Genomic DNA, 57,012 nt, shown 5'->3' with positions numbered 1-57,012 from the left:
CGGTGAGCAGGGGGCCGCCCGAGTTGCCCGGCAGCACCTGGCCGCGGATGGCGTAGACCTTGCGCCTGACCGTGTTCGCCCGGTAGATGTCGGGGCCCTCGGCTTCGAGGCTGCTGCCGATCCTGGCCGGCTCAGCGGTGAACCCCTTGCCCTTGGGGAACCCGGCGATGATCGCGTTGTCGCCCCGGCTGCCCTCGCCGTCGAAGGCGAGCTGCGGCAGGTCGAGGCCGGGCACGTACAGGACGGCGATGTCGCGGCGCGGGTTGTAGCGCACGACCGTGGCCGCGTGGCGGGTGTTGTTGGCGTCGATGACCTGGAGGTCACGCGTCACGCCCGCGACGACGTGGGCGTTGGTCATGATCCGGCCGGGCGCGTAGACGAAGCCGGTGCCCTCGATGTGCTTGTTGCAGCTCTCCGCGTTGCCCTGCACCTTGACGATCGCCCGCCGCGCCCGGCTCAGCTTGGAGCCCTGCAGCACGCTCTGGTCGGGCGGGGGCACGTCGATGAGCTGGCCGGCGCCGATGGCGTCGAAGACGGGCGGGAACTCCGAGCGGTCGATGAACTTCTTGAACGGCTGCTGCCAGTTGCGCGCCGCCTGCGGGATCGCGTCGTCGACGGTGGTCAGCAGCGCGGAGTTCTTCACCTGGTCGACGAGCGGGGGGAAGGCCGTGGAGACGACCAGCGAGCCGATCAGCCAGGCGATGACCAGCACGGACAGCGCGCTGGCGAACGTGCCGCCGACCGCGTCGGCCACCTTCGCCGGCTCCCACGTGACGTGGCTGCGCACGACGGCGCCAAGGGTCGAGGAGGCGAACTGGCCGATGGTGGCCGACAGGAACACGATCACGATCGCGAGCAGCGCCTGCGGCGTGTCGCCGTCGACCACGGCCTTGGAGATGGGGGGCGCGATGAAGACGCCCAGCACGGCTCCGCCCACGAACCCCACGAAGCTCATCGCCCCGATGATGAAGCCCTGCCGGTATCCCGAGATGCCGAAGGCGATCACGAGGCCGATCAATATGAGGTCAAGCAGATCACCGCGCACGATTCAAAGGTAACCAGCGATACGGTCAAGTGTGCACGTCTTCCGCCAGGACGGCGTCACTCACCTGGCTATCTTGAGCGGTATGCCGCCGGCCGAGGGAACAGTGCGCGATCTCATTGAGGCAGCTCTGCGCGACACCGATCCTGACGGTCCGCTGCGCTGGCATGTGATCTCTTTGCTGCGTCAGCGCGGCGACCTGGAGTCGTTCATCGAGGCGCGGCGGCTGTGTGCCGCCGACACGGTCGCCGAACGGCTGCTCGGTGTGGACATCATGGGCATGCTGCGGCCCTTCGTGGACCGCACGCTGCCGGTGCTGCGCTATCTGGCCGCCAGCGAGGACGACGCCATGGTGCTCTACTCCGTGCTGATCGCGTTCGGGCACCTGGGCGACCCGCGCTCGCTGCCGTCCGTGCTGGACCTGGCCGTCCACGACGACGCCAGGGTCAGGTACGGGGCCGCGTACGCGTTGCAGCACGTGCTCGGCGAGCCGCCGGACCGGGCCGGGCTGGACATGCTGCGCACGCTGGCCGCCGACAGCGACGCGGACGTGGCGGGCTGGGCCTCCCTGGGCGTCGCCCTGCGCTCGGCACTCTGACAGCCCGCCAGGCGCGTCAGGCCCCCGAGGCGCGTCAGGCCAGCGAGGCGCGTCAGGCCAGCGAGGCGCGTCAAGCCCGCCGCCGGGCGCGTCAGGCCGTCGTGCCCCGGGCGGCCATGCTGACCACGTCGGGCGGCAGGTCCTCCTCGCGCGTGGTGTCCCAGGGCCGTTCGAGCCCGCCCTCGCGCAGCACCGAGTCGAGCACCATCGCCGTGAACCCCCAGACCAGCATCCCCCGCACCCGGAACGCCGGACCCGCGGTGCCGCGTGGATGGCGCAGCATGACCCGGTTCGCCGGATCGACCAGCTCCGCGATCGGCACCCGCTCGACCGAGTCGACCTCGTCCGGCGAGGCCGCGTGCACCGCCGACGGCTCGCGCCACCAGCCGATGACAGGCGTGACCCGGTTGTCGCTGTAGGTGAGGTAGAGCTCGGGCATCGTGCACAGCACGTGCACCCCGCCGGGGTCGACCCCGGTCTCCTCCTCGGCCTCCCTGAGCGCGGCCTCGATCGGCCCGGCGTCCTCGGGGTCCACGCCGCCGCCCGGGAAGGCCGGCTGGCCCGCGTGCCTGCGCCCGCGCGTGCTGCGCTGGATCAGCAGCACGTCGGGGCCGAGCGGCCCCTCGCCGAACAGCATCAGCACCGCGGCGGCCCGTCCGCCCCGCGCGGGCGGGCGCAGATAAACCGGAACTCGGGTCCGCTGGGCCTGCGCCGCCAGTCTGTCGAGCCAGTCGGGCACTTGAGTCACGCATCCTCCAACACGCCGCCACGCCGTTGACTTCCCGGGTTCGGGGAGAAGATCAGGAGAAGGGCCCCGGCCGGACGAGCTTCGTCGCCTCGGCCGCCGAGGTGGGGCCGGTGCCGTACGAGGGGCAGAGGTCGGCCAGGGGGCACACGCCGCACGCGGGCCTGCGGGCGTGGCAGATGCGGCGGCCGTGCCAGATGACCCGATGGGAGAACATCGTCCATTCGCGCCTGGGCAGCAGCTCCGCCACCAGGTGCTCGATCTTGACCGGATCGCTCTCCTCGGTCCAGCCGAAGCGCCGCACGAGCCGCTGGAAGTGGGTGTCCACGGTGAGCCCAGGCACGTCGAACGCGTTGCCGAGCACCACGTTGGCCGTCTTGCGGCCCACGCCCGGCAGCGTGACCAGGTCTTTCAGCCTGCCGGGCACCTCGCCGCCGTAGCGCTCGCACACCGCCTGCGCCATGCCGATGATGCTGTTGGTCTTCGCGCGGAAGAAGCCGGTGGAGCGGATGATCTCCTCCATCTCCGGCCGGTCCGCGGCGGCGTAGTCCTCCACCGTGGGGTATTTCGCGAAGAGGACGGGGGTGACCATGTTGACCCTCTTGTCCGTGCACTGCGCGGAGAGGATGGTCGCGACCAGCAGCTCCAGCGGGTTGCTGAAGTCGAGCTCGCAGTGGGCGTCCGGGTAGGTCTCCGCGAGGACGCGGTTCATCTTGCGCGCTCGTCGCACCAGTGCGAGCTGGCTCTCCGGCTTGCGCCCCGCCGCTTTCGTGGCCATGCCGCAAGAGTAGAAGCATCTGGGAACGGTTGAACCAAAGACGGCTCTGCTGCGTACAACCTGGCGCGTGAGAGGGGGCGGGTCATGGCCGATCGTCATGGTGATCAGGGTGCGAAGCTGACGGACTTCGTCAGGAGCGGCGGGCCGCTGCGCGGGCAGGCACTGCACAGGCTCGCCGTGAGCTGCGCGGCGGCGATGGCCAAGCTGCACGCGCGCGGCAACGCGGGGCTGCGGCTCGGCCAGGACAGCGTGGCGCTCGGCACCAGAGGACAGGTGCTCATCGGCTGGCAGACCACGCCCACCCGGTCCCGCTACGAGGACGCGGTGGCGGAGGACGTACGCGACTGGGCCGATCTGATGGTGTTCGCGGCGACCGGGTCGGTCCGCGGCGACGTCGCGGTGCTGCCTCCCGCGCTGCGGCTGGCGGTGGAGCAGTGCCGCCGCCCGGACCCGGCGGCCCGCCCGAAGGCGGTCCATGTGCTCAGGGTCCTGCTCGGCCACTCCGTGGCGGAGGCGATGGCCTCCGTGGACGGCCTGCTGCGGCGGGCCGGCTGAAGCGGCGCCCGTAGCGGGCAGCCGGTGCCGATAGCGGTACAAATTCCTCCGTCGGGTACGTTTCCCCCGGGACTTCACCCATCAGGGCAGGCTCCGAACACTCCGGCATTCCCATAACCTGTGTGTGCTGCTCGGAGTGGGGTGAGTCACAATGGCAGCAGAGGAGGCAGAGTGAACACCGAAGATGTGCTGGGCAAGGCCCCCCTGTTCGCCGCGCTCGACCGTGAGAGCGCCGCGGCGCTGCGGACGAGCATCACCGAGGTCCAGCTGTCCAAGGGACAGACGCTCTTCCACGAGAACGAGACCGGCGACCGGCTCTACGTCGTGCTGGAGGGCAAGATCAAGCTGTCCCGCACGTCCCCTGACGGGCGGGAAAACCTGCTGAGCGTGCTGGGGCCGAGCGAGATGTTCGGCGAGTTGTCCCTGTTCGACCCGAGGCCCCGTACGGCCACCGCGACCGCGCTGACCGACGTGCGACTGGCCGGGCTGGGCCACGACGACCTGCGCCCCTGGCTGACCGGCCGGCCCGAGGTGGCTCTGCACCTGCTGCGCGCCCTCGCCCAGCGGCTGCGCCGCACCAACGACGTCCTGGCCGACCTGGTCTTCACCGACGTGCCGGGACGCGTGGCCAAGCAGCTGCTCGACCTGGCCGAGCGGTTCGGCACCAAGACCGACGACGGGCTGCGGGTGCACCACGACCTGACCCAGGAGGAGCTCGCCCAGCTCGTCGGCGCCTCGCGCGAGACGGTCAACAAGGCGCTGGCCGACTTCGCCCAGCGTGGCTGGCTGCGGATCGAGGCCAAGGCCGTGGTCATCCTCGACATGGACCGGCTCTACAACCGGTCCAGATAGTCCAGCTGGGCCAGCACCGCCATCTCGGCGGCCGGCCAGAGCGACCTGTCGACGTCGGCGTACACCACGCGGACGATCTCGCGTGGCGTGCGCGCGCCCTGCTCGCGCGCCGCCCTGATCTGGTCCAGCCGCTCGCGCCGGTGCGCGATGTAGCCGTCCAGCGCGCCGATCGGGTCGGCGAGCACCGGGCCGTGGCCGGGCAGCAGCGCCTGCGCCGCCAGGCTCTCCGCGGCCGCCCTGAGCCGGTCGAGGCTGCGCAGATAGTCGGCCAGCCCTCCGTCGCGGGCGATGATCGTGGTGCCCCTGCCGAGGATCGTGTCGCCGGTCAGCATGGCCTTGTCCTGCGGCAGCCAGAAGCACAGCGAGTCGAACGAGTGCCCCGGCGTCCCGTACACGTGGATCTCCAGGCCGTCCACGGCCACCACGTCGCCGTCGCCGAGCCCTTCCCCGCCAAGTCGGTGGCGCGGGTCGAGGGCGCGCACGGGCGCCCCCACCATCCCGGCGAAGCGTTTGGCGCCGCCGCTGTGGTCGAAATGGCCGTGGGTGAGCAGGATCTCGGTGACGCGGCGCTCTCCCAGATGCTCCTGTACGCGGCGCAGATGCGACTCGTCGTCCGGCCCGGGATCGATCACCACGACCTCTTCGCCCCCGATGACCCACGTGTTGGTGCCGTCGAGCGTCATGAGCGAGGGGTTGGGGGCGAGCAGGTTCTCGGCGTGCTCCGTACGGGACCCGTCGGGCGTGCCGAGCGGGATGTACAGGCCGCTCACGTCGTCACCAGCCGCATCTCGCCCTCGATCTCCACGGCTCTCGGCATGATGGTCACGATCTCCCTAGGGGCCGCCAGGACGCCCGCCACGTCCGCGTGCGCCGACAGCTCGCCCAGCGTGGCGTAGGTCGGCGGCATCAGGAAGATCTCCCCCTGATGCGCCAGCTCCAGCGCCCGCGACGGGCGCTGCCACACGACCTGGTCGGCCTCCCCGCCCACGTCACGCGTACGCTGCCCCTCCGGCAGCACCGCGACGAAGAAGCGGGTGTCGAAGCGCCGCTGCTCGATCTCCGGCGTGATCCAGTGCGCCCACGGCTTGAGCAGGTCGGAGCGGAGCACCAGGCCGCGCCTGGCGAGGAAGTCGGCGAAGGCCAGGCTCCGGTCGATCAGGGCCAGCCGGTCGGCCTCCCAGTCGTCGCCCGTCGTGTCGGCGACCACGGAGTCGGGCCCCGGACCGGCCAGCAGCACGCCGGACTCCTCGAACGTCTCGCGTACGGCCGCGCACACCAGCCCGCGGGCGACCTGCTCCCCGGCGTGGAAGAGTGCGCCCCACTCGGCGGGCGACGGCCCGGCCCAGGCGACGGCCTGGTCGGTGTCGCGCGGGTCCACGGAGCCGCCGGGGAACACGTACGCGCCCGCGGCGAACGCCATCGTGGCCTTCCGCCGGAGCAGGTAGACCTCCGGCCCTCCGGTGCCGGGGCGCAGGATCACCACCGTGGCGGCGTCGCGCGCGGGCACCGGCTCGACCCGTCCGGCCATCAGGTCCCGTGCCCGCGCGGCGAGCTCGGCTGGAAGCGGGAATCCGGTCACATGACCTCCTTTAGAACATCACTCGGTCATCGTGACATATCCCCGCTCTCAGGCCACTTCTGCGATCAGCTCCACCTCCACCGGAGCGTCGAGCGGCAGCGCCGCCACCCCGACCGCGCTGCGGGCGTGCTTGCCCTGCTCGCCGAACACCTCCGCGAGCAGGTCGCTGGCGCCGTTGGCCACCTGCGGCTGCTCGATGAAGTCGGGAGCGCTGGCCACGAACACCACGACCTTGACGATCCGCCGCACCCTGGACAGCTCACCGACCTCGGCCTTCAGGGCCGCGAGCGCGTTCAGCACGCAGATGCGGGCCTGCGCCCTGCCCTCGTCGACCCCGAGGTCCACGCCCAGCTTGCCGGTCTGGTGCAGCTTGCCCTCCAGCATCGGCACCTGGCCCGAGGTGTAGACCAGGTCGCCCGTACGCGCGGTGGGCACGTAGGAGGCCAGCGGCGTGACGGGCGCGGGCAGCGTGAGACCGAGCTCCTCGATCCTCTGCTCGGGGGTCACTGCTTCTCCCTCTTGAAGTAGGCGACGAGCTGCTCGGGCGTGGCGCCCTGGACGATCTGGACCAGCTCCCAGCCGTCGGACCCGAAGTTGTCGAGAATCATCTTCGTGTTGTGGATCAGCACAGGGGCCGTGAGGTACTCCCATTTCTTCATGAGCGTCAGCGTCTCATAAGACGAGGTGTGAGCAATCTCAAAGGGTGGTCGTCGGCTTTCGACAAGTAACCGTTCGGTAGCCTCGAAACGTGGACTCTCCGGACAGAGATCCGACGCCGGCCTGGGCCGGCGTACGGCTGCACGTCGTCACCGGCAAGGGCGGGACCGGCAAGACGACCGTCGCCGCCGCCCTGGCCCTAGCCCTGGCCGCGGGCGGCCGCAAGGTGCTGCTGGTGGAGGTGGAGGGCAGGCAGGGCATCGCCCAGATCTTCGACCGCCCGCCGCTGCCCTACGAGGAGCGCAAGATCGCCGTGGCGCCGTCGGGCGGTGACGTGTACGCGCTGGCGATCGATCCCGAAGAGGCCATGCTCGAGTACATGGAGATGTTCTACGGGATGCGCAGGGCCGGGCGGGCGCTGACCAAGATGGGCATCGTCGACTTCGCCACCACCGTGGCCCCCGGCTTCCGCGACGTGCTGGTCACGGGCAAGACGACCGAGGCCGTGCGCAGGCGGGCCAAGAACGGCCGCCGGGTCTACGACGCCGTCGTGCTCGACGCACCGCCCACCGGCCGCATCACGCGCTTCCTGAACGTCACCGAGGAGGTGGCGGGCCTGGCCAGGGTCGGGCCGATCAAGAACCATTCCGACCTGGTACGCGGGGTCGTGAAATCTCCTGAGACGGCTGTGCATTTCGTCACGTTGCTGGAGGAGATGCCGGTCCAGGAGACGCTCGACGGCATCGCCGAATCACGCGCCGCAGGGCTGCCTTCCGGTGGGATTTTCATCAACATGGTGCGCGAATCCCTGCTGCCCCAGGCCGCTCTTGACACGGCTGTCAAGGGCCGCTTCGACGTAGGGGAGCTCGTGCTCGGGCTGAAGGCGGCCGGGGTCACCGACGGCGCCGAGGCCACCGCGATGGCCGAGGCCCTCGCGGACGAGGTCGCCGAGCACGCCCACCGCACCGAGCTGGAGCGCACGGAGCGCGAGTCGCTGGCCGCGGCCGGGCTGACGAGTTTCGAGCTGCCCTTGCTGGCCGACGGCGTCGATCTGGCCGGCCTGTACGAGCTGGCAGAGAGCATCCGCACCCAGGGAGCAGCGTGAAGAAGCCCGCCATCCTCGACGTCGACGCCATACTCGACGACCCGGGCACCAGGATCATCGTCTGCTGCGGCGCCGGCGGGGTGGGCAAGACCACGACCGCGGCGGCGCTCGGGCTGCGGGCCGCCGAGCGCGGCAGGTGCGTGGTCGTGCTGACCGTCGACCCGGCGCGCCGGCTGGCCCAGTCGATGGGGCTGACCGAGCTGGACAACACCCCGCGGCTGGTCAGCTCGCCCGAGGGCGACGGGCAGCTCTACGCGATGATGCTCGACATGAAGCGGACGTTCGACGAGATCATCGAGGCGCACGCAGATCCCGTGCGGGCCCGGCAGATCCTGTCGAACCCCTTCTACCAGTCCCTTTCCTCCAGCTTCTCCGGCACGCAGGAATACATGGCCATGGAGAAGCTCGGCCAGCTCAGGCGCTCGGACGAGTGGGACCTGATCATCGTGGACACGCCGCCGTCGCGCTCCGCGCTCGACTTCCTCGACGCTCCCGAACGGCTCGGCCGCTTCCTCGACGGCCGGTTCATCCGGCTGCTGACCGCGCCGGCCAAGGCCGGGGGGCGCAGCGCGTTCCGGCTGCTCAACGCCGGGTTCGGGCTGATGGCCGGGGCGATGACCAAGCTGCTCGGCGCACAGGTCATCAAGGACCTGCAGACGTTCGTCTCCGCGCTGGACGCCGTGTTCGGCGGGTTCAGGCAGCGCGCCGAGATGACGTACAAGCTGCTGCAGGCACCCGGCACCGCGTTCGTCGTGGTGGCCGCGCCCGAGCGGGACGCCATGCGAGAGGCGTCCTACTTCGTCGAGCGGCTCGCCGAGGAGCGCATGCCGCTGGCCGGCCTGGTGGTCAACCGCGTGCACACGTCGCCCGCCCCGGCGCTCTCAGCGGCCCGCAGCGCGGCAGCCGCGGAAGAGCTGGAGTCGAGGGGTGAGCATGAGCTGACCGCCGCCGTGCTGCGGCTGCACGCCGGGCGAATGCAGCTCACCGCCCGCGAGAGCCGCGAGCAGGAGCATTTCGTCTCGGCCCACCCCACGGTGCCCGTGGTGCAGGTACGCGCCATGTCCGAGGACGTTCACGATCTGACCGGTCTGCGGCAGATCGGAGAGTTGCTGGCGAGCGCATGAAAGTACGGCCGGCGGGCGGCGCCGGCCGTACATCACTCGCGGGCCTGGATCAGCCCGCGATCAGCTCGTTGGTTCGTTCGTACTCTTCCTTGGCGGACTCGAGCAGCTCGCGCCACGAGTCCACGTCAGGTCGCCGTCGAAGCAGCGCACGACGCTCCCGTTCAGTCATACCGCCCCACACCCCGAACTCGATGCGATTGTCCAGTGCATCGGCGAGGCATTCGGTACGAACCGGGCAACCCCGGCAGATGAGCTTCGCTCTGTTCTGCGCGGCGCCCTGCACGAACAGGGCATCCGGATCCGCACCCTTACAGGCGGCACGGGAGGTCCAATCCGTGATCCACATTGTTCGACCCCACTCCCCTTAGGTGGTCAGTCGTTCATTTGGGGCCGACGGGCGCGGGCGCCGAGCCTCCGTATTCAGTTGCCGCAGAGGAGAACGTACGCAACTAGACGTTCGGGCCGACAGACCCCAGAGGACCAATTTCTCGCCGCAGTCTTGACCGGGAATGACTAGTCACCCCCGCCAGTCAAGGCGAAATGGTGTCGAGCTACCGATAAGACCAGTCTTTCGACGTACCCTTGGTACCGTGCAAGCTCAGCGCAAAGATCGCTCCAACCCCGTCTTGAACGTGCTGCGTCTCGTCATCGCAGCGACGGCGGCCGGGGTGCTCGCGGCCGCCGTTGCCCTGCCCGCGGTCGGCGGGGCCGGGGTGTCCGCGAAGAGCGCGATGGAGGGGCTCAACCTCAAGCCCGAAGAACTCGACGAACCCCCTCTGCCTGAGCGCACCAAACTGGTCGACGCCAACGGCAAGCAGATTGCGCAGTTCTACTACGAGAACCGGCAGTCTGTCCGTCTCGACCAGGTCGCCCCGATCATGCAAACGGCGCTGATCTCGATCGAGGACTTCCGTTTCTACCAGCACGGGCCGATCGACGTGGAGGGAACGGCCAGAGCGCTGCTCAAGAATCTCAGCAGCGGCGGCGTGATGCAGGGTGGATCGTCGATCACCCAGCAGTACGTCAAGCAGGTGCTCGTGAACAAGGCCGAGACGCCGGAGGAGCAGCAGGCGGCCATCGCGCCGACCGTCTCGCGCAAGCTGTCCGAGCTGCGCAACGCCATGGCGATCGAGCGGAAATACTCCAAGGACCAGATCCTGGAGAAGTACCTCAACATCGCCTACTTCGGCGCGGGCGCCCACGGCATCCAGGCGGCGGCCAAGCGCTTCTTCGGCAAGTCGGCCTCCGAGCTCAACCTTGTCGAGTCCGCAACGCTCGCCGGCGCCGTCCAGAACCCCGCCAGGACCGACCCCAACGTCGGCCCCGAGTCGCGGGCGCGCCTGCTGGAGCGGCGCAACCTCGTGCTGGACCGGATGGCCGAGCTCAAGAAGATCACCCTGGCGGAGGCCACCGAGGCCAAGGCGAAGAAGCTGGGCTACAAGGACACGAAGTTCCCCGGCGGCTGCGAGGCCAGCAAGTTCCCGTACTTCTGCCTCTACGTCCAGTACGAGATCCTCAACAACGAGGACTTCGGCAAGAACCAGGACGAGCGCAGGAAGCTGCTCCAGCGCGGCGGCCTGACGATCAAGACCACGATCGACCCCAAGATGCAGGCGGCCGCCGAGAAGGCCATCAAGAAGTACGTCAGCACCAAGGACAAGCCCGTGGCCTCGCAGGCCATCGTCGTTCCCGGCACCGGTGAGATCAAGGCCATGGCGGCCTCGCGGAAGTTCGGCGGCAGCAAGAAGAAGAACGAGATGAGCTACAACATCGTGGCCGACGGGGCGCACGGTGGCGGCCGCGGGTTCCAGCAGGGCTCGACGGCCAAGGTCTACACGCTGGCCACGGCGCTGGAGGAGGGTCTGAAGTACGGCGACGGCTTCCCGGCCCCCGCGGGCTACCAGGCGAGCGGCTACAGCACGTTCAAGAACTGCAAGGGCGAGAACGTCGGCGACCCGAGCCACACCGTGCGCAACTCCAGCGAGGGCGGCGGCGGCTTCAAGACGCTGGAGACCGGCACCTGGGGCTCGGTGAACACGTTCTTCCTCCGGCTGGAGGAGAAGGTGTCGCTCTGCAAGGTCGTCAAGATGGCCAAGAAGCTCGGGGTCAAGCGGTCCGACGGGCAGAAGCTGTCGGAGGTGGAGACGTTCACGCTGGGCGTCAACGAGGTCGACCCGGTGACGATCGCCAGCTCGTACGCCGTCTTCGCCTCGCGCGGCCAGTACTGCCGGCCGCTCGCGATCACCGAGATCAAGGACAGGAACGGCAAGGCCAAGCAGTACAAGCCCAAGTGCTCGCAGGTGCTGGAGGAGGAGGTCGCCGACGCGGTCAGCGGGATCCTGTCCGGCGTGTTCACCAAGGGCACGATGCGGGAGGTCGGCGGCATCGGCCGGGACGCGGCCGGCAAGACCGGGACGACCGACAACTACATGTCGGCGTGGTTCGCCGGTTACACCCCGAACCTGGCCTCCGCCGTCAGCCTGGGCGACCCGCGCGGCACCTCCAGCCACAAGCTGATCGGGATCACGATCGGCGGGCGCTACTACCCGTACGTGTACGGAGCTTCCATCTCCGGGCGGATCTGGAAGGACGCGATGATGAGCGCCCTGAAGGGGATCGAGCCGACGGAGTTCACGCCGGTGGATCGCTCGCGGTTCGGCGGCTGCACCGAGCAGTGCGCGCCCAAGCCCAAGAAGAAGAAGGAAGACAAGGGCCCTCGGGACCCGTTCGACATCTTCAACCCGCCGGACGGGGACGGCCCGCCGGACGGGCGGGGCGACGGCGGGCCGGGGAACGGGCGTGGACGCGGCGGGAACGGCGATGCCGGGCCTGTGGTGGGGCCGATCACCCCGGGCCGCTGAGCGCCCCTCTGCGGGCCTCCAGGGGCCTCTGAGGGCTCGCCGGCGGCGCTGAGGCCTCCGTCCCCAGATGTGGAAGGAGGCCTCCTGGCACGACCGAACCCGAACCCGCTAAGCGAAGCGGCCGCCTCCGAACCCGAACCGCACAAGCCGACGCCGACGCCGACCGCAACCGCACAGGGGCCGCTTACGCGAGGCGGGCCCGGACGGCCGCCGCGACCCGGCCACCCTCGGCCCGCCCGGCGACCTTCGGGTTGACGACCTTCATGACCTGACCCATCGCCTGCGGCCCCGAGGCGCCGGTCTCGGCGATCGCCTCGTCGACGAGCTGCGCCAGCTCCTCGTCGGAGAGCTGCGCGGGCAGGTATTCCTCCAGGACCGCCTGCTCGTCCAGCTCCGCCTGCGCCTGCTCGGTGCGGCCCGCGTTGCCGAACGCCTCGGCCGCCTCGCGCCGCTTCTTGGCCTCCTTGGTGAGGACCTTGATGATCTCGTCGTCGGTCAGCTCCCTGGCCTCCTTGCCGGCGACCTCCTCGACGTTCACCGCGGCCAGGGCCATGCGAACCGTCCGGAGGCGTACGGCGTCCCCGGCCTTCAGCGAGGCCGTCAGATCGGCCTTCAGCTTGTCCTTCATTGCGCTCATGCGCTCCATCTTGCCGTCTGCGCGGACTACCCGGACGCCTCGCACCGGATGTCGGGCATCATGAATGGGTGAGGAAAGCCGTCGCAGTGCCACTGTCCATGCTCGGTCTCGGCCTGGCCGGGCTGGGTTACGCCTCCGTGGTGGAGCGCAACTGGTTCCGCCTGCGCCGCTTCGACGTGCCGGTGCTGGAGCGTGGGCAGCGTCCCGTACGCATCCTCCACCTGTCGGACCTGCACCTGACACCGGGCAGGACGATGCTGATCAACTGGGTCCGCTCCCTGGGCGAGCTCAAGCCCGACCTGGTCGTCAACACCGGCGACTCGATCGCGCACCCGCAGGCCGTGCCCTCGCTCCTGCACGCCCTGGAGCCCCTGCTGTCGCGCCCCGGCCTGTTCGTCTACGGCTCCAACGACCTCTACGCGCCCAAGCCGAAAAACCCGGCCCGCTACCTCTGGCGCACCTCCAAGAACGACCGCCGCCAGCACGTCCCCAGCCTGCCGTGGGAGGAGCTGGGAGCGGGCATGGCGGCCGAGGGCTGGCTCGACATGAACAACACCACGGCCCGCATCAAGGTGGGCGACCTGGACGTGGCCGTGGCGGGCATCCACGACTCCCACATCTCCCGCGACCGCTACGACCTCGTGGCCGGCCCCGCGCCCGCGGACGCCGACCTCCGGCTGGGCGTCATGCACTCGCCCGAGCCCCGCAACATGACCCGCTTCGCCGCCGACGGCTACCAGCTCCTGCTGGCCGGCCACACGCACGGGGGCCAGCTCTGCATCCCCTTCTACGGCGCCCTGGTCACCAACTGCGGCATCGACCGGGCCCGGGTGAAGGGCCTCAACCGCCACGACAACGCCTGGCTGCACGTCTCCGCCGGGCTCGGCACCTCGCCCTACGCTCCCGCCCGGTTCGCCTGCTTCCCGGAGGCCTCTCTGCTCACGCTGGTGCCCCGCCGATAACGCGGTCACAAGTACGCCGATAGTCCGCTAGACTTTTCCAAGCACGCGCAAGACCGGCGTGCACCGGGGTGTAGCGCAGCTTGGCAGCGCGCTTCGTTCGGGACGAAGAGGCCGTGGGTTCAAATCCCGCCACCCCGACCCAGCTAAAAGGCCACTTCCGAGAAATCGGAAGTGGCCTTTTGGTCTTTGTGAGCGACGAAAGTCCAGCTGCGCGCGGGAGACTCCGCCCTCCCAGTGAGCGTTCGCCCGAGCGCCTTGAGTGGCTCCCGAGTCGCCTCGTCTGTCGCCTCGGTGAGACCTCCATCGTGACCTTGATGTCGCCGCGGCGGAGAATCAGCACCACCACCCGAGGATGTGCATCGAGGGCGCCCAGCAGCGTTGCCGGCCTGAGCGAAGCGGTAGTCGAACAGCCCGCCCTGACGGCTCTGTCTCGACCTCGCGCCGAAGAAGCCGACGCCGAACCCGAGCGCGATCGAGGACGGCCGGATGACCGGGAGCCTGGTTCTCAACCTCAGAACCAGGCCCGTGACCTGCGGAGACGGTGCCGAGATGGCGGGCGGGGCACCGTCACCCCAGCTTGTGTCCCTCAGGTCTTTCGCGCGGCCTGCAAGGCGCTTCTAGGCGCGGACCGCCACGTCATCGATCTGGAAGGCGGGCCCGGCGCCGCTCGCGGTCCAGACAAAGGTCCAGTCGACGCGGGTCGTGCCCGCGGGTGCGGTGAACGTGCCGGCCGCTTCGGTCCAGGCGGTCTTCGGAGCCAGGGAGATGGCGTCGGTACGCAGCACCGTGCCGGACTCGTCGCGCCAGCGCACATTCCATGTGACGGCGGGCATGGTCGCCACGGCCTGCCGATACCACAGCGACACCTGGTAGCTCGTGCCGGCGATCACACCGCTGTACCCGGGATAGTTGTCGAGCGCCACCGCGCTGCCGGACTGGGTGCTGGTCATCTGCAGCGAGCCGGTGCCGCCATGCGCGTCACCGGTCTGGCGCGCCACGCTGGATCCCCACCACGGGGTGTAGGGCGAGGTCGAGCCGGACTCGAAGTCATGCTCGGCGATGGCCGGCGGCTTGGGCGTGCCACCGTCGAACGTGCTGCCGGCGTCCTGGCCGTACTGGGGGCCGACCCACTGTGCGGGGGTAATGCTCGTGTCCATGTCGCCGACCCTGAACTGCCACGGTCCCGTGTAGGTGTTGTCGTGCCAGGAGTTGTTCGAGTCGTGGACGATCGCCTTCTGGATCACATCACCCTTGTACGGGGACCAGTCCGGGTAGGTGCCGTAGTTCGACAGCAGGGCCATGTGCCCGCAGTACTGCGTGGAGCAGCCGCCGTCGACGGCACTGGGGTCGAAGGTGAACGTGTTGTGGTGGACGTCGACGTTCTTCGTCCACCAGCGGCAGTCGGTGTAGAGCGGGTTGCTGGCGATGGCAGGAGCCGAGCACTTCGAGGTGTTGGTCGGCCCGACGATCAGCGTGCAGTCGCCGGTCGTCGAGGCCGGGCTGTTGCAGAACCGGTCGGCGTTCGCCCACCCGGTGATCCCGCCCCAGTTGTTCTCGAACAGGTTGCCGGTGATCTCGATCTTGCTGGTCCGCGCTGCCACGCGGGGCTCACCGTCCGCCTCGGACAGGTAGATCGCCGCCTCGGGGAACGGGTCGCCCTTCGCTGCCCGCTCGGCACCGGACTTCCAGGCGTTGCCGCGAATGGTGTTGTTCCGGATCACGGCGTTGTAGCTGATCTCGTAGAAGATCCCGAGCGACTCGTTGTCCTCGATGAGGTTGTCCTCGATGAGGAAGTCGTTGTTGTTGGTGTCGGCCCAGACGCCCGGCCCGTGGTTGCCGTGGACCCAGTTGCCGGTCACGTCGGCGCCGTTCACCGCCCAGAACTTCATGCCACCGGTACAACCGCACCCAGGCTCCTGGTGCTCCCAGTCGTCGGTGTTGTTGCCGGTGAACTCGTTGTCCGCCACTACCAGATCGGTGATGGTGTTGCCGGCCTTGTACGCGTTCAGGCCGTACTGCCCGTTGTCCTTGAAGCAGTTGCCCCGGATCTGGTTCGCGGCCCCGGCCATCAGGGCCGCGCCGGAGTTGCCGCGGAAGGTGTTGTGCTCCACGACCCAGTTGTCGGCGGAGTCGTGGTTGACCACACCCTCGTCGCGCGGCGCGACGAACCCAGTGACAGTCAGGTACTGGATCGTGACCCCGGTCGCACCCTGACTGAAGGCGTACCGGTTCACCCCCTTGCCGTCCAGCACCGCCCCGGGCGCCCCGATGAACGTCGAACCTTCGCCGGGGTAGATCTGGGCGTAGGTCGCGGCCTCCAGCGTGTGCGTGCCGGTCTCGAAGTAGTACGTGGTGTTCGCCTTACGTAAGTCCACGCCGCTGTTGTCGCCCGCGGGGACCACGACCGCGCCGGCGGGCGGTGTGGTGGGGCCGTTCAGCGACGAACTACCACAGACCGCTGCCGTTGCCTTCGTCGCTTCGGTTGCCGGCTTGACCGCGTCGCCGCTAGCCGGCGTCGCGCCGCCCAGGACAACCGTGGCGAGGGCCGCCAACGCCACTGGCCAGGTTCTTCGCATTCCTGATCTCCTTGAGGTTGCAACCAGCTTGACCGCAGTCGGTCCGCTGGCGGTCGTCACTGTAGTCAGGACCCGCACCCACCCTCAAGATCGAACGCCGCGCGAGGACTGCAGGGCCGACGGACCTCCAAGCCAAAGAAAGGCGAGTCTCTGCGGGAGATACCAAGTCGCGGCTCACTGCGTCCAAGCCTGCGCATTCCAGTGCGCAAGATGCCAAACCAACGCGGTGGCAGAATGTGACCATGCGGACACTCCGAGCGAATTCCTTCGACACCGCCGGTCCGTACGGCCCCCAGCAGCATTACACGTTGCCCCCCACGCAGCGGCTCCCGCAGGCGCGCGTGCTCACCGCCGCCCTGATGCTCTCCTGTGAGCGGGCCAAGTCGGCCGGTGACGACTACGCCGCCGCGGAGTCGCTCCTGCAGCCCACGCCGGGTGGTGCTGTTCCTCGACGAGATCGACGCCCTGCAGGGCAACAGCCTGGTGAGCATCCTCAGCCAGCTCCGCGACGGTCACAACGCGCGGCCGGGAGGCCGTCCGTTCCCCACGTCCGTGGTGCTGTGCGGACTACGCGACCTGCGTGACTACAAGATCGCCTCAGGCGGCGAACCTGGCCGGCCCAACCCCGCCGGCCCGTTCAACATCATCACCAAATCGCTACGCCTGGGCGACTTCAGCTCGACCCTTACCTGGACCGCCTCACCCTCACCGCCGGCGCACTGGTGATCTTCGACCGGCGCCCCGAGGCCCCGCCCTGGAAGGAAAGAGGCGGTTTCGAGCAGACGACCACACCGTCCGGCCGCCAGGTCACCGTTCTGCGGGTGTAACGGGTGCCTTTGTCTTTGGCTCGCACGCGATTACCCAGCCCGCAGCGAGCTTTTGAAGCAGGCGGGCGTACATCGCATGGGCATGGCGGTGGATTCCACCACCGCCGCACCGCGCCTGGAAAATTCGCCGGCCCGCGGCGCGAACCTTTGCCGCTCCCGAACGTTCTACCAATGCAGACCGACTCAAGGAGATCCGCATTGGAACGCTTGATCGAGTACTCTCCCCTCCTGTTCGTGGCCTTCGGCCTGCTGATCATCCTGGTCTCGGGGAAGGGGATGATCGACGGCAGGCGGTTCGTGCAGCGGGCGCTGCGGGTGCCGGGCGTGGTCAGCGACGTCCGGACCACGTTCACCGGGCGCGGGGAGCACTTGAGGGCGCGGCAGCGGCCGGTCCTGACCTTCACGACCCTGGACGGGCGGGAGGTCACCACCGAAGCCTCGACCGTCTCCAACCTCGGCGTCGGCAACGCGACCGAGGTGCTCTACGACCCCGACGACCCGACCAGGGCCATGCCCGCCAGCGGTGGCGCCGGCGGGTACGGAGGAGTCGTGGCCGGGATCATCGCGATCGTCATCGGCCTGGCCTTCTTCGCCGGCGTCTCCAGCCTGTCGGCACCCTCCACGAGCGGCGATCCGGCCGGGTGCGAGATCGAGCTTCCCGACGGCTCTTCCGAGACCATCGACTGCCCGCCCGGGCTCGGATCCGGCGAGTGATCCCTGAGCGGGTGCCGGAGGCGTACGAGGAGTTCGGCTGGCTCGGCGAGCACGGCCTGTTCTATGACGTCTCGTGCGTGTCCTTCGCCCGGTCCCTGACCTCGCGGGGAGCGCTGACCCGCCTCGGCGCGGGAGCCGGCGAGCTGGACCACGTGGATTTCGAGGAGTTCCAGAGACGCACGATGGAGTGCGTCGACTCCGACAACATGCGCAGCACTTACGTGGGCGCGGTCGCGGCCGGCGGCTGGACGGTGCTCATCCAGCTCTGGGCCGGCTCGATCGGTCTCGACCGCGGCCTGATGCGCCGCCTTTCGCAGGGGACCGAAGTCGTGTCCGTCTCACTCACCGGTTTCCCCTTTTCCCGGAGTCTGCTCGACATGCGTTTCCTGGCGGCCCCGATCAGACCGGCGCAAGCGTGACGGCGACGTCTTTCCGTGCTCTCCGTCGCCATGGAATGATCCGCATGTATCCGCCGGGGCGATCGCCTTCGTGGCCTTCCTGCTGCTCGGCTCAGGGCTGCTCGCCGGGTCGATGCCGCTCACGTCGGGGGCGAGGCGCTTTCTTCTCGTGGCGGCGGGTCACTCTGGCGAAGGCATGAGCGCCTTTCCGGAAAGGGCACCGGGCCAGAGCGCTTGAAAGTTTCACCGGTCGGGGGCCGTCGTCGCAGTTGGCCGGGTCGTGGTGGCGGTGGTGATTGAGGTTCCGGTGTCCTGGTGCCTACGGTGCAGGCATCCGCACCCGGTGATCCGGCCGAGGAGTCCGTCATGCGCGCCCGTATCGTTCCGGCCCTGATCCTGGCCCTGCTCGCCCTCCTGGTCAGCGCGCCCGAGGCTCGCGCCCAGGTGATAGGCGGCTTCGACTTCGCCAGGGCCGAGGTGTCCGTCACGGGCCTGCAGGTCCCCTGGGGCCTGGCGTTCCTGCCGGACGGCAGCGCGCTGGTCTCCGAGCGGAACACGGGGCGCATACTCCAGGTACGGCCGGGGCAGACGCCCGTCCAGGTCGCCACGGTCAGCGGGGTCAGCGCGTCGGGCGAGAGCGGGCTGCTCGGCATCGCCGTGTCGCCCACGTATGCGCAGGACGGCTGGGTGTACGCGTACTTCACCAGCACCAGCGGCGACAACCGGCTGATCAGGCTGCAGCTCAGCGCGCCGCAGACGCAGACGGTGCTCTTCTCGGGGGTGCCGAGCGCCACGATCCACGACGGGGGCCGCATCGCCTTCGGGCCGGACGGCATGCTCTACCTGGGCACCGGCGACGCGAGCAACACCGCGAACGCCCAGAACCTCAACAGTCCGGCAGGCAAGATCCTGCGCATGACGCCCACCGGGGGCATACCGTCGGGCAACCCGTTCTCCGGCTCCCGCGTCTGGAGCTACGGCCACCGCAACGTGCAGGGCCTGGCCTGGGACGCCCAAGGCAGGATGTACGCCAGCGAGTTCGGCCAGAACACCTGGGACGAGATCAACCAGATCGTCGCCGGCGGCAACTACGGCTGGCCCACGTGCGAGGGCTCCTGCGGCAACACCTCCTTCCGCAGCCCGATCGTCACCTGGACGACCGCCGAGGCGTCGCCGAGCGGGCTGGCGTACGCCAACAACACGCTCTTCGCCGCGGCCCTGCGCGGAACGCGCCTCTGGACGGTCCCGCTCACCGGCAGCGGGACGGCGGGCACGCCGGTGGCCGAGCTCCAGTCCGCGTACGGCCGGCTGCGCGCGGTCGCGGCAGGCCCAGACGGCTGGCTCTGGGTGACGACCAGCAACCGCGACGGCCGCGGCACCCCGGTGGCCCAGGACGACCGGATCATCCGCATCCCACCGGCCACGGCCGGGACCGACACCAGCCCGCCCACCGCGCCGGGCAGCCTGGCCGCGTCGGGCACGACCGCCACCGGCACCACGCTGACCTGGGCCGCCTCGACCGACAACGTCGGGGTGAGCGGCTATGACATCCTGCGCGCACCGGGTACGACGGGCGGCACGTTCACGCAGGCCGGCACGTCGGCGACCACCTCGTTCACCGACACCGGGCTCACCGCGAGCACCGCCTACCGCTACCAGGTGCGCGCCCGCGACGCGGCGGGCAACCTCTCCCCCGTGTCCAACACGGTCACGGTCACCACCACCTCCTCCGGCGGGACCGGCGGCGGCTGCACGGCGACGGCGACCACGCAGACCCAGTGGAGCGGCGGCTACGTGATCCAGCCGGTCACCGTGACCAACACCGGCACGTCCGCCACCACCGGCTGGACGGTGACGTTCACGTTGCCCGGCGGCCACAGCGTCACCGGCTCCTGGAACGCCACGCTGACCAGCGGCGGCCAGACCGTCACGGCCCGGAACCTCGGGTACAACGGCACGCTGGCCCCCGGTCAGAGCGTCACGTTCGGCTTCCAGGCCGCCCGTCCGGGCGGCGACACCCAGGTCCCCGCCGGTTACGTCTGCGCGAGCCCCTGACCCATACCTCTGCACGAGTCCCTGAGCCGGCGAGCGGGCCGACGGCGGGGCCAGTGGCGGGGTCTGGCCGGTACGTGCCGATGGCCTAGATCGCTTTTCTGCGGGCAGAAGGCATGGCGACCCTGTAAGCGAGCAGAGCCGGACGCCCCCGACGAGCACACGGTGAGAACCCACCACCGGTCCGGCAGGAAGAGTGGATCGCTCCGAGATCCGCTGCTCTCCATGCTCGATGCCGCGGTGCCGTGACGAGGCGCCCGCGCGGCATCACGGGTCCGCCGTACCCCACGGCCGTTTCCTCTCCGGGCTCCTGCCCGGTAGTCGGTCCTGCGCGGGTACAGCGCTGCCCTGTCCCCGAGCCCCCGGAGTGCGATGAGCTCCCATATAAGCGGTCAAGTACAGATCGTGCCCACCGTCCACCCGTTCGGCCTGCGCGTCAGCGGCGAGGTCGACCGCAGCACCCGGCACCTGCTCGAGCAGGCCCTTGCCTGGGCGACAGACGCCGGCCAGGACGACATCCATCTCGACCTGACCCAGCTCACCTTCATCGACGCGGCCGGCCTGCGCCTGATCGTCGCCACGGCCGCCGGATTGCCCGCGCCGCGCAAGCTGGTCCTGATGCCGCCCCCGCCCGTGGTGCGCGACCTGCTCTCCCTGCTGGGCTGGCAGCTGAGCCCCGGCCTGCGGCTGTACGTACCGAAGAACGGCTCGGGCCGCAGCGGTGACGACGACAGACGGAAGTTCAAGCCGATCAGCCCGTCCGACCCCGCGACCTGATCCCTGGGCACCACCGTTTGAGGATCTTCAACGGGGAAAGCACAGTTTCGGCCCTTATCCCCTCCGATGTCCGGCAGGCGAAACGATCATGCAGGTGGTGTTCGAGCTGCGCTGTCCCATCAGCGCCGATCTCGGTTTCATCCGGGACTTGATACGCATGCACGGCCACCACAGCGGCCTGCGCGACCCCCGGCTGGACAACCTGGTCCTGGCCGTCAACGAGGCGGTCACCAACGTGCTCGACCACGCCGGCACGGCGGGTCTGATCACCGCACGCACCACGAGCGAGTCGGTCACCGTGGAGATACTCGACACGGCGGGCCGGCTCACCCACGGCCACCTGGCCGCCGCCCACGAGATCGACGGGACCGCCACGCACGGGTACGGGCTCTGGGTGATCCAGCGCCTGTGCGACGTGGTCCACCTTGAGCAGACCGGGCACGGCTCCCGGCTGAGCCTGGAGATGCGCCGGCACTCCCCGCGCCGGATCCGGCCCGTGAAGCCGTTCAGAACCGCGGCGCTGCTGTCACATCTGTGACGTGACACGGGTATCGAACCCGCTGCGAGTGGTCTAGGGTGCGCGCATGGGCGCCTCCCGGCAACACGAGCCCTCGCCCCGCTCGGCGAGGCCATCCGACGCGTCGCCGGACCTGACTCAGTCGCCGGACCTGATCCCGTCGCCGGACCTGATCCCGTCGCCGGACCTGACTCAGTCGCTGGACCTGACTCACCAGTACCTGCCGGGCATGAGCGTGATCGCGATCGGCGGCGAGGTCGACCGCAGCACCACCGCCCTGCTGGCCGGCTACGTCGAGCGCGTCCGCCGGCCCGGCGACCACGTGGTCTTCGATCTGGCCGAGCTGAGGTTCATGGACAGCTCGGGCCTGCACGTGCTGCTGATCAGCGCCCGGCAGGCCGCCGCCGACGGCGTGCGCGTCCATCTGGCCGCCGCCCAGGGCGCTCCCGCCCGCCTGCTGCAGATCACGGACGTGGGCGCGTACCTGCCCATGCACCCGACGGTGGAGCAGGCCATCACCGCCGTGCTCACCGCCACCAGGACGCGCTGAGCCCCTGCCCTATCGAACTGTCTTTCGACTACACTTCAGGGGCATGTCGTCCCCCCTGGCACTCAGCCTGGAGTCCGCGCGGCGGCTGGCCGTGCGCTGCCAGCTTCTCGCCGGCCCCCGTCCCGGCAACGACCTCGACGGGCTGCGGCAGGTGCTGCGCACGCTGCGATGCCTCCAGCTCGATCCGGTCAACGTGATCGCCAGGAGCCATCTGCTGGTGCTCTGGAGCAGGGTCGGCGACTTCGATCAGGCCGACCTGGACACGTTGCAGTGGCACGAGCGGTGGCTGTTCGAATACTGGGCCCACGCCGCGTCGATCGTGCTGGCGGAGGACTATCCGATCCACCACGTCATGATGCGCGGCTATCCGGCGGGCAGGTCCGGCTACGGGCAGCGGATCCACGGCTGGCTGGAGGCTAACGACCGGCTGCGCCGGCACGTGCTCGACCGGCTGCGGGAGCAGGGGCCGCTGCCGATCGGCGGGTTCGACGACCTGGCCGACGTGCCGTGGGAGTCGAGCGGGTGGACCAACGGCCGCAACGTCGAGCGGATGCTCGACTTCCTGTGGACCCAGGGCCAGATCATGGTGGCCGGCCGCGCGGGCCGCAAGCGCCACTGGGATCTGACCGAGCGCTGGCTGGGCGGCTCGGCGCAGCTCGCGCCGCTGACCCCGGAGGAGGCGGTCACGCTGGCGGCCGAGCACGCGCTGCGCGCGCTCGGGGTGGCCCGCGCGGCCGACATCGAGCGCCACTTCGTCCGCGACCGCTATCCCGGCCTCGCCGAGGTGCTGGCCGGGCTGGAGCGGGCGGGCCGCGTGCTGCCCGCCGAGGTCGAGGGCGGGGCCGAGCGCTGGTACGTGCACCGCGACGTGCTCGGCCTGCTGGAGTCGGACTGGGAGCCGCGCACCACACTGCTGTCGCCGTTCGACAACCTCATCTGCGACCGGGCGCGGACCGAGCGCCTGTGGGGGTTCGCGTTCCGGACAGAGATGTACGTCCCCAAGGACAAGCGCCTGTACGGCCACTACATCATGCCCATCCTGCACGGCGACCGCCTGGCCGGCCGGCTCGTGCCGCGCCTGGATCGGCGCCGGGGCGTGCTGGAGATCGAGGGGCTGTTCCCCGAGCCGGGCACGGTGGCCGACCGGGAGACCGCGCGGGCCGTCGGCGGGGCGGTCGCCGAGCTGGCCGCGTTCGCCGGGGCCCGTGAGATCTCCTACGGCGACAAGGTGGCGGCGGCCTGGCGCTCGGTCTGACGCGGCGGCGAGCGCGGGTTGGGCTGAACCGGCGACCACCGAGGACCGGGTCAGCGAGCGCGGCCCTGAATCGGCGACCTCACCCCAGGGAGAGCAGGCGCGGGCGCCCGCCGGGAGGATGCTGCCCGCATGGACGCGGAACGAGAACGACTACGGCAGTCGGCCGCTGCGGACGCACCTTGGCGCCGGTGGGGCCCCTACCTGAGCGAACGGCAGTGGGGCACCGTCCGCGAGGACTACAGCTACACCGGCGACGCATGGAACTACTTCCCGCACGACCACGCCCGCTCGCGGGCCTACCGGTGGGGCGAGGACGGGCTCGGCGGCGTCAGCGACGACAAGCAGCGCCTGTGCCTGTCGATGGCCCTGTGGAACGGCAGGGACCCGATCCTGAAGGAGCGGCCGTTCGGGCTGACCAACGGCGAGGGCAACCACGGCGAGGACGTCAAGGAGTACTACTTCTACCTCGACAGCACCCCGACCCACTCCTACATGCGCTACCTGTACAAGTACCCGCAGGCCCCGTTCCCCTACGAGGACCTGGTCGCCACGAGCCGGGCCCGTGACCGCCACGCCTTCGAGTACGAGCTCCTCGACACGGGCGTCTTCGACGGCGACCGCTACTTCGACGTCTTCTTCGAGTACGCCAAGGCCGCCCCCGACGACCTGCTCGTGCTCGTCACCGTGGCCAACAGGGGCCCGGACGACGCCACGCTGCACGTCCTGCCGACCCTGTGGTTCCGCAACACGTGGTCGTGGAGCCACGGCAGCGCCAAGCCGTCGATGCGGGCGAGCGCCCCCGGCGTGATCCAGGCCGACCACCAGGATCTCGGCACGTACCGGCTGCACTGCTCGGCCGACGTGCCGCTGCTGTTCACCGAGAACGAGACCGACAACGAGCGGGTGTTCGGGACCGCGAACCCCACGCCGTACGTCAAGAACGGCATCGGCCGCCACGTCGTCGACGGGGACGACCACGCGATCAACCCGGCGCGCACCGGCACCAAGGCGGCCGCCCACTACGTGCTGACGGTGCCGGCGGGCGGGCAGGCCACCGTCCGGGTCCGCCTCACCGGCACGGACGTCCAGGACCCGCTGGGGCCCGGCTTCGACGAGGTGCTCGCGCGGCGGCGGGCCGAGTCGGACGACTTCTACGCCGGGATCACCCCCGAGGGCGCGAGCCAGGACGACGCCCGCGTGCTCCGCCAGGCCCTGTCCGGCCTGCTGTGGAGCAAGCAGTACTACTACTTCGACGTCGAGACCTGGCTGGCCGAGCACGGCGCCGACCCGTGGGCGCCGAGCAGGCGGCGCAACCAGTCGTGGTTCGATCTGAACGCCGACGACGTGCTGGTCATGCCGGACAAGTGGGAATATCCCTGGTTCGCCGCCTGGGACCTGGCCTTCCACGCGGTCGCGCTCGCCATGGTCGACATCGACCTGGCCAAGCACCAGGTCGAGGTGCTGCTGTGCGACCGGCACCTGCACGCCAACGGGCAGATCCCCGCGTACGAGTGGGAGTTCAGCGACGTCAACCCGCCCGTCCACGCGTGGGCCGCCCGCTTCATCAACAGCATGGACCGCCGGCTCACCGGCCACAGCGACCTGGACTTCCTGGAGCGGGTGTTCCAGAAGCTGCTGGTGAACTTCACCTGGTGGGTCAACCGCAAGGATCCCGACGGCCGCAACGTGTTCCAGGGCGGCTTCCTCGGCCTGGACAACATCGGCGTGTTCGACCGCAGTGCCCCGCTGCCCACCGGCGGCACGCTCGACCAGGCCGACGGGACGGCGTGGATGGCCTTCTACACGCAGACGATGCTGCAGATGGCCGCCGAGCTGTCGGACCGGGCGCCCGCGTACGAGGACCTCGCCGTCAAGTTCGCCGAGCACTTCCTGCGCATCTCCGCCTCGATCGACCGGACCGGCGAGGTCAAGGACGAGATGTGGGACGAGGCGGACGGGTTCTTCTACGACGTGCTGCGCCTGCCGAACGGCGACGCCACCCGGCTCAGGGTGCGCTCGATGGTCGGGCTGCTGCCGCTCTGCGCGTCCAGCGTGTTCGTGCCACGCCCGGAGGAGCAGGACGCCCGGCTGTTCAACCGGATCAGGGCGTTCGCGCGGCGGCATCCCTCCGTGACCGAGGGCATGTCGGCCGCCGACCGGCCCGGGGTGGCGAACCGCCGGCTGCTGTCCCTGCTGGACCGGCGCAAGCTCAAGCGGGTGCTGGCGCAACTGCTCGACGAGTCGGAGTTCCTGAGCCCGTACGGCATCAGGTCGCTGTCGCGGCACCACGCCGGGCATCCGTACGCGTTCTGGGTGGACGGGCGCGAGTACCGCGTGGCGTACCTGCCCGCCGAGTCCGACAGCGGGATGTTCGGCGGCAACTCGAACTGGCGCGGGCCGGTCTGGTTCCCGGTCAACGCGCTCATCATCCGGGCGCTGCTGCACCTGTACGCGTACTACGGCGACGACTTCACCGTCGAGTGCCCCACGGGCTCCGGCAACCGGATGACCCTGTACGAGGTCAGCAGGGAGATCTCCGACCGGCTCGTCCGCATCTTCCAGCGCGGTCAGGACGGCCGGCGGCCGGTGTACGGCGGGCAGCGCAAGTTCCAGGAGGATCCGCACTGGCGGGACCTGGTGTCGTTCTACGAGTACTTCCACGGTGACAACGGCGCCGGGCTCGGGGCCTCCCACCAGACCGGGTGGACCGCCACCGTCGCCGCCCTCATGATCATGAACGGGCGGCTGACCGCCGCCGACTTCCTGACCGGCGGCCGGTCCGAGGAAGGGCTCGGCTGAAACACGGCCCGTACCCCATGGCCGCCCCGGGTCGTCGCCGGGCTCAGCCCGCCGCTCGCGCCACGAGCTCGCGGATGAGCTCGGCGACCGTTGCCAGGTCCGCCCTGGTCATCAGCTCGTTACGGTCGATGGCGCCGAAAATACCGTGCGATGTCGTGACCCCTGAAGTATCGTCGCGACTCATGAGTTTCCCCCGAGTACGCCCCCCTTTCGTGGCAGATGAGCGCACGCAGCTCGTCGGCTGGCTGGACATGCAGCGTGCGATCGCCCAGTGGAAGACCGAGGGGCTGTCGGAGGAGGACGCCTACCGGCCGGTCCTGCCCGGCTCGCCGCTCATGACGGTGGCCGGCCTGATCTCCCACATGCGGTGGACCGAGCACTGCTGGTTCGAGGTGCTCTTCCTGGGCGGCTCCAGGGACGACAACCCGCAGTTCGACGAGAGCGTCGAGGACGCCGACATGCGGGTCGAGGGCGTCCCGCTGGCGCAGCTCCTCGACGACTACGAGCGCCAGTGCGTCAGGTCCAACGAGATCGTCGCCGCCCACTCGCTGGACGACGTGGGCAAGCACCCCGACTTCCGCTCGGCGCAGGCGTCCCTGCGCTGGATGCTGATCCACATGGTCGAGGAGACCGCCAGGCACGCCGGCCACCTCGACACCGTCAGGGAGCTGCTCGACGGCGAGACGGGCTACTTCTGACAGGTCCGCTCAGAGGCCGAGCACCTGGGCCGGCTCGGCGATGAGCTGCTGGATGATCAGCCCGGCCGCGCCCAGCACGGCCGCGTCCGCGCCGATCCCCGAGACCGTCAGGGCGGGCGGCGTGCCGCGCATCTGCCCCAGCCTGGCCCCCAGCCCGTCGGAGACCGGCCCTTCGAGCCACGGGTAGAGCGGCGCGTAGATCCCGCCGAGCACGATCCTGCCGGGGTCGAGCAGGTGGACCGCCGAGGTGAGCGCCACGCCGAGCGCGTGGCCGGCCCGCTCGCACGCCTCCAGGGCCCGGCGGTCGCCCGACTCCAGCCGGCCCACCAGCTCGGCGACCGAGGCCACGGTTCCGAGCAGGGCGTCCTGGCCGGCGTACACCTCCAGGCAGCCCCGCCCGCCGCACCTGCACGCGGGCCCGTCCGGCACCACGACGACATGGCCGAGCTCGCCCGCCAGCCCGAACGTGCCCTTGAACACCGTCCCGCCGACCACGAGCCCGGCGCCGATGCCGATCTCGCCGGAGACGTACAGGAAGTCGGTCTCCCGCGAGCCGAACCACAGCTCGCCGAGCGCCGCCAGGTTCGCCTCGTTGTCGATGGCGAACGGCAGGTCGATCAGGTCGGCCACCCGTACGTCCCGCCAGCCGAGGTGCGGGGCGCTCCTGAGCACGCCGTCCTCGACCGTGCCGGGCACGGCGAGCGCCGCGCCGATGACCCGCAGCCCGGCGGACTCGGCCTCCGCCGTCGTCTCCTTCACGAGGTCGCGCAACTCCCGCAGGATGTCGGCCGGGTTGGAGTTGCGGTTGTCGGCCGGCCGCGTCCTGCGCAGCCGCACGGTACGGGTGAGATCGACCACGCACGCGGCCAGGTAGTCGATGTTGATCTCCAGGCCCAGGGTGGCCAGCCGGTGCCCGCTCAGGCTCACCGCCACGCCGGGCCGGCCCCGTTCGCCCGCCCGCACGGCGCCGCTCTCGGTCACCGCCCCCGCCTCCAGGAGATCCGAGACCAGGCTGGATACGGTCGTCTTGGTCAGCCCGGTCATCTCCGCGAGCGCGGCCCTGGTGTGAGGTCCTGATCGGTGGATGGTCCCCAGCACTACGGACAAGTTACGGGCGCGCATGGAATCATGCCGCACTCCTCTTGACGCCGGCATGCCTACCTCCTCAGGATTATGTACAGATTATGGACTAAAACGAGAAGGAGCGACACCATGCCCGATTTCACACCCACCCCCGCCGACCGCTTCACCTTCGGGCTCTGGACGGTCGGCTGGCAGGCCCGCGACCCGTTCGGCGACGCCTCCAGGCCGGCGCTCGACCCGGTGGAGACCGTGCACCGGCTGGCCGAGCTGGGCGCGCACGGCGTCACCTTCCACGACGACGACCTGCTCGCCGTCGAGCCCGACCGGGACAAGGCCATCGCCGCGTTCAAGAAGGCGCTGGACGAGACCGGCATGAAGGTGCCGATGGCCACCACGAACCTCTTCACGCACCCGGTCTTCAAGGACGGCGCGTTCACCAGCAACGACCGCGACGTGCGCCGCTACGCCCTGCGCAAGGTGATCCGCAACATCGACCTGGCCGCCTCGCTGGGCGCCACCACCTACGTCTGCTGGGGCGGGCGCGAGGGCTCGGAGTCGGACGCGGCCAAGGACGTCAAGGCCGCCATGGAGCGCTACAAGGAGGGCCTCGACCTGCTCTGCTCGTACGTCCGCGAGCGCGGCTACGACATGCGCTTCGCCCTCGAGCCCAAGCCGAACGAGCCCCGGGGCGACATCCTCCTGCCGACCATCGGCCACGCCCTGGCGCTGATCAACGAGCTGGAGCACCCTGAGATGGTGGGCCTCAACCCCGAGGTCGGCCACGAGCAGATGGCCGGACTCAACTTCGTGCACGGCATCGCCCAGGCGCTCTGGCACGGCAAGCTCTTCCACATCGACCTCAACGGCCAGCACGGCCCCAAGTACGACCAGGACCTGATCTTCGGCCACGGCGACCTGAAGAGCGCGTTCTTCCTGGTGGACCTGCTGGAGAACGGCGGCTACGACGGCCCGCGGCACTTCGACTACAAGCCGCTGCGCACCGAGGACCCCGAGGACGTGTGGGTCTCGGCCGCCGCGAACATGCGCACGTACCTGATCCTCAAGGAGAAGTCGCGCGCCTACCGCGCCGACCCGGAGGTCCAGGAGGCCCTGCGCGCCTCCCGCGTGGACGAGCTGGCCCAGCCCACGCTCGCCGCCGGTGAGACCTGGGCCGACCTGGCCAAGGACGACTTCGACCCCGAGGTGGCGGCCGCCCGCGGCTTCCACTTCACCCGTCTCAACCAGCTCGCGCTCGAACACCTCATGGGGGTACGCGGATGACCGAACCCATCAGTGTCCAGCTCTACACCGTCAGGGAGCCGTTAGCCGCCGACCGGGACGGCGTGCTGCGGCGGATCGCGGAGATCGGCTACCGGGCGGTCGAGCCCTACGATCCCACCACCGACCCCAAGGGTTTCCGCCAGGTCGCCGACGACCTGGGGCTGAGCGTGTCGAGCACGCACGCGTACGCGCTGCTCAGCGAGGAGCCCGCGAAGGTCTTCGACGCGATCGCCACGGTCGGCACGGACCTGGTGATCGTCCCCGGCGGGATCGCCGAGGAGGAGTTCACCACTCGTGACGGGCTGTCCCGCACGGCCGACCTGCTGAACGGCCTGGCCGAGCAGGCCGCGGGCCACGGGATGCGGATCGGCTACCACAACCACTGGTGGGAGATCGAGCCCAGGATCGACGGCCGGCACGCCATCGAGGCGCTGGCCGACCTGCTCGCGCCCGAGGTGTTCCTGGAGATCGACACGTACTGGGCGGCGGTGGGCGGCGCGGACGTGCCGGCCCTGCTCGGCCGCCTCGCGCAGCGCACGCGGGCGCTGCACGTCAAGGACGGCCCGGCGGTCAAGGGCGAGCCGCACGTCGCGGTGGGGCAGGGCGTCATGCCCGTGCCCGAGATCCTCGCCGCCGCGCCGGACGCCTGGCGCATAGTCGAGCTGGACGAGTGCGCCACCGACATCTTCACCGCCCTCGCGGACAGCCACGCCTACCTCACCTCATTGGAGAGCTCTTGAGCAACGGCCCCGTCGGCGTCGCCCTGGTCGGCGCCGGAGTGATCAGCGGCCAGTATCTGAACAACCTCAACGCCTTCCCCGACGTGCGCGTGCTCGGCGTCGCGGACATCGACACCGATCGGGCCGCCGAGGTGGCCCGCGAGCACGACGTGCCCGTGTCGGGAACCCTCGCCACGGTGCTCGCCGTGCCCGAGGTCGAGATCGTCGTCAACCTCACCATCCCGTCCGCGCACGCGGCCGTCGCGCTGGAGAGCCTGCGCGCGGGCAAGCACGTGTACGGCGAGAAGCCGCTCGCGATGACCACCGACGAGGCGGCGAAGGTCATGGCCGAGGCCGCCGATCTGGGGTTACGCGTCGGCGGCGCCCCCGACACCTTCCTGGGCGCCGGGCTGCAGTCCGCCCTGCACGCCCTGCGCTCGGGGCTCGTCGGCGAGCCGGTCGCGGTCACCGCGGCCACGCAGAGCCTCGGCCCCGAGTCCTGGCACCCCAACCCGGAGTTCTTCTACCAGCCGGGCGCGGGCCCGCTCTTCGACCTGGGTCCCTACTACCTGACCGCGCTGGTGTCCCTGCTCGGCCCCGTCGGCCAGGTGGCGGCCGACACCCGCAAGGCCCATGGCCGGCGGCTGGTCGGCTCGGGCCCCAAGAAGGGCACCTCGTTCCCCGTCGATGTCCCGACCCACGTCAACGCCCTGCTGGACTTCCCCGGCAGCGCGACGGCGGCGGCCACGTTCAGCTTCGACTCGGCCGTCAACCGCAGGCTGATCGAGATCATCGGCACCGAGGGCGCCCTGTCGCTGCCCGACCCCAACACCTTCGACGGCCCGCTGCTGGCCCGCGACCTGCGGGAGACGGACTGGCGCGAGCTGCCGGTGACGGGGACGACGGCCGGGCGCGGCATCGGCGTGCTGGACCTGGCCAGGTCGCTCCGGGCGGGCACGCCGCACCGCGCATCCGGCGAGCTGGCCTTCCACGTGCTGGAGCTGATGGCCGCCATCGCGGAGTCCGGCGAGCGCTCGGAGTTCAGGCCCATCGCCTCCGCACCGGACGTGCCGGAGGCGCTGCCCGCGGACTGGGACCCGTACGCCGCGACCCTGTCCTGACCGGCGGCCGGGCGGCCGAGCACCGCCCGGCCCTCGATTACCTAAAGTGACAACATCCTTACACAAAGGAGTCTTCCCAAGTCGGCCGGGCACCATCACCTTAGGTAATCACTCGGTCAACCCCCAAGGTGGTCTTCATGCGTGTCCTCATCCAGCTCCGCCCCGCCGCCGACGTCGTCGCCTCGGTGATCGATCCCGACGTCCGGACCACGGTCGCCGACATCATCGGCGACCTGCGGGGAGTCCTGCTCGACGACGCGTTCGAGCCCGTGCCCGTCCCGCGCCCGGTCACGGCCGACGGCGACCCGCTGTCGCTGCACCAGCGGGTCGGGTTCTCGCTCACCCCGGAGGACGCCTCCGTGCTGGTGCGCGGCGAGATCTCCGACGGCGAGTTCGCGACCAGGGCGGCGCTGCTGCCCGCGTCCGTACGCGAGGTCGTCGGCGTGTACGTCGACCCGGTGATCGAGCCCAACGCGACCTGCGGCGGCGACGGGCCGGTCGGTGACTGGCAGGAGGTCAGGCGGCTGCTGCACGCCTCCGACCTGTGGGCGCGGGGCAACGACGGCAGCGGCGTCGCCCTCGCCGTCGTGGACAGCGGCATCAACGCCGCGCACATCAAGGCCCGCCTCGGCCAGGCCGTCACCGTCGACGCCGCGCGGAGCTGGAGCCCGTCGGGCGTCCCCCGCACCCCCGGCCGCTATCCCGTCGACCACGGCACCATGTGCGCCTTCGACGCGCTGCTCGCCGCCCCCAAGGCCACCCTGCTCGACATCCCCGTCCTGCTCAGCCGCAGCAGCGGGATCAGCGGCCTGCTCTCCGACGCGATCGCCGCCTACTCCCACCTGACCAACGTGCTGAAGGCCATGCCCGCCGCGTCGAGGTCCCTGGTGGTCACCAACAGCTGGGGCCTGTTCTCGCCCCAGGGCGACTTCCCGCCCGGCCATCCCAGCAACTACTCGGACAACCCCGCGCACCCGTTCAACGTGATCGTCGGCAGCCTGGAGGACGCGGGCGCCGACATCCTGTTCGCGGCGGGAAACTGCGGCCGCGAGTGCCCCGACCGGAGGTGCGGCTTCCGCGACCGCCCGATCAACGGCGCCAACTCCCACCCCTCCGTCGCCTCCGTCGGCGGCGTCGACACCCGTGGCGAGCGCGTCGGCTACTCCTCCCAGGGCCCGGGCCGGCTGTCCGACCGCAAGCCGGACTTCTGCGCCTACACGCACTTCGCCGGCTCGGGGGCCGTCGGCGCCGCCGACACCGGCACCTCCGCCGCCTGCCCCGTCGCGGCCGGCGTGGTCGCCGCCCTGCGCGCCCGCAGGTCCGCCGCGCAGCTCTCCCCCGCGCAGCTGCGCACGCTGATCAACCGCACCGCCGACGACCGCAGCACGGTGGGCTTCGACTACGACTACGGGTACGGCGTCATCGACCCGGCCGCGGTCCTGGCCGCGCTGGAGCGGCAGACCGGGACGCGAGCGGCCTGATCCATGCTCCTGGTCCAGGTGTGCCTGCCGCCCGGGGCGACCCTCGCCGACGCGCTGCACCTGCTCGACGTGTCCCCTGAGGAGGCCGACGCGGGCTTCGGGCTCGTGAGCGTCGCCCCGGGGGTGCACGTCCTGCGGGTCACCGAGCAGGCGGCGGCGAAGCTCGACCGTGACCTTTGCCAGGTCTTCTCCGATCCGCCCATCGAACCCACCACCTGACCAGCGACGATCGCGAACGCGTTGGCTTGAGCCGGGCGGAACCGCAAGAATGGCGCGATGGCTGAAAGTGGCGAGACCGACTGGGTCTCCAGGTTCGCTGACGAGGTGATCTCCCAAGCGGAGAGACGCGCTCCCGGCAAACCGATCGTCTGCGCCTCCGGTCTGAGCCCGTCAGGCCCGATCCACCTGGGCAATCTGCGCGAGGTCATGACCCCCCACCTGGTGGCCGACGAGATCCGGCGGCGTGGCCTCGAGTGCGTGCACCTGCTGTCCTGGGACGACTTCGACCGCTTCCGCAGGGTGCCCGCGGGCATCGACGAGTCCTGGGCCGAGCACATCGGCAAACCGCTGACCTCGGTGCCCGCGCCGCCCGGCAGCTCGCACGCCAACTGGGCCGAGCACTTCAAGGCCCCGATGACCGCGGCGCTGGCGGAGCTGGGCGTCGAATACCGGGGCATCAGCCAGACCGCCCAGTACACCTCGGGGGCCTACCGCGAGCAGATCCTCCAGGCGGTGCGCGAGCGCGCCAGGATCGACGCCGTGCTGTCGCGCTACCGGTCCAAGCAGGTGGAGGACTACTTCCCGTACAAGCCCTACTGCGACCTGTGCGAGCGCGACCTGACGACGGTCACCGCCTACGACGACGAGACCACGGAGCTGGCCTACACCTGCGAGTGCGGCTTCGGCGAGACCGTCCGCCTGGCCGAGCACGACCGCGGCAAGCTGGTGTGGAAGGTCGACTGGCCGATGCGCTGGGCCTACGAGGGCGTGGTCTTCGAGCCGTCAGGGGTCGATCACCACTCGCCGGGCTCGGCCTGGATCGTGGGCGGCCAGATCGTCGGCGACGTGTTCGGCGGCGAGCAGCCGATCGGCCCGATGTACGCCTTCGTCGGCATCACCGGCATGGCCAAGATGAGCAGCTCCAAGGGTGACGTGCCGACTCCGGCCGACGCCCTGGAGATCATGGAGGCGCCGGTGCTGCGCTGGCTGTACGCCCGCCGCAAGCCGGCCCAGTCCTTCAAGATCGCCTTCGACCAGGAGATCCAGCGGCTCTACGACGAGTGGGACGCGCTCGGCCGCAAGATCGCCGCGGGCCAGGGCCAGCCGGCCGAGCTGGCCGCGTACGAACGGGCCGTGGGCACCGCCGCCGGCCCGCTGCCGGCCACCCCGCACCCCGTCGCCTACCGGACGCTGGCCTCCGTCGTGGACATCACCACCGGGCACGCCGAGCAGACGCTGCGCATCCTGGCCGACCTCGACGGGGTCGGCTCGCTCGACGAGGCCCGCCCGCGCCTGGACCGGGCGCAGCACTGGGTGGACGAGCACCTGCCCGCCGACCAGCGCACCCGGGTGCGCGAGACGCCCGACGAGGACCTGCTCGACTCGCTCGGCCCGGGAGAGCGCGAGTCGCTGCGGCTGCTGGCCGACGGACTCGACGACTGGTCGCTCGACGCTCTGACCACCCTCGTGTACGGCGTGCCGAAGATCCAGGCGGGGCTGGACCCCGACGCCAAGGCCACGCCCGAGCTGAAGGCGGCGCAGCGCTCGTTCTTCGCCCTCCTCTACCGGCTGCTCGTCGGCCGCGACACCGGCCCGAGACTGCCCACGCTGCTCATGGCCGTGGGCGCGGACCGGGTACGAAAGCTCGTCGGCGCGTGAAGGGCGTCGTCCTGATCACCGGGATCTCGGCCGCGGGCAAGTCCACCGTGGCCCAGGCCCTGGCCGAGCGGCTGCCGCGCTCCGCCCACGTACGCGGCGACGCCTTCAGGCGCATGGTGGTCAACGGCCGGGCCCCCATGACCACCGAGATGACCGGCGAGGCGGTGCGCCAGCTCCATCTGCGCTACCGCCTCGCGGCGCATACGGCGGACTTGTATTTCACTGAGGGATTCACGGCAATTGTGCAGGACGTCATTCTCGGCGAGGATTTGGAACGGTTTACGAAATGGGTCCGGAGTCGTCCCTTGCATGTGATCGTCCTGGCTCCCGACCCGTCCGCCGTGGCCGAGCGCGAGCGGCGGCGGGCCAAGACCGGCTATGCCGGCTCATGGACGATTGCCCAGCTAGATGAGGTGCTGCGAGGCGAGACACCCCGCCTCGGCCTGTGGCTGGACAGCTCGCGGCAGACCCCGGAGGAGACCGTGGAGGAGATCATCTCCAGGGCCGGAGAGGCCCTGATACCGGCAGATCGCCGATAAAAGTGATCTATGCAAGGCAGTGTCAAGTGGGCTGCATGTGCGCAAGGGCACCTTGTACACATGAACAAGCAGCCTTTCGCCGCCAGCGTCAGTGTCATCGTCCCCGCGATGAACGAGGCCGAGAACCTTCCCCACGTCTTCGCGACACTGCCCGAGTGGATCGACGAAGTGATCCTGGTCGACGGCAACTCGACCGACGACACTGTCGCCGTCGCGCGCAGGCTGCGCCCCGACCTCCGGGTCGTCGTGCAGAGCCGGCGGGGCAAGGGCAACGCCCTCATCGAGGGCTTCCAGGCCGCCCAGGGCGACATCATCGTCATGATCGACGCCGACGGGTCCACCGACGGCCGGGAGATCCGCTCTTTCGTCGCCACGCTGCTCAACGGCGCCGACTTCGCCAAGGGCTCCCGGTACGCCCCCGGCGGCGGCTCCGATGACCTCAGCCCGATCCGGTCGCTCGGCAACAAGTTCCTGACCGGCCTGACCAACCTCCTCTACGGCACCAGCTACACCGACCTCTGCTACGGCTACAACGCCTTCTGGGCCCGTCACCTCGACGTGATGGACCTCGACTGCGACGGCTTCGAGATCGAGACCCTGATGAACGTCCGTGCCGCCCAGGCCGGCCTCGTCATCCACGAGGTGCCCAGCCACGAGCGCTCCAGGATCCACGGCGAGAGCAACCTGCACGCCGTGCGCGACGGCTGGCGCGTGCTCAAGACGATCATGCGGGAGCGGACGCGCGGCACCTCCGTGACGGGACCTACCCAAGTGGCGCTCGCGAAGTGAATGGTGACATTCTCTGACAATGCGCTACATAGTGATCGGAGCAGGAGCAGTTGGGGGAACCATCGGTGCCCGCCTGTACCAAGGCGGGCACGACGTCGTTCTCATCGCGAGAGGCGCCCACTACGAGGCGCTGAGACGTGACGGCCTGCGCCTGATCACCCCCGAATCCTCCGAGACCCTCGACATCCCCGCCGCCGACGGCCCCGTGCCCACCCGCGACGACGACGTGCTCATCCTGGCCACCAAGTCCCAGGACACGATCGCCGCACTGGCACCCTGGCCCGCCGACCTGCCCGTGGTGTGCGCCCAGAACGGCGTGGACAACGAGCGCACGGTCCTGCGGCGGTTCGAGCATGTCTACGGCATGTGCGTGTGGCTGCCCGCCCAGCACCTGGAGCCCGGGGTCGTGGCCGCGCACGCATATCCGAACTCCGGCATGCTGCACGTCGGCCGTTATCCACAGGGTGTGGACGACCTCACCGAGCAGATCGTCAACGACCTCGGCAAGCGCGGCCTCGTGGCGCGGACCTCGCCCGACGTGATGCGCTGGAAGTATGGCAAGCTGATCGGCAACCTCGCCAACGCCGTGGACGCCCTCATCGGCTCCGGGCCCGGCGCGGCGGCGCTGATCGACCGGGTCAAGGCCGAGGCCGAGACCGTGCTCGACCGGGCCGGCATCCCCTACTCCACGGCCCAGGACGAGACCGAGGCCCGCGGCCACCTGGTGGACGTCCGCCCGATCGAGGGCGTCACGCGCGGCGGCGGATCGTCGTGGCAGAGCCTGGCCAGGGGCAGCGGCTCGATCGAGGCCGACTACCTCAACGGCGAGATCGTCCTGCTCGGGCGGCAGCACGGCGTGCCCACGCCGGCCAACGAGGTGTTGCGGCGCGAGGCCAACAGGTTCGCCGCCGAGAAGCTGCCGCCGCGCTCGATGCCGCTGGAGACGCTGGTGGCGCTCATCGACGAGCGTTCCGCAGCCGGATCCCGCTGAACTCCAGGGTGCTGGCCGTCACCTCGTTCCAGAACGGCCACAGGTTGGCCAGCACCCTGAGCTGGATGCCCGCCTCCTCGTGCAGCTCGAACAGGTCGCCGACCGGCTCGGGCGGGCCCAGCGGCACCACGGGGACCGTCGAGACCACGGCGTGCGGCGGGTCGCCGATGGGCGCGAAGTCGTCGGCGGGCAGCCGGTAGGCGAACAGCCGCACGTCCATGAGCGCCTTGAGCCAGCCGTACTCGATGGCGTGGACCCGGTCGCCGCAGCCGGAGCCGACGATCCGGGTCCTGTCCTCCTCGGTGGTCCGCGGCCCCGTCCAGGCCATCGCCCGCGGGCAGGCACGCGGGAACCAGTAGTCGGGGCAGCGCTCGTGACCGACCGCCCAGACGTACGGCTCGCGCTTGCTCGACGTCTTCGCCACGTGCGGCACGAACCGCTCGATCGTGGGGTCCTCGGAGAAGTGCAGGACCTCGCCCGGCTCTGGCCTCATGAACGCAATCATGGCGCATACCCCGCCGCCGAAAGGGCAGTGGAACGTCGCTCTTACGACAAGGGGTGAGTTGGATGATCTTTCTAGGGCTGCTCCTGGTCTTGCTTGCCGGCGGCGCAGTGACCTTGGTCCTCACCGAGGACACCGCCCGGTACATCCTGTTCGGCTACACCTTCGAGCTCAATCACGTGGAGATGTTCCTGGCGGGAGCGGCCGCAGCGGCGGTCCTGCTGCTGGGTCTCTGGCTGATGAGCGCGGGGTCGCGCAGGACTGCCAAGCGTCGTCGCAAGCTGCGCAGTGCCAGGGCCGAGGCCTCCAGCCGGGTGGCCCAGCTGGAGGACGAGAAGCGCGATCTCGAGCGGAAGCTCGAACGCGACCGGAAGCTCGAGCAGGAGCGGAAGGCCGCGCACGAACCGGAGCCGGGCGACCACCTCGTCGCCCGCGGCTCCGCGGACACCACGCCGTAGGTCAGGTTGGCTGGGCGGCGTTCTGGCGGGAGGGCAGCAGGCTGCCCTCCCGCCAGAGTGCGAATCCCGTGATCACCGCGCCGAGGCCCTCCCAGAGCCCGACGCCGAAGAACTTGGCGGGCGCGGCCCCGGTCAGCACCAGCGTGGTGAAGACCGTGAACGTGACGAGCCGGAACGGCACGGTCCACCGGAAGAACGGCGTGTAGTTCGCGGATGCCGCGAAGACGTAATAAACGCCCATGTTCACCGCGGCCATCGACGAAGCGGCCATGTAGACCAGGGTGTAGTCACCGGCGGGACGTGCATCGAGCACCTCGAAACCCAGCATGACCAGCAGGGTCTCCGGCGAGATCAGCCCGAGGAGGCCGAGCGCGAAGGCGAGGAAGCCGAAGACCGCGATGGTCCAGCCGGAGAAAGAACGCGGAAGACGCACAGAAATCCTTCCAAAGGGGGGTGTACTCTGCGAGGCGATCTCATCATGCACCCGGAGGTCGCATGCCCCCCACGCGTGGCCGCCCCATCGCGCTCAAACTCCTCATCCTTCTGATGGTCCCCCTGCTGTCCCTCGTCGGGCTGTGGGCGTTCGCCGCGGGCCTGACCGGCGGTGACGGCCTGCGCCTGCTGGCGATCAACGAGCTGGCCACCAACCTGGCCACCCCGTCGGAGCGGGTGAACATCGAGCTGCAGAACGAGCGGCTGACCTCCGTGGAGTTCCTGGTCACCGCCGAGGGCGCGGCCAAGCTGGCCAAGCAGCGCGGCGAGACCGACCGGGCGGTCACCGCCTTCCGCAATCTCTCCAAGAACCTGCGCGACCTCTCACCCGAGATGACCGTGCAGCTCACCGCACTGAACGGCAAGCTCGACCAGCTCGTGGACGTCCGGCGCGAGGTGGACGGCACCGCCGTCGCGCCGCTCGACGTCATCGACGGCTACAGCCAGATCGTGGACGCCTCGTTCCGCATGTACGACGCCATGGTCCTGGTGCCCGACATGGCCCTCTACCAGCAGGCCAAAGCGGTGACCATGCTCGGCGAGGCCAAGGACGTGCTGTCCAGGGAACGGGCCGTGATCGCGATCGTGCTCGCCAGGGGCAGGGTGGAGGACAGGGAGCGGGAGGCGTTCACGGGGATGGTCGCCACCAGGCGGCTGCTCTACACCCAGGCGCTCTCGCACCTGGACGGCAACCTGCGCGGGCCGTACGGGAAGATGGCCGCCTCGCCGGTCTACAAGGAGTTCCTGGAGGCCGAGGACGGGATCAGGGGGCAGGCGGCCACCACCGGGCTGCCGGCCACGGCGGCGACGTGGCCCATCGACGCCCAGAACCTGTGGAAGACGGTCGAGCGCAACCAGGCCGCGGCCGTGCGGGACATCACGGAGCGGGTCACCCCGGCGGCCATCGGCATGCTCATCAAGATCGGCGTGGCGGGCGGCGTGGGCCTGATCGCCGTCATCGCCTCCATCATGCTCTCGCTCCGCTTCCGCAAGCGCCTGGTGCGCGAGCTGGCCGGGCTGCGCGACGCCGCCACGGACCTGGCGGAGGTCCGGCTGACCGGGCTGGTCAGGCGGCTGCGCACGAACGTGTCCGCCCCCACCCCTGCCGAGGTCGCGCCCGTCGTGGTCAAGACGCACACGTCCGAGGTGGACGACATCGTCAAGGCGTTCAACGACGTGCAGTCCACGGCCGTCCAGGCCGCGGTGAGCCAGGCCAGGCTCCGGCACGGCGTCAGCCAGGTCTTCGTGAACCTGGCCAGGCGCAACCAGTCGCTGCTGCACCGGCAGCTGCTCCAGCTCGACAGCATGGAGCGCGCGACGGAGGAGCCCGAGGCGCTGGCGGACCTGTTCAAGCTCGACCACCTCACCACCCGCATGCGCAGGCACGCCGAGAGCCTCATCATCCTGTCCGACCAGGCCCCGGGGCGCAGCTGGCGCAACCCGGTGCCGATACTCGACGTGATGCGCGCGGCCGTCGCCGAGGTGGAGGAGTACGAGCGGGTCGAGGTGCTCCAGCCGCCGCCCGTCTCGCTGCTGGGCGCGACGGTCACCGACGTGGCCCACCTGCTGGCCGAGCTGGTCGAGAACGCCACGCTCTTCTCGCCACCGCAGACCAGGGTGGACGTGCGCAGCTCCGTCACCTCCCACGGCCTCATGATCGAGATCGAGGACCGCGGGCTGGGCCTGCCGCGCGTCGAGCTCGACGAGCTCAACGAGCGGCTGTCCAAGCTGCCGGAGTTCGACCTGGCGCAGAGCGACCGGCTGGGGCTCTTCGTGGTCGGCCGGCTCGCGGCCAGGCACGGGGTGAAGGTCACCCTCGCGCCCTCGCCGTACGGCGGCCTGACCGCGATGGTGGCCCTGCCGGCCGCCCTCCTGGCCGACCAGCCCGCGCTGAGCGGGCGGTAGGCCCAGGGAGGCCGCGTCAGGCGGCTACGGCAGCACCTGCAGCAGCGCCAGCTTGCGCGCCTTGGCGGGCTCGGCGACCCGCTGGACCTCCTTGCCCGCGCCGTCGAGCACGACCAGCGTGTTGTGCTGCGCGCCGCCGACCCTGACGACCAGCCGGCCGTCGGCCAGATAGAACGCCCCGAGCAGCTTGCCCTTGACCGCCGGGCTCTGCCGCTTGCCCGTCACCATGTCCACGACGACCGGCTTGAAGTACGTCGGCCAGCTGCCGTCACCCAGCGCGTCGGGGTGCTGGGGGAACTCCACGACCGCCTTGCGGCCGTCGGGCGACAGGCTCTGCAGGTGGGTGACGAGCTTGACGCCCTTGGCCTTGGCGGACTTCCCGGTGGTGACGTCGAGCCGGTAGAGGGCGTCGGCCTCGCCGCTGTAGCCGGCGACGTAACGGCCGTTCGCCGACCAGGCCAGGTGGCAGACGCCCGCGGAGGCGCCCAGCTTGCGCGGGGCGCCGCTGCCGTCCGCCTTGACCGACATGATCGTGCTTCCGGCCGCGTACGCCACCCTGGCCGAGTCAGGCGACCAGACCGGGGTCAGGCACGGCGTGCCGCCCTGGAGCCCGGACACGACGGTCGTGGTCCTGCCATCCTGCTTGATCTGGAGCTTGCCGCCCGCCGTCACCCAGGCGGCCTTCTTGCCGTCGGGTGAGGCGGAGAACTGCGGCATGGTGCCTGTCTTGGCGAGCGTGCTCCATTCGCCCGCTTCGTACCGGCTGAGCTGGTTGCCCGTGCTCGCATAGACGGCGGCGCCCGACAGCTCGGGTGCCGCGGACGCTGACGCGGCGGAGGGGATCACCAGTGCGGCGCCGAGTGCGACACCGGCCACAACGCGAATCTTCATGGACACACATGTTGCCGGGAAACCTGTCAAAGGCGCAGGAACGGCTCGCTGAAGTGAGCCGTGGCGAGAATCGCCCGCTCGGCCCTGAGCCCGCCGAGCACCTCGGCGCGGGTGCGCCCGGCCGCCTCGTGGTCGTCGTCATAGAGGTAGCGGATGCTCGGGTCGGCCAGTTGCACCGGGTGGAGCACGAGGTCGCCGGTCATGGCGAGGTCGCCGGTCCTGGCGATCTGGTGCCCGGGGGTGTGGCCCGGCGCGGAGTGCACGTGGATGCCGGGCGCGACCTCGGCGTCGCCGTCGACGACGTGCAACCGGTCCTTGATCCTGGCGACGACCTGGTCGAGCATCGCGCCCTTGGCCGCGTCCAGCTCGTCCTGCTGGAGCACGTAGCGGGCGTTCTCGAAGGCCGGGCCGCCGTCCGTGACCGCGCCCGAGGCGTGGTCGCTGTGCAGGTGGGTCAGGATGACGGTGCTGATCTCGGCGGGCGTGACGCCGGCCGCGGCGAGCTCACCGGCCAGCGTGCCGGGAACCGGCGCCCAGCTGGACGCGGGGGAGTCGTGGCCGCCGATGCCGGTGTCGACCAGGGTCAGGCGGCCTGCCGCGTCGCGCAGGAGATAGCAGTGGAAGTGCAGGACCCACGGCTCGTCCTGGAGCCCCGAGCCGGGGAACATCTCGTCGAGCGGGCGGCGGATCGCCGCTCCCATCGGGCCCACGGCGTCACAGAGGGGTGTCACCTCGACGCCGGACACGGTTATCGGTTGATGCGGCACCGCATCAGAGTACGGGGCCGCCCGGAGCCGGGCGCGGTCAGGCGGCGACGGGCTGGGCCGGGACGTACTCGTTCTCGAGGTCGGCGGCGTAGACGGCGCGGCAGCAGTGGGCGCACCTGTACATGATCGGGCCTTCGTCGAGCTCGTGGTGGCACCGCGGGCAGTTGACGGTCTTCATGGTGTCGCTCCCCCAAGGAGTTCTTTCTGGTGGTCCTATGGAACCCCCACCGAGTTGCAGGGATCCTGCATGTCACTTGACACGATGACGCTGCACGGATGCGGGTTCTGTGTCCTGCGATACACCGGCCGCGGTAATTTTCCTCGCAGGACGGTGCCGAGAAAACCATTGTCACGCGCTTTGCCGCGTGTTCGCTGAAGAAGACACGAGAACCGCCCGGGAATAGTCCAAGAGGGCTAGGCGTTGGGTAGGTCAGAGCGTGTGGTATCTTGCCATCAAGCGTTGAGCTCGAAAGCTCCGCTGCTCTTCATGTGTCGCCCCGCCCCGAGTTGAGGGGCCCGGCTTCCTTCATTACCCGCCGGCCCGTGCTGGGTTTCGGCGTACTCCCCCAAGGGGTTTCATCATGTCTGTACAAACCATTCCTGAACAGCGTACGGGCGTGCCGATCCGGCAGGTGACGGGGCTTCTGGACGTTCGCGACAATTCCGCGTTCCTCCGGGCCGAACACCTTCCGAGCTCGGCCGACGTACGGCTGCCGCCCGACCGGGTCCGGCAGTACGACCTGCGGGCCGGCGACGAGATCGTCGCCTCCTTCGCGGGCAGCAAGCTCATCGGCGTCGAGTCGGTCAACGGCGCCACGCAGTGGCGGGGCCGCCCCCATTTCGCCGACCTCACCCCCGTGCACCCGACCGAGCGGCTCAACATCGAGACCGAGTCGCTCAGCACCCGCGTCATCGACCTGTTCGCGCCCATCGGCAAGGGGCAGCGCGGCCTCATCGTGGCGCCGCCCAAGGCCGGCAAGACCATGGTCCTGCAGGCGCTGGCCGCCGGGATCGTCCGCAACCACCCCGAGGTGCACCTCATGGTCCTCCTGGTGGGCGAGCGGCCCGAGGAGGTCACCGAGATGCGCGCCTCGATCGACGGCGAGGTCTTCTCTTCGACCTTCGACCATCCCGACCGCGACCACGCGGCCATCGCGGAGCTGGCCATCGAGCGCGCCAAGCGGCTCGTGGAGGCCGGACGCGACGTGGTGGTGCTGCTGGACTCCCTGACGCGGCTGGGCCGCGCCTACAACAACCTGGCGCCCAGCGGCGGGCGCGTGCTGACCGGTGGCATCGACGCCCGCGCGCTGTACCCGCCCAAGCGCTTCTTCGGCGCCGCGCGCAACGTCGAGGGCGGCGGCTCGCTCACCATCCTCGCCACCGCCCTCGTGGACACGGGGTCGCGGATGGACAACAACCTCTACGAGGAGTTCAAGGGCACCGGCAACATGGAGCTGCACCTCGCCAGGGACCTGGCCGAGCGGCGGCTGTTCCCGGCCGTGGACCTCGACGCCTCGGGGACGCGGCGCGAGGAGATCCTGCTGCACCCCGAGGAGCGGCAGGTGATCTGGCGGCTGCGCCGGATGCTCACCTCGCTCGACAAGCAGCAGGGGCTCGAAGTCCTCATCGGCAAGCTCCGCTCCACCTCCTCCAACGCCGCGTTCCTCCTTGAGGCCGGCGCCTGAGGTCCTCCTAGAGGCCGCTGACGTCCTCCTTGAAGGCCGGCGCCTGGCGTCCTCTTGAAGGCCGGCGCCTGGCGTGCGGCCCCCGCCCAGGAGAATGGGCCCATGCTGGCTGACATCGTCGACTACCTGATCTGCCCCGTCTGCCGCTCCGGCGTGCGGCTCGGCGGCTCCGCGCTGCGATGCGCGCAAGGGCACGCGTTCGACGTGGCCAGGCAGGGATACGTCAGCCTGCTGGTCGGCTCCAGGCCGCCCGGCACCGCCGACAGCGCGGCGATGGTGGCCGCGCGGGCCGCCTTCCTCGACGCCGGGCATTACGCTCCCCTGACCGCCGCCGTGGCGGAAAGTGTGCGGGCGTGCACAGGGGCGGAGAACGTTCCAACAGAACATGAGTCCTCTACCGAAACGAATGACGGCGCGGAGCTTAGGGCGTACCGTGGGGCTGGAGTGGAGGCCGGTTACGGCATGGGGCCAGGAGGTCCCGCGCGGCAGCCGGTGTTCGTCGATGATCGTCGCGCGGCGGGCAGGGCCGCGCCGGTGATCGTCGACGCCGGCGCGGGCACCGGACACTACCTGGTGGCCGCGCTCAACGCGGTCAACGATGGCGTCGGGATGGCTTTCGATGTGTCCAAGCACGCTGTACGCAGGGCGGCGCGGGCGCATCCGAGGATGGGGGCGTTCGTGGCGGACGTGTGGCGGCCGCTCCCGATCCGGGACGGGGTGGCCGATGTGGTGATCGACGTGTTCGCGCCCAGGAACGGGCCGGAGTTCGGCAGGATCCTGCGGCCCGGTGGAGTGGTGGTGGTCGTCACGCCTGCCAGGACGCACCTGAGCCCGCTGGTCGAGGAGCTCGGACTGCTCTCCGTGGACGAGGAGAAGGACCGCAGGGTCGCGCGCAGCCTGGAGGGCTTCGCGGAGACCGGGCGGCGCTCGATCGAGTTCGAGATGGAGCTGGGTCATGAGGACATCGCGCAGGTCATCGGGATGGGCCCGAGCGCATGGCATACCGACGCGGCGGAGCTGGATGCGCGAATCGCGGGATATGTCTCGCGGAATGTCGCGAATAGCCAACAAAAAGTAGTTACCCGAGCGGCTTTTCATCTGTCTACCTTCGAGCCGGCCCGCTGATCAAGACCCGTTTCTTGACGGGCATGTGCGACTGGTGTTACTGATGGGGCATTTAGTCCGAAATTCCCCCACATTCTCCAAGTATTTCCCCGACGCAGGCGCAATACTGGACGGCATCCCTCGCCCGGAGGCGCGGGACTTCAAAGGGAGGGGGCGCGCCGGATGAAGGCGGAGGAACGCTGGCAGGCCAGGTTCCGGGCGTCGCGCATGACGCTGCCGTCCTGGGCGCGCCAGGCCCCGAACCGCTCCGTCTACCGCTCCAACGCCACTGGCACGTGGGAGGTCTACGCCTGGGACCGCGTGACGGGCGCCACCCGCCAGGTCACCGACAGGCCCAAGGGCACCGCGTACGCCGCCATCGACCCCACCGGCCAGTGGATCTACTGGTTCGCCGACACCGACGGGGACGAGTTCGGCGGATGGATGCGCCAGCCGTTCACCGGCGGGCCCGACGAGCCCGTCGCCCCCGGCCTGCCGCCCGGCCAGCCCGGCGGCATCGCGCTGTCCACGACGGGCGTCGCGGCGATCAGCCTGGCCAGCGGCGGCTCGTTCCGCATCCACCTGGTCCAGAACGGCGGCACGGACCGCCTGCTGTACGAGAACACCGAGGCCGCCTGGGTCGCCGCCATGTCGCTCGACGGCTCCCTGATCGCGATCAACCACGGCGAGTACGGCGACTTCCGCCACCCGGCGCTACGGGTGGTCCGCCAGAGCGGCGAGACGGTCGGCGAGCTGCACGACGGCCCGAGCAAGGGCGTGATCGGCCTGAGCTTCGCCCCGGTCGCGGGCGACCGGCGCCTGCTCGCCCTGCACGAACGCCGCCACCGCCACGAGCCCCTGGTCTGGGACCCGGCGACCGGCGAGCAGCGCGAGATCTGGCTGAAGGACTCGGGCGACCTCGCGGCCGAGTGGTACGACGACGGCCGCGGCCTGCTCATCCTGCGCGACGACCGGGCCCGCAGCTACCTGCACCGCTACGACCTCGCGGGCGGCGGCCTGACCCTCATCGACACCCCGCACGGCGTGATCGACGAGGCGGCGCCCCGGCCCGGCGGCCACGTCGAATACTCCTGGTCCAGCGCCTCCCGGCCGCCGGTCATCCGATCGAGCACCGGCCAGGTCGTGGTCAACGCCAGCGGCCCGGCCGCGCCGCCGAGCGTGCCGGTCGAGGACGTGGACGTCGAGGGCCCCGGCGGCCGCATCCACGCGCTGGTCTCCAAGCCGGAGGTCGGCGCCGCGCCGTTCCCGGCGGTCTTCCTGCTGCACGGCGGCCCGACGGCACACGACCGCGACTCCTTCTCACCCGAGGTGGCGGCCTGGGTGGACGCGGGCTTCGCGGTCGTACGCGTCAACTACCGCGGCTCGACCGGCTACGGCTCGGCCTGGCGCGACGCGCTGCACGGCGACGTCGGCCACATCGAGCTGGCCGACGTGGCCGCCGTACGCCAGTGGGTGGTCGACCGGGGCATCGCCGACCCCTGCCGGATGGTGCTGGCGGGCTCGGCGTGGGGCGGCTACCTCACGCTGCTCGGCCTCGGCACCCAGCCGGACCTGTGGACGGCCGGCATCGCGGCGGTGCCCATCGCCTGCCACCAGACCTCCTACGAGGACGAGGCGGAGAGCCTGCGGGCCTACCACCGCGCGCTGCTGGGCGGCTCGCCCGACGAGCAGCCGGAGCGGTACGCGGCCAGCTCTCCGATCACCTACGTGGACCAGGTGAAGAGCCCGCTGCTGATCCTCGCCGGCGAGAACGACACGCGCTGCCCGCTGCGGCAGATCGAGAAATACGTGGCCATGCTCGCCGAGAACGGGCGCGAGCACGAGGTCTACACCTACGACGCCATCCGGGGCTCCCTGGTGGTCTCCGAGCGGATCGCGCAGATCGCGCTGCAGCTCGAATTCGCCAGGAAGCACATCATCACCCATTGACGGGGACCCCGGCGGGCGCGCCCGACCGCGGTCGCAGGTCAGCGGGCGCGCAGGACCACGATCGCCAGGTCGTCGGCGCTCGGCTCGGAGGCGAACTCCGCGGCGCCCCTGCGGATGCGCTCGGCCACCGCCCGGGCCGACAGGCCCGCGCACTCGGCCAGCAGCTTGCCCAGGCCGCCCTCGTCGTCGAGCAGCCGCCCGCCCGAGCGCCGCTCGGTCACCCCGTCGGTCACGGCCAGCAGCACGTCGCCGTGGTCCAGGTGGATGGTGTCGGCCTCGAACAGGACCTCGTGGAACACCCCCAGCAGCGACTGCGGGGTGGTCACCGCCTCCACCTTGCCGCTCGGCTTGAGCCGCAGCGCCTCGGGATGCCCCGCCGACACCAGGCGCACCTCCAGCCCGCTCTCCACGGGGGTGATGTCGCCGTGCAGCAACGTGAGGAACCTGGCCCGTTCGCCCTCCTCCAGGATCGCCTGGTTGAGCCGACCGAGCACGGCGGCCACGCCGTACCCCTCGCGGGCCAGCAGCCGCAGCGTGTGGCGCGCGAGGCCGGTCACGGCGGCGGCCTCGGGGCCGGTGCCGCAGACGTCGCCGATCGCGAACCGCCACGAGTCGTCGCCCGCCTTGAACAGGTCGTAGAAGTCGCCGCCGACCTCGTTGGCCTCGCCGGCGGGCTCGTAGATGACGCCGTAGTCGAGCCCGGGGACCTCGGGCTCGTTGGGCGGCAGCAGGCTGCGCTGGAGCGCGCGGTTGGCGGCGGCCTGCTGGGCGTAGAGCCGGGCGTTGTCCATGGCCAGCGCGGCACGCCTGCCGATGTCCTCGGCGAACTGGATGACCTCGTCGGGGAAGCGGTCGGGCCGGCCCAGGCACATCATGCCCAGGCTGCGGCCGCGCGCCGTCAGCGGGACCGCGAGCACCTGCGCGTCGGGCAGGTGGATCGCCGACGTGACCCGGGTGTCGGCTGCGCCGACGTCCATGTCGGCGAGCTGCTCGCGCAGGCCGTCGATCCTGGCCTCGTCGGCGTGCCACAGATAGACCATCCGCAGCGGGCCGACGGCATTGTCGGAGGTGTAGACGGCGCACCAGCTCGCCAGCCGCGGCACCACCACCTGGGCGATGATCGCGGGCACCATGTCGGGGTCGAGAGTGCCCGCCAGCAGGTCACTCGCGTCAGCCAGGAACCCCAGCCAGTGCGGCCCTCTGGCGCTCTCCTCCAGCCATTCGGCGGCAACCCTGTCCGCAGAGCCAGGTAGCGTGAGTCTTGCCCAATGGACACGGGAATCGCCCGCAAAGGTGACTCCCCACTCCTCTACGTGCACGGAGGGAGCTTTTGGATCACTCTGCGAGAGGCTTCGCTGCCTCAGTTCCACCTGTACGGCATCCCCAAAATGCTTCCAGATCACCTCAAATGGCTCGTCAGCGACCTGCTCCGTCAAGTCACCCGCGACTTGTTCGGCAGTATGGAGCACGCCACCGGTGGCCCACGCGGTCATCACTTCGCGCGTGAACCTCATCGCAGACGTCACAGCGGTCTCGCCTGGCGCAAAGGTCGCAGCGAGCACCGCGTGCGGGGAAGCAGTCATCCTCACGTGCCTACCACACTTCCCGCTGACTTGGGGTAAATCCAAGGGCAGGACTACGAGCTACTCATCGTGACAGACTTGAATCACTCGCCGGAGCCCGCCGCGAGTGAAGGAGGCCCCATGACCACGGCCAAGGCCGCGCCAAGCCCGGAGGAGAGGACCTATACCGAGTCGGATCTCGTGCCTATCCTGGAGACTCTCTTCTCTTGGCGTGACGGCGACTTCCGGCGTCGGGTTCCTCATGCGCCCGCCGGCATACTCAGCGAGGTGCGGCTGCTGCTCAACGAAGTGGCCGACCGTCGCGAGCATCTGGCCAACGAGCTGGTGCGCGTACGTAAAGAAGTAGTCAAGGAAGGCCGGTTCAGCGAGCGCCTGACGCCCGGGCCTGGGGTCGGCGCCTGGGCGGAGAGTGTCGAGTCGGTCAACATGCTGATCGACGCCCTGGTGAGCCCGGTGAGCGGCGCCGCCGACGTGATCGACGCGGTGGCCAAGGGCGACCTGTCGCGGCGGATCGACCTCGACCGGTCGGCCCGCGGCGAGGTGCGCCGCCTGGGCAAGGCCATCAACGGCATGGTGGATCAGCTCGCGCTGTTCAACTCCGAGGTCACGAGGGTGGCGCGCGAGGCGGGCACGGAAGGCCGGCTGGGCGGCAGCGCCAACCTGCGCGGCATGTCCGGGAGCTGGCGCGACCTCACCGAGGCGGTCAACACGATGTCGTCCCGCGTGGCCGCGCAGGTGCGCGACATCGCCGTGGTGACCACCGCGGTGGCCAAGGGCGACCTGAGCCGCAAGGTGACGGTCGACGCGGTGGGCGAGATGTTCGAGCTGAAGAACACCGTCAACACGATGGTCGACCAGCTCTCCGGCTTCGCGGAAGAGGTGACGCGAGTCGCCCGCGAGGTGGGCACCGAGGGCCAGCTAGGCGGGCAGGCCCAGGTGACCGGCGTGTCGGGCGTCTGGAAGGACCTCACCGACAACGTCAACTTCATGGCCAACAACCTCACCTCGCAGGTGCGCAGCATCGCGACCGTGGCGACGGCGGTGGCCCAGGGCAATCTGTCGAAGAAGATCACCGTTGACGCGCAGGGCGAGATCCTCCAGCTGAAGGACACCCTGAACACGATGGTCGACCAGCTGTCCTCCTTCGCCGACGAGGTCACCCGAGTGGCCCGCGAGGTCGGCACCGAAGGGAAGCTGGGCGGCCGGGCCGAGGTGAAGGGCGTGTCGGGCGTATGGAAGGACCTCACCGACAACGTCAACTCGATGGCCAACAACCTGACCTACCAGGTCCGCAACATCGCCCAGGTGACGACGGCGGTGGCCAACGGCGACCTGACCCGCAAGATCGACGTGGACGCCCAGGGCGAGATCCTCGAGCTCAAGTCGACCATGAACACGATGGTGGAGCAGCTCTCGTCGTTCGCCTCCGAGGTGACCCGAGTCGCCCGCGAGGTGGGCACCGAGGGCCAGCTCGGCGGCCAGGCCCAGGTGCGCGGCGTGTCCGGGGTGTGGAAGGACCTCACCGACAACGTCAACTCGATGGCCAACAACCTGACCTCCCAGGTGCGCCAGATCGCCGCGGTCTCCTCCGCCGTGGCCCAGGGCAACCTGTCGAAGAAGATCACCGTTGACGCGCAGGGCGAGATCCTCCAGCTGAAGGACACCCTGAACACGATGGTGGACCAGCTGTCCTCCTTCGCCGACGAGGTGACCCGAGTGGCCCGCGAGGTGGGCACGCAGGGCCAGCTGGGCGGCCAGGCCAGGGTGAAGGGCGTGTCGGGTGTCTGGAAGGACCTCACCGACAACGTCAACTCGATGGCCAACAACCTGACCTACCAGGTGCGCAACATCGCCGAGGTGACCACCGCGGTCGCCAACGGCGACCTGACCCGCAAGATCGACGTGGACGCCCAGGGCGAGATCCTGGCGCTCAAGACCACCGTCAACCGGATGGTCGACCAGCTGTCCTCGTTCGCCTCCGAGGTGACCCGAGTCGCCCGCGAGGTGGGCTCCGACGGCCAGCTCGGCGGTCAGGCGCGGGTCGAGGGCGTCGAGGGCACGTGGAAGCGGCTCACCGAGAGCGTCAACGAGCTGGCGGGCAGCCTCACCACCCAGATCCGCGCCATCGCGACCGTCACCAGCGCCGTGGCGCGCGGCGACCTGACCCGCTCGATCGCCGTCGAGGCGCAGGGCGAGCTGGCGGAGCTGAAGGACAACATCAACTCGATGGTGGCCAACCTCCGCGAGACCACCCAGGCCAACCAGGAGCAGGACTGGCTCAAGTCCAACCTGGCCCGCATCTCCAGGCTCATGCAGGGCCACCGCGACCTGCTGGAGGTCGCCAAGCTGACGATGAGCGAGCTGACGCCGCTCGTCTCGGCCCGCTACGGCGCCTTCTACGGCATCGACCCCGAGGGTGACCACGAGCTGGTCCTGATCGGCGGCTACGGCGTACGCCCCGACAGGGGGCCGCGCCGGCGGTTCGGGATCGGCGAGGGCATCGTCGGGCAGGCGGCGGCCGAGGGCAGCCACATCGTCCTCGACGACGTGCCGCCGCAGTTCATCACCATCGACAGCGGGCTCAGCCAGTCCACGCCGGCGCAGATCGTGGTGCTGCCGATCCTGTTCGAGCACCGGGTGCTCGGCGTGCTGGAGCTGGCCTCGTTCACGCCGTTCGGAGAGGTGCACCTCGACTTCCTGACGCAGCTCGTCGAGACCATCGGCGTCACGATGAACACGATCATCGCCAACTCGCGCACCGAAGACCTGCTGACGGAGTCGCAGCGACTGACCCGCGAGCTGCAGGAGCGTTCCGACGAGCTGCAGCGCCAGCAGGAGGAGCTGCGCAGGTCCAACGCCGAGCTGGAGGACAAGGCGGCGCTGCTGGCCAAGCAGAACCGCGCGATCGAGATCCAGAACTTCCAGATCGAGCAGGCCCGCCGCACCCTTGAGGAGCGCGCCGAGCAGCTCGCGGTGTCCTCGCGCTACAAGTCCGAGTTCCTCGCGAACATGTCCCACGAGCTGCGCACGCCGCTCAACAGCCTGCTGGTGCTGGCCAAGCTGCTGACCGAGAACGCCGAAGGCAACCTGACCTCGCAGCAGGTCGAGTTCGCCCGGACGATCCACAGCGCGGGCTCGGCGCTGCTCCAGCTCATCAACGACATGCTCGACCTGTCGAAGGTCGAGGCGGGCCGGATGGACATCCATCCGATCCAGGTGTCGCTGCCCAAGATGGTCGACCTGCTGGAGGCGGCGTTCGCGCCGCTGGCGCAGGACAAGGGGCTGTCGTTCAGCGTGGACGTCGAGTCCGACGTGCCGCAGGAGCTGCGCGCCGACGAGCAGCGGCTGCAGCAGGTGATGCGCAACCTGCTGTCCAACGCGGTGAAGTTCACCCCCCGGGGCGAGGTGAAGCTGCGGGTCTCGAAGGCGCCCGCCGGGGTCGACTTCGACGACGACACCCTGCACGAGGCCGACGACCTGCTGGCCTTCTCCGTGATCGACACCGGCATCGGCATCGCGCCCGACAAGCGGGACGTCATCTTCGAGGCGTTCAGGCAGGCCGACGGGACCACCAGCCGGAAATACGGCGGCACGGGCCTGGGCCTGGCGATCTGCCGGGACATCGCCCGCCTCCTGGGCGGCGAGATCCACGTGGACAGCGAGCTGGGCAAGGGCAGCACGTTCACCCTCTACCTGCCGGCCTCCTACACCGGCCCGCTGGCCGCCACCGACGGCGGCGTGGCCACTCGCAGGCAGCTCATGGCCTCGCCGATCGAGGAGCCCTCCGCCTCGACGCCCGAGCCGCCGCTGCCGCTGGACCTGTCGATGCCCGAGCTGGTCGAGCCGCCGGCCGAGGTGCCCACCCAGTGGCAGGGCGACGACCCGCTGAACGGCGCGAAGATCCTCATCGTCGACGACGACATCCGGAACGTGTTCGCGCTCACCAGCGTCCTGGAGCGGCACGGGTCCACGGTCGTCTACGCTGAAAACGGGCGAGAAGGGATCGAGCAGCTCGAACGGAACGAGGACGTCGCGCTCGTGCTGATGGACATCATGATGCCGGAGATGGACGGCTGGGCGACGACCTCGGCCATCCGCCGCATGCCTCAGTTCGCGGACCTGCCGATCATCGCGCTGACCGCCAAGGTCATGCGAGGCGACCGAGAGAAGAGCATCGCCTCGGGCGCTTCCGACTACGTACCCAAGCCGGTCGACGTGGACCGCCTGCTCGAACGCCTGCGTGGCTGGCTCAGCCGCGGGCGGGGATCCGCGTCCGACTCATCTGTCGAAGGGTCGTGATCGATGCCGGATCGTGCCAAGATCCTCCTGGTCGATGACCGCGAGGAGAACCTGATCGCTCTCGAAGCCATCCTGAGCTCTCTCGACCTGGTGCCCATACGCGCCAGGTCCGGCGAGGAGGCGCTCAAAGCGCTGCTCAACACGGAGTTCGCGCTCATCCTGCTGGATGTGCGAATGCCGGGGATGGATGGGTTCGAGACGGCCGCGCACATCAAGCGGCGGGAGCGGACCAGGAACATCCCGATCATCTTCCTGACCGTGGTGGACAGCGCTCCCGACTACGCCTTCCGCGGCTACGCGGCGGGCGCGGTCGACTATCTGACCAAGCCGTTCGACCCGTGGGTGCTGCGGGCGAAGGTGTCGGTGTTCACCGAGCTGTACAACATGAACAAGCGCCTGGCTGAGCAGGCGTCGCTGCTGCGCGACCGGGTGAGCGGCGAGCTGCCGCCCGGGGCGGGCGACCACGCCTCCGTGCTGCCGGAGCTGGCGCGGCGGCTGACCGTGGTGGAGGACGAGCTGGACAGGGTGCGGGAGCTGGCGCGCAAGTCGCAGGATCCCGCGCTGGCCGTGCCGTTGGCCGACCTGGCCGACCGGCTGACCCATCTGCGTGCCGGGTTCGACGCGCTGTCCTGAGCACCTACCCGCCGGCCCCGGACGTCTCACAGGCGTCCGGGGTCGTCGCGTTTGCGGCTGCGGGATGGGCCGGTCAGTGGCGGGCGCGTTCCAAGGCGTCCCAGAAGCCGCGCCGCAGCGCGTGCCTGACCTCGTCGTGCAGCAGGAAGTCGATCGGCAGCGAGGACCCCTGCAACAGCCGGGCCTCCAGGTCGGAGGGCATGCGCGGCTTGCGTGCGAGCACCGCCTCCAGCCACAGCGCCGGGGCGTCGCGGGCGACGGAGTCGCCGAAGTCGTGGCCCTCCCGGTGGGCGGCCTTGACGGCGTCGGCCAGGGTCGTGGCGCCCGCTGTGGCGGCCGACGGCGGGTTGACCGGCGCGGGCTGCGGCCCGCTGTACGGGCCGAGCTGCGAGGGCTGGTACGACCCGCTGGACGGCGTGGAGAACTGCCCTGTGCTCGGCGACTGCTGCTGCGACTGCGGCTGCGCCTGGATGGGCCCGGTCACCGGCGCCGATGACGGCGGGACGGGCGGCGGGGAGGCCGGCTGCTCCTGTTGGTAGCTGGTGTAGGACGGCAGCGCGGGCGGCGTCGGCGAGTGGCCGCGCCCCGAGGACGGCGAGGACCCGTTGGAGGAGGGCTGGCTGGAGGGCGAGCCGGCCGCGTGGCTGCCGCCGGCCTGCGGCGTGTGCGGCAGCGACGGCAATGACGGCAGGGACGCGGACGTCGAGGGCGGGAGCGAGGGCGGGGCCGGCGGCAGCGAGTGGGCGGCGTGCCCGTTGCTGAGCGGCTGGTGCCCGTTGGAGGACTCGGGGACGCCGGTGACGAGGCTGACGTAGGGGCGCAGGTGCACCGCCCCCAGCTCGACCAGGTCGTCGCACTCCTGGCGGAGCGACCGCGACACGGCCCAGCCGCCGTCGGCCGCGATGTGGATCACGCTCACCCTGATGCCGAGGTCCTGGGCGTCGCACACGACCTGCGCCAGGTCCTCGTCCCCGCTGACGACCACCGCGTCGCAGATGGCGTTGTTGCGGGCGAGGGTCATCAGGTCGCGGTGCACCTGGGCGTCGACGCCTTCGCGCCGGCCGGGCCTGATGCGCGACAGTCTGAGCTTGAGCCCGGGTATGTCGGCCAGTGCGTCGTGCTCCGGCGTGCGGCGGCCTTCGACCGTCGCTTCGTACCAGTAGCACCGCAGCAGCGGCAGTCCGGTGCGCTCGCGCGACAGGCCGGTCATCAGCTGGAGCAGCCCCGGGTAGTCCCAGGCAACCGCTTCGCGATGACGGGTGCCGTGCACGGCCATCGCTCCATCAGCCAGCAGATAGCCAGCGTCCACGAACAGCGCACAGCGATCCACTGACACCGCCCCTTTCCTGGTGGTCCGACCTTGCTGGCTCTGCACCGTCAGAGACCGGACTCGGCGGCCCTCTCTCAGGGTAATGAAAGCAGGTGATCGCGCGAGGGTTAATCCCGACGATTCGACCCGCCCCCGCCGTCACCCCTGGACATTTAGGCAGACCGTACCAGTTTGTCCCATTTGCGGTCACGAGCGCGCCCGCACGCTCAGCGCGGCCACCCCGAACAGGACCACGTCCTTGTCCGTGGCGATCGTCAGGCCGGGATCCACCCCGAGCTCAGCGCTGACCGTATCGACGTCGGCGCCGAACGTCATCTCCGCCACGCCGCCCGACGAGCCGTCGAAGACGTTCGTGAGATCGCGGTCGCCGCCCGAGGGAGTCAGCGCGCCGGACCCGAGCGAGACCTTGTCACCCTTGAGGTCGGCGTCCCCCTCCCACGTCACCAGCTCGACCCGGGCGGGCGCCGCGGCCGGGCTCAGCCCGCCCAGCGGGATCCGCACGCGCCGGGTCCCGCCGCCGATCACGGTGGCCGTGTCGAGCACCACGGCCTGGCTGTACGGCTCCGCGGGATCGGTGACGATCAGCACCAGGCTCCATCCGGCATGACGGGCGACGCCCTCCTCCAGCGGGGCGTCGGCCGCCCACCACGTGCCGTCCTTGCGCGCGTTGCCGACCAGCCCGCTGACGTCGGCGAACGCCTGGTAGACCGGGCCCAGCGGCAGCTCGCGCACCGCCACCTCGTTGGGCCGGATGGTCACATATTTGCGCCGCCCCGGCGGCCGGATCTTGATCGGCCCCGCCTGCTCACCGCTCGCCGACCAGTAGAGCCCGGCCCACACGACCTGGCCGCCCTTCGGCAGGGACAGCTCGGCACCGCTGGAGACCTTGGTGCTCGCATTTTCGTCCCGGTCGATCGCGGTCATCGGCCACAGGTCGTTGTCGCGCTGGTCGCCCTCGCGCCGGCGGGCCTCCTCGCAGCCCGCCCGCTCCTCCGGGCAGCTCAGCAGGGAGTTGCCGACCGCCCTGACGGTCACCTTCCCGTCGGTGGCGAACCTGGCGGGCGCTCCCGTCGTCACCACGCCCTGCTCGGCCCGCGCCTTGAGATGCAGCGTGCCCGCGTCCACGCGTACGGCGGGGCCGGCGCCGCCCGGCGCCTCCTCCGCCACCCGCACCCGCAGGAACACCGCCGTCCCCTGCCCCGCGGCCAGCGGCTGCCTGGCGCAGCGGGCGCCGTGACCCGACGGCCGGCACGCCCAGCCGTCCACCGTGCCCACGGGGTCGAGCACGGCGACGCCCTGGCCGCGCCGGACCGGCGGGATGAGCGTCACCCCCGCCGGGAGGTCCACGTACGCGGCCAGCTCCTCGCTCGGCCCGTCGCCGTAATTGCGCAGGCGCATGCCGACGATGCCGGGCTGGGCGCGGACGAGTGCGCCGAGCGCGTCGATCGTCGCGCGCAGCCGGGCCTTGCCCGGCTTCTTCTCCTTGACCGGGGCGGGCACCCGCGCGGGCACCTCGCTCGGCTGCGGCAGCGGCAGCGGCACCGGGACGGGGCGCACCGACGCGGACGGCCGGGCGACCGGTGGGGGCGGCGGGGGCGTCCTGATCGGCTCGTCCGTGGAGACCAGCACCAGCGCCACCGCCGCGGCCACCGCGACGGCCATCCCGCCCGCCATCGCGCCCTGCTGGGACTTGGGCACCCGCCGCAGCCACCAGAGCACCCGCAGCAGGCCGCCCGCGCCGCCGCCCGCGGCCGCCGACTTGGCCAGCGCCGCCGCGTAACCGCCGAACAGCGGGCCGGCGATCAGCGGCCCGACCATGACGCGCAGGCCGCGGTTGACGTCGGTCAGCTCGAGCAGCACCCCGTGGCACTCCTCGCAGTCGCCCACGTGCTCGTCCACTGCCTTCGAGTCGCGCCTGGCCAGCCCGCCCCGCACGTAGGCGCCCATCTTGCCGAGCACGGGACGGCACTCGTGCTGCGGCGGCACGCCCAGATGCATCTGCAGGTACGCCTGCCGCAGCCCCTCCCTGGCGCGGTAGGCGAGCGCGGCCACGCCGTTGGCCGACAGGCCCAGCAGCGGCGCCACGTCGGCCGGCTTGCTCCGCTCCACCTCGGTGTGCCACAGCACCGCCCGCCAGCGCTCGGGCAGCGACAGGTAGGCCCTGGCGATCAGCGACTTCTCCAGCCCGACGAGCGCGGGATCGACGAAGGGCACCCCCGGGTCGTACTGCTCGATCTCCCCCGTGGTCACCTGACGGCTCTCGATCCTGGAGCGGTCGTAGACGGTGCGGCGCACCACGGTCAGCAGATAGGTGCGAAAGCCGGAGTCGGGGCCGCCGCCCCTGCCCACCAGGTCGAGGATCTTCGTGAACGACTCCGCGACCACGTCCTCGACCTCGGCACCCCGTACCAGCTGCCTGGCCAGCGCACGGGCCGCGGCGACGTGGCGCTCGTAGAGCTGCCCGTACGCCGCGGCATTGCCCTCTCTTGCCTCCTGAAGAAGATCTCCATCGCTTTGCTGCGATTCGACACCCATAGTGACCTCACGATTACGCGGGGTTGCCACGCGCAATCATTCCGCATTCGCCGTCATGACTAAACCGCGCTCGCGTCTTTACCTGAAAGGCCGGATCGAAAGGGGCCCGCGCTGCCGTGGTCCGGCGCGGGCGGGTCCGCTGGGGAGGCCGCATGGCGGGGAGCGACGGCGAGGAGGACAGGGCGGACATGATGTCGCGTTGGCGCTGCGCGAGCATGGTGGCGGGGTGGTCGCCGGCGGACGACTGGTGGGCGCCCGAGGTGGAATGGGCGATCGACGCCGTGCGCGGGGGCCGCGACCTGGCGCGCGCGTGCTGGGCGCTCGGGGCGGCGCGGGCG

The 57,012-nt window shown here is 70.4% G+C and carries 53 protein-coding genes, 1 tRNA gene and 1 pseudogene (1 of these 55 only partly in view); 35 read left to right on the top strand and 20 right to left on the bottom strand.

Going from position 1 to position 57,012, the window contains the following annotated elements:
• Positions 1-1,045 carry the 5' portion of a MarP family serine protease gene (locus ETD85_RS15990; protein WP_138690493.1) on the bottom strand. 146 nt of this gene lie to the left of the window's left edge, so the window shows 1,045 of its 1,191 coding nt (coding positions 1-1,045); the start codon lies at positions 1,043-1,045; the stop codon falls past the left edge of the window.
• A 103-nt stretch (positions 1,046-1,148) separates the two neighbouring features.
• Between ETD85_RS15990 and ETD85_RS15985 the strand changes: the two genes are divergently transcribed.
• Positions 1,149-1,640 carry a HEAT repeat domain-containing protein gene (locus ETD85_RS15985; RefSeq protein WP_240779169.1) on the top strand — a complete coding sequence of 164 codons (492 nt, stop codon included), beginning with the start codon at positions 1,149-1,151 and terminating at the stop codon, positions 1,638-1,640.
• A 91-nt stretch (positions 1,641-1,731) separates the two neighbouring features.
• On the opposite strand, the gene ETD85_RS15980 is transcribed toward ETD85_RS15985, so the two are convergent.
• Together ETD85_RS15980 and nth are read right to left on the bottom strand one after the other, a co-directional pair.
• Positions 1,732-2,388: an NUDIX hydrolase gene (locus ETD85_RS15980; protein ID WP_138690491.1), complete on the bottom strand. Its 657-nt coding sequence runs from the start codon at positions 2,386-2,388 to the stop codon at positions 1,732-1,734.
• Positions 2,389-2,440: 52 nt separating this feature from the next.
• Positions 2,441-3,163 (bottom strand): endonuclease III, encoded by a 723-nt coding sequence (nth, locus tag ETD85_RS15975; protein WP_138690490.1) that lies wholly within the window; start codon positions 3,161-3,163, stop codon positions 2,441-2,443.
• Between the two features lie 84 nt (positions 3,164-3,247).
• Between nth and ETD85_RS15970 the strand changes: the two genes are divergently transcribed.
• Positions 3,248-3,718 carry a hypothetical protein gene (locus ETD85_RS15970; RefSeq protein ID WP_138690489.1) on the top strand — a complete coding sequence of 157 codons (471 nt, stop codon included), beginning with the start codon at positions 3,248-3,250 and terminating at the stop codon, positions 3,716-3,718.
• Between the two features lie 171 nt (positions 3,719-3,889).
• The gene (locus ETD85_RS15965; RefSeq protein WP_138690488.1) at positions 3,890-4,570 is read left to right on the top strand and encodes a Crp/Fnr family transcriptional regulator; all 681 of its coding nucleotides are present in this window, start codon (positions 3,890-3,892) and stop codon (positions 4,568-4,570) included.
• Here ETD85_RS15965 and ETD85_RS15960 read toward each other — a convergent pair.
• The 4 genes from ETD85_RS15960 to ETD85_RS64655 all read right to left on the bottom strand — a co-directional run bounded on the left by ETD85_RS15960 (position 4,552) and on the right by ETD85_RS64655 (position 6,808).
• Positions 4,552-5,340 carry an MBL fold metallo-hydrolase gene (locus ETD85_RS15960; protein WP_138690487.1) on the bottom strand — a complete coding sequence of 263 codons (789 nt, stop codon included), beginning with the start codon at positions 5,338-5,340 and terminating at the stop codon, positions 4,552-4,554. The genes ETD85_RS15965 and ETD85_RS15960 overlap by 19 nt on opposite strands.
• Entirely contained in the window at positions 5,337-6,098 is a 762-nt protein-coding gene (locus tag ETD85_RS15955; protein WP_138690500.1) for an NUDIX hydrolase, read from the bottom strand. Before ETD85_RS15955 ends, ETD85_RS15960 begins: the two co-directional genes overlap by 4 nt.
• A 99-nt stretch (positions 6,099-6,197) precedes the next feature.
• On the bottom strand, positions 6,198-6,656 hold the full coding sequence (locus ETD85_RS15950) for a RidA family protein (protein ID WP_206058337.1): 459 nt from the start codon (positions 6,654-6,656) through the stop codon (positions 6,198-6,200).
• Positions 6,653-6,808, bottom strand: a complete 156-nt coding sequence (locus ETD85_RS64655; RefSeq protein ID WP_091100512.1) for a Sp36 family protein — start codon at positions 6,806-6,808, stop codon at positions 6,653-6,655. The genes ETD85_RS15950 and ETD85_RS64655 overlap by 4 nt, the downstream gene beginning before the upstream one ends.
• Before the next feature lie 89 nt (positions 6,809-6,897).
• Here ETD85_RS64655 and bagA point away from each other — a divergent pair, with 89 nt between their 5' ends.
• Complete coding sequence (gene bagA / locus ETD85_RS15945) at positions 6,898-7,911, top strand: ATPase BagA (protein WP_138690485.1); 1,014 nt, start codon at positions 6,898-6,900, stop codon at positions 7,909-7,911.
• Complete coding sequence (bagB, locus tag ETD85_RS15940) at positions 7,908-9,035, top strand: ATPase BagB (protein ID WP_138690484.1); 1,128 nt, start codon at positions 7,908-7,910, stop codon at positions 9,033-9,035. The genes bagA and bagB overlap by 4 nt, the downstream gene beginning before the upstream one ends.
• A 49-nt stretch (positions 9,036-9,084) precedes the next feature.
• Here bagB and ETD85_RS15935 read toward each other — a convergent pair whose 3' ends face one another.
• Positions 9,085-9,381 carry a WhiB family transcriptional regulator gene (locus ETD85_RS15935; protein WP_020542548.1) on the bottom strand — a complete coding sequence of 99 codons (297 nt, stop codon included), beginning with the start codon at positions 9,379-9,381 and terminating at the stop codon, positions 9,085-9,087.
• A gap of 286 nt (positions 9,382-9,667) precedes the next feature.
• Here ETD85_RS15935 and ETD85_RS15930 point away from each other — a divergent pair, with 286 nt between their 5' ends.
• On the top strand, positions 9,668-11,896 hold the full coding sequence (locus tag ETD85_RS15930; RefSeq protein ID WP_338087144.1) for a transglycosylase domain-containing protein: 2,229 nt from the start codon (positions 9,668-9,670) through the stop codon (positions 11,894-11,896).
• A 184-nt stretch (positions 11,897-12,080) separates the two neighbouring features.
• Here ETD85_RS15930 and ETD85_RS15925 read toward each other — a convergent pair whose 3' ends face one another.
• Positions 12,081-12,533, bottom strand: a complete 453-nt coding sequence (locus ETD85_RS15925) for a GatB/YqeY domain-containing protein (protein WP_138690482.1) — start codon at positions 12,531-12,533, stop codon at positions 12,081-12,083.
• Between the two features lie 98 nt (positions 12,534-12,631).
• Between ETD85_RS15925 and ETD85_RS15920 the strand changes: the two genes are divergently transcribed.
• Both ETD85_RS15920 and ETD85_RS15915 read left to right on the top strand, forming a co-directional pair.
• Positions 12,632-13,495, top strand: coding sequence for a metallophosphoesterase (locus ETD85_RS15920; RefSeq protein ID WP_138690499.1), 864 nt, complete (start codon positions 12,632-12,634; stop codon positions 13,493-13,495).
• 64 nt (positions 13,496-13,559) lie between these two features.
• Positions 13,560-13,633: transfer RNA gene (locus tag ETD85_RS15915), tRNA-Pro, on the top strand.
• A 479-nt stretch (positions 13,634-14,112) separates the two neighbouring features.
• On the opposite strand, the gene ETD85_RS15910 is transcribed toward ETD85_RS15915, so the two are convergent.
• Positions 14,113-15,870 carry a right-handed parallel beta-helix repeat-containing protein gene (locus ETD85_RS15910; protein ID WP_206058336.1) on the bottom strand — a complete coding sequence of 586 codons (1,758 nt, stop codon included), beginning with the start codon at positions 15,868-15,870 and terminating at the stop codon, positions 14,113-14,115.
• Positions 15,871-16,506: 636 nt separating this feature from the next.
• On the opposite strand from ETD85_RS15910, the gene ETD85_RS15905 reads away from it, so the two are divergent.
• The 9 genes from ETD85_RS15905 (at position 16,507) to ETD85_RS15865 (ending at position 25,960) form a co-directional block, all read left to right on the top strand.
• Complete coding sequence (locus ETD85_RS15905; protein ID WP_138690481.1) at positions 16,507-16,797, top strand: hypothetical protein; 291 nt, start codon at positions 16,507-16,509, stop codon at positions 16,795-16,797.
• Positions 16,798-17,096: 299 nt separating this feature from the next.
• On the top strand, positions 17,097-17,612 hold the full coding sequence (locus tag ETD85_RS15900) for a DUF3592 domain-containing protein (RefSeq protein WP_170246702.1): 516 nt from the start codon (positions 17,097-17,099) through the stop codon (positions 17,610-17,612).
• The gene (locus ETD85_RS63130; protein ID WP_170246701.1) at positions 17,609-18,031 is read left to right on the top strand and encodes a DUF6461 domain-containing protein; all 423 of its coding nucleotides are present in this window, start codon (positions 17,609-17,611) and stop codon (positions 18,029-18,031) included. Before ETD85_RS15900 ends, ETD85_RS63130 begins: the two co-directional genes overlap by 4 nt.
• Positions 18,032-18,376: 345 nt before the next feature.
• Complete coding sequence (locus ETD85_RS15890; RefSeq protein ID WP_138690479.1) at positions 18,377-20,065, top strand: PQQ-dependent sugar dehydrogenase; 1,689 nt, start codon at positions 18,377-18,379, stop codon at positions 20,063-20,065.
• A 402-nt stretch (positions 20,066-20,467) separates the two neighbouring features.
• Positions 20,468-20,839: an STAS domain-containing protein gene (locus ETD85_RS15885; RefSeq protein ID WP_170246700.1), complete on the top strand. Its 372-nt coding sequence runs from the start codon at positions 20,468-20,470 to the stop codon at positions 20,837-20,839.
• Positions 20,840-20,987: 148 nt separating this feature from the next.
• On the top strand, positions 20,988-21,377 hold the full coding sequence (locus tag ETD85_RS15880) for an ATP-binding protein (RefSeq protein WP_170246699.1): 390 nt from the start codon (positions 20,988-20,990) through the stop codon (positions 21,375-21,377).
• Between the two features lie 46 nt (positions 21,378-21,423).
• A complete protein-coding gene (locus ETD85_RS15875; protein ID WP_138690476.1) occupies positions 21,424-21,906 on the top strand; it encodes an STAS domain-containing protein in 483 nt (160 codons plus the stop codon).
• A gap of 43 nt (positions 21,907-21,949) precedes the next feature.
• Positions 21,950-23,161 carry a winged helix-turn-helix domain-containing protein gene (locus ETD85_RS15870; protein WP_138690475.1) on the top strand — a complete coding sequence of 404 codons (1,212 nt, stop codon included), beginning with the start codon at positions 21,950-21,952 and terminating at the stop codon, positions 23,159-23,161.
• Positions 23,162-23,290: 129 nt separating this feature from the next.
• The gene (locus ETD85_RS15865) at positions 23,291-25,960 is read left to right on the top strand and encodes an MGH1-like glycoside hydrolase domain-containing protein (RefSeq protein ID WP_138690474.1); all 2,670 of its coding nucleotides are present in this window, start codon (positions 23,291-23,293) and stop codon (positions 25,958-25,960) included.
• 43 nt (positions 25,961-26,003) lie between these two features.
• On the opposite strand, the gene ETD85_RS63125 is transcribed toward ETD85_RS15865, so the two are convergent.
• A complete protein-coding gene (locus tag ETD85_RS63125; protein WP_170246698.1) occupies positions 26,004-26,144 on the bottom strand; it encodes a hypothetical protein in 141 nt (46 codons plus the stop codon).
• Here ETD85_RS63125 and ETD85_RS15860 point away from each other — a divergent pair.
• Positions 26,143-26,658 carry a DinB family protein gene (locus tag ETD85_RS15860; RefSeq protein WP_138690473.1) on the top strand — a complete coding sequence of 172 codons (516 nt, stop codon included), beginning with the start codon at positions 26,143-26,145 and terminating at the stop codon, positions 26,656-26,658. The two genes, ETD85_RS63125 and ETD85_RS15860, sit on opposite strands and share 2 nt — an antisense overlap.
• 9 nt (positions 26,659-26,667) lie before the next feature.
• Here the strand turns inward: ETD85_RS15860 and ETD85_RS15855 are convergent, their stop codons facing one another.
• The gene (locus ETD85_RS15855) at positions 26,668-27,756 is read right to left on the bottom strand and encodes an ROK family transcriptional regulator (RefSeq protein WP_206058335.1); all 1,089 of its coding nucleotides are present in this window, start codon (positions 27,754-27,756) and stop codon (positions 26,668-26,670) included.
• Positions 27,757-27,870: 114 nt separating this feature from the next.
• On the opposite strand from ETD85_RS15855, the gene xylA reads away from it, so the two are divergent.
• The 9 genes from xylA to ETD85_RS15810 all read left to right on the top strand — a co-directional run bounded on the left by xylA (position 27,871) and on the right by ETD85_RS15810 (position 36,540).
• Complete coding sequence (gene xylA / locus ETD85_RS15850; RefSeq protein ID WP_138690471.1) at positions 27,871-29,022, top strand: xylose isomerase; 1,152 nt, start codon at positions 27,871-27,873, stop codon at positions 29,020-29,022.
• Positions 29,019-29,762: a sugar phosphate isomerase/epimerase family protein gene (locus tag ETD85_RS15845; protein ID WP_138690470.1), complete on the top strand. Its 744-nt coding sequence runs from the start codon at positions 29,019-29,021 to the stop codon at positions 29,760-29,762. Before xylA ends, ETD85_RS15845 begins: the two co-directional genes overlap by 4 nt.
• Positions 29,759-30,862, top strand: a complete 1,104-nt coding sequence (locus ETD85_RS15840) for a Gfo/Idh/MocA family protein (RefSeq protein ID WP_138690469.1) — start codon at positions 29,759-29,761, stop codon at positions 30,860-30,862. The genes ETD85_RS15845 and ETD85_RS15840 overlap by 4 nt, the downstream gene beginning before the upstream one ends.
• Before the next feature lie 137 nt (positions 30,863-30,999).
• Entirely contained in the window at positions 31,000-32,343 is a 1,344-nt protein-coding gene (locus ETD85_RS15835; protein WP_138690468.1) for a S8 family serine peptidase, read from the top strand.
• Between the two features lie 3 nt (positions 32,344-32,346).
• Positions 32,347-32,562, top strand: coding sequence for a hypothetical protein (locus ETD85_RS15830; protein WP_138690467.1), 216 nt, complete (start codon positions 32,347-32,349; stop codon positions 32,560-32,562).
• A 57-nt stretch (positions 32,563-32,619) separates the two neighbouring features.
• Positions 32,620-34,221, top strand: a complete 1,602-nt coding sequence (lysS, locus tag ETD85_RS15825; RefSeq protein ID WP_138690466.1) for a lysine--tRNA ligase — start codon at positions 32,620-32,622, stop codon at positions 34,219-34,221.
• Positions 34,218-34,760 (top strand): AAA family ATPase, encoded by a 543-nt coding sequence (locus tag ETD85_RS15820; protein ID WP_138690465.1) that lies wholly within the window; start codon positions 34,218-34,220, stop codon positions 34,758-34,760. The genes lysS and ETD85_RS15820 overlap by 4 nt, the downstream gene beginning before the upstream one ends.
• Before the next feature lie 60 nt (positions 34,761-34,820).
• The gene (locus ETD85_RS15815) at positions 34,821-35,549 is read left to right on the top strand and encodes a glycosyltransferase family 2 protein (protein WP_138690464.1); all 729 of its coding nucleotides are present in this window, start codon (positions 34,821-34,823) and stop codon (positions 35,547-35,549) included.
• 19 nt (positions 35,550-35,568) lie between these two features.
• A complete protein-coding gene (locus ETD85_RS15810) occupies positions 35,569-36,540 on the top strand; it encodes a ketopantoate reductase family protein (protein ID WP_138690463.1) in 972 nt (323 codons plus the stop codon).
• Here the strand turns inward: ETD85_RS15810 and ETD85_RS15805 are convergent.
• A complete protein-coding gene (locus ETD85_RS15805; RefSeq protein ID WP_138690462.1) occupies positions 36,506-37,033 on the bottom strand; it encodes a DUF6886 family protein in 528 nt (175 codons plus the stop codon). The two genes, ETD85_RS15810 and ETD85_RS15805, sit on opposite strands and share 35 nt — an antisense overlap.
• Before the next feature lie 74 nt (positions 37,034-37,107).
• On the opposite strand from ETD85_RS15805, the gene ETD85_RS15800 reads away from it, so the two are divergent.
• Positions 37,108-37,500, top strand: coding sequence for a hypothetical protein (locus ETD85_RS15800; protein ID WP_138690461.1), 393 nt, complete (start codon positions 37,108-37,110; stop codon positions 37,498-37,500).
• A 1-nt stretch (position 37,501) separates the two neighbouring features.
• Here ETD85_RS15800 and ETD85_RS15795 read toward each other — a convergent pair whose 3' ends face one another.
• The gene (locus ETD85_RS15795; RefSeq protein WP_170246696.1) at positions 37,502-37,933 is read right to left on the bottom strand and encodes a hypothetical protein; all 432 of its coding nucleotides are present in this window, start codon (positions 37,931-37,933) and stop codon (positions 37,502-37,504) included.
• 62 nt (positions 37,934-37,995) lie between these two features.
• Here ETD85_RS15795 and ETD85_RS15790 point away from each other — a divergent pair, with 62 nt between their 5' ends.
• On the top strand, positions 37,996-39,897 hold the full coding sequence (locus ETD85_RS15790; protein ID WP_138690460.1) for a sensor histidine kinase: 1,902 nt from the start codon (positions 37,996-37,998) through the stop codon (positions 39,895-39,897).
• Positions 39,898-39,921: 24 nt separating this feature from the next.
• Here the strand turns inward: ETD85_RS15790 and ETD85_RS15785 are convergent, their stop codons facing one another.
• From ETD85_RS15785 to ETD85_RS63120, 3 genes are read right to left on the bottom strand one after another with little or no spacing between them, the layout of a single operon-like run.
• Positions 39,922-40,788 carry a TolB family protein gene (locus ETD85_RS15785; protein WP_138690459.1) on the bottom strand — a complete coding sequence of 289 codons (867 nt, stop codon included), beginning with the start codon at positions 40,786-40,788 and terminating at the stop codon, positions 39,922-39,924.
• A 26-nt stretch (positions 40,789-40,814) separates the two neighbouring features.
• The gene (locus ETD85_RS15780; protein ID WP_240779168.1) at positions 40,815-41,555 is read right to left on the bottom strand and encodes an MBL fold metallo-hydrolase; all 741 of its coding nucleotides are present in this window, start codon (positions 41,553-41,555) and stop codon (positions 40,815-40,817) included.
• Positions 41,556-41,592: 37 nt separating this feature from the next.
• Entirely contained in the window at positions 41,593-41,733 is a 141-nt protein-coding gene (locus ETD85_RS63120) for a hypothetical protein (RefSeq protein ID WP_170246695.1), read from the bottom strand.
• A 403-nt stretch (positions 41,734-42,136) separates the two neighbouring features.
• On the opposite strand from ETD85_RS63120, the gene rho reads away from it, so the two are divergent.
• The 3 genes from rho to ETD85_RS15765 all read left to right on the top strand — a co-directional run bounded on the left by rho (position 42,137) and on the right by ETD85_RS15765 (position 46,294).
• The gene (rho, locus tag ETD85_RS15775; RefSeq protein ID WP_138690458.1) at positions 42,137-43,240 is read left to right on the top strand and encodes a transcription termination factor Rho; all 1,104 of its coding nucleotides are present in this window, start codon (positions 42,137-42,139) and stop codon (positions 43,238-43,240) included.
• A gap of 102 nt (positions 43,241-43,342) precedes the next feature.
• Complete coding sequence (locus tag ETD85_RS64650; RefSeq protein WP_206058334.1) at positions 43,343-44,365, top strand: putative RNA methyltransferase; 1,023 nt, start codon at positions 43,343-43,345, stop codon at positions 44,363-44,365.
• A 162-nt stretch (positions 44,366-44,527) separates the two neighbouring features.
• Entirely contained in the window at positions 44,528-46,294 is a 1,767-nt protein-coding gene (locus tag ETD85_RS15765; RefSeq protein WP_138690457.1) for a S9 family peptidase, read from the top strand.
• Positions 46,295-46,332: 38 nt separating this feature from the next.
• Here ETD85_RS15765 and ETD85_RS15760 read toward each other — a convergent pair whose 3' ends face one another.
• On the bottom strand, positions 46,333-47,613 hold the full coding sequence (locus tag ETD85_RS15760; RefSeq protein ID WP_240779167.1) for a PP2C family protein-serine/threonine phosphatase: 1,281 nt from the start codon (positions 47,611-47,613) through the stop codon (positions 46,333-46,335).
• Between the two features lie 384 nt (positions 47,614-47,997).
• Between ETD85_RS15760 and ETD85_RS15755 the strand changes: the two genes are divergently transcribed.
• Together ETD85_RS15755 and ETD85_RS15750 are read left to right on the top strand one after the other, a co-directional pair.
• Entirely contained in the window at positions 47,998-52,176 is a 4,179-nt protein-coding gene (locus ETD85_RS15755; protein ID WP_138690456.1) for a HAMP domain-containing protein, read from the top strand.
• Between the two features lie 3 nt (positions 52,177-52,179).
• Complete coding sequence (locus ETD85_RS15750) at positions 52,180-52,809, top strand: response regulator (RefSeq protein ID WP_138690455.1); 630 nt, start codon at positions 52,180-52,182, stop codon at positions 52,807-52,809.
• Between the two features lie 73 nt (positions 52,810-52,882).
• Here the strand turns inward: ETD85_RS15750 and ETD85_RS15745 are convergent, their stop codons facing one another.
• Together ETD85_RS15745 and ETD85_RS15740 are read right to left on the bottom strand one after the other, a co-directional pair.
• A complete protein-coding gene (locus ETD85_RS15745) occupies positions 52,883-54,139 on the bottom strand; it encodes an NYN domain-containing protein (RefSeq protein WP_138690454.1) in 1,257 nt (418 codons plus the stop codon).
• A gap of 186 nt (positions 54,140-54,325) precedes the next feature.
• Positions 54,326-56,674: a sigma-70 family RNA polymerase sigma factor gene (locus ETD85_RS15740; RefSeq protein ID WP_138690453.1), complete on the bottom strand. Its 2,349-nt coding sequence runs from the start codon at positions 56,672-56,674 to the stop codon at positions 54,326-54,328.
• A gap of 152 nt (positions 56,675-56,826) precedes the next feature.
• Here ETD85_RS15740 and ETD85_RS15735 point away from each other — a divergent pair.
• A pseudogene (locus ETD85_RS15735) lies at positions 56,827-57,012 on the top strand (hypothetical protein); the annotation flags it as partial.

It is taken from the genome of Nonomuraea zeae (genome assembly GCF_005889725.1).
GTDB lineage: Bacteria > Actinomycetota > Actinomycetes > Streptosporangiales > Streptosporangiaceae > Nonomuraea > Nonomuraea zeae.
Note: the sequence above shows the minus strand (reverse complement) of the source record. Positions and strands in the feature narration are given on the sequence as shown.

Coding starts and splice junctions, on each gene's coding strand:
- nth (WP_138690490.1), bottom strand. CDS start 3,163: ATGGCCACGAAAGCGGCGGGGCGCAAGCCGGAGAGCCAGCTCGCACTG.
- ETD85_RS15970 (WP_138690489.1), top strand. CDS start 3,248: ATGGCCGATCGTCATGGTGATCAGGGTGCGAAGCTGACGGACTTCGTC.
- ETD85_RS15955 (WP_138690500.1), bottom strand. CDS start 6,098: ATGGCCGGACGGGTCGAGCCGGTGCCCGCGCGCGACGCCGCCACGGTG.
- ETD85_RS64655 (WP_091100512.1), bottom strand. CDS start 6,808: ATGAAGAAATGGGAGTACCTCACGGCCCCTGTGCTGATCCACAACACG.
- ETD85_RS15935 (WP_020542548.1), bottom strand. CDS start 9,381: ATGTGGATCACGGATTGGACCTCCCGTGCCGCCTGTAAGGGTGCGGAT.
- ETD85_RS15925 (WP_138690482.1), bottom strand. CDS start 12,533: ATGAGCGCAATGAAGGACAAGCTGAAGGCCGATCTGACGGCCTCGCTG.
- ETD85_RS15920 (WP_138690499.1), top strand. CDS start 12,632: ATGCTCGGTCTCGGCCTGGCCGGGCTGGGTTACGCCTCCGTGGTGGAG.
- ETD85_RS15890 (WP_138690479.1), top strand. CDS start 18,377: ATGCGCGCCCGTATCGTTCCGGCCCTGATCCTGGCCCTGCTCGCCCTC.
- ETD85_RS15875 (WP_138690476.1), top strand. CDS start 21,424: ATGGGCGCCTCCCGGCAACACGAGCCCTCGCCCCGCTCGGCGAGGCCA.
- ETD85_RS15870 (WP_138690475.1), top strand. CDS start 21,950: ATGTCGTCCCCCCTGGCACTCAGCCTGGAGTCCGCGCGGCGGCTGGCC.
- ETD85_RS15865 (WP_138690474.1), top strand. CDS start 23,291: ATGGACGCGGAACGAGAACGACTACGGCAGTCGGCCGCTGCGGACGCA.
- ETD85_RS15860 (WP_138690473.1), top strand. CDS start 26,143: ATGAGTTTCCCCCGAGTACGCCCCCCTTTCGTGGCAGATGAGCGCACG.
- ETD85_RS63125 (WP_170246698.1), bottom strand. CDS start 26,144: ATGAGTCGCGACGATACTTCAGGGGTCACGACATCGCACGGTATTTTC.
- xylA (WP_138690471.1), top strand. CDS start 27,871: ATGCCCGATTTCACACCCACCCCCGCCGACCGCTTCACCTTCGGGCTC.
- ETD85_RS15845 (WP_138690470.1), top strand. CDS start 29,019: ATGACCGAACCCATCAGTGTCCAGCTCTACACCGTCAGGGAGCCGTTA.
- ETD85_RS15835 (WP_138690468.1), top strand. CDS start 31,000: ATGCGTGTCCTCATCCAGCTCCGCCCCGCCGCCGACGTCGTCGCCTCG.
- ETD85_RS15830 (WP_138690467.1), top strand. CDS start 32,347: ATGCTCCTGGTCCAGGTGTGCCTGCCGCCCGGGGCGACCCTCGCCGAC.
- lysS (WP_138690466.1), top strand. CDS start 32,620: ATGGCTGAAAGTGGCGAGACCGACTGGGTCTCCAGGTTCGCTGACGAG.
- ETD85_RS15815 (WP_138690464.1), top strand. CDS start 34,821: ATGAACAAGCAGCCTTTCGCCGCCAGCGTCAGTGTCATCGTCCCCGCG.
- ETD85_RS15810 (WP_138690463.1), top strand. CDS start 35,569: ATGCGCTACATAGTGATCGGAGCAGGAGCAGTTGGGGGAACCATCGGT.
- ETD85_RS15805 (WP_138690462.1), bottom strand. CDS start 37,033: ATGAGGCCAGAGCCGGGCGAGGTCCTGCACTTCTCCGAGGACCCCACG.
- ETD85_RS15800 (WP_138690461.1), top strand. CDS start 37,108: ATGATCTTTCTAGGGCTGCTCCTGGTCTTGCTTGCCGGCGGCGCAGTG.
- ETD85_RS15790 (WP_138690460.1), top strand. CDS start 37,996: ATGCCCCCCACGCGTGGCCGCCCCATCGCGCTCAAACTCCTCATCCTT.
- ETD85_RS15785 (WP_138690459.1), bottom strand. CDS start 40,788: ATGAAGATTCGCGTTGTGGCCGGTGTCGCACTCGGCGCCGCACTGGTG.
- ETD85_RS63120 (WP_170246695.1), bottom strand. CDS start 41,733: ATGAAGACCGTCAACTGCCCGCGGTGCCACCACGAGCTCGACGAAGGC.
- rho (WP_138690458.1), top strand. CDS start 42,137: ATGTCTGTACAAACCATTCCTGAACAGCGTACGGGCGTGCCGATCCGG.
- ETD85_RS64650 (WP_206058334.1), top strand. CDS start 43,343: ATGCTGGCTGACATCGTCGACTACCTGATCTGCCCCGTCTGCCGCTCC.
- ETD85_RS15765 (WP_138690457.1), top strand. CDS start 44,528: ATGAAGGCGGAGGAACGCTGGCAGGCCAGGTTCCGGGCGTCGCGCATG.
- ETD85_RS15755 (WP_138690456.1), top strand. CDS start 47,998: ATGACCACGGCCAAGGCCGCGCCAAGCCCGGAGGAGAGGACCTATACC.
- ETD85_RS15750 (WP_138690455.1), top strand. CDS start 52,180: ATGCCGGATCGTGCCAAGATCCTCCTGGTCGATGACCGCGAGGAGAAC.
- ETD85_RS15740 (WP_138690453.1), bottom strand. CDS start 56,674: ATGGGTGTCGAATCGCAGCAAAGCGATGGAGATCTTCTTCAGGAGGCA.